This window comes from Streptomyces sp. NPDC005648 (genome assembly GCF_040605395.1).
GTDB lineage: Bacteria > Actinomycetota > Actinomycetes > Streptomycetales > Streptomycetaceae > Streptomyces.
Genome location: NZ_JBEXCS010000067.1, coordinates 1 through 54,456, shown reverse-complemented (window position 1 = coordinate 54,456; position 54,456 = coordinate 1). Strand labels below are relative to the sequence as shown.

The 54,456-nt window shown below is 70.4% G+C and carries 52 protein-coding genes, 1 rRNA gene and 1 riboswitch; of the genes, 21 read left to right on the top strand and 32 right to left on the bottom strand.

The annotated features are described in order from the left end of the window. Positions 1-114 precede the first annotated feature (114 nt). Both ABZT17_RS31360 and ABZT17_RS31355 read right to left on the bottom strand, forming a co-directional pair. Complete coding sequence (locus ABZT17_RS31360) at positions 115-1,017, bottom strand: LysR substrate-binding domain-containing protein (protein WP_356353730.1); 903 nt, start codon at positions 1,015-1,017, stop codon at positions 115-117. Positions 1,018-1,125: 108 nt separating this feature from the next. Then, positions 1,126-2,457, bottom strand: a complete 1,332-nt coding sequence (locus ABZT17_RS31355) for an aminotransferase class I/II-fold pyridoxal phosphate-dependent enzyme (protein WP_356353728.1) — start codon at positions 2,455-2,457, stop codon at positions 1,126-1,128. A 107-nt stretch (positions 2,458-2,564) separates the two neighbouring features. Between ABZT17_RS31355 and ABZT17_RS31350 the strand changes: the two genes are divergently transcribed. Both ABZT17_RS31350 and ABZT17_RS31345 read left to right on the top strand, forming a co-directional pair. Continuing rightward, a complete protein-coding gene (locus ABZT17_RS31350; RefSeq protein WP_356353727.1) occupies positions 2,565-3,248 on the top strand; it encodes a pyridoxamine 5'-phosphate oxidase family protein in 684 nt (227 codons plus the stop codon). Next, on the top strand, positions 3,248-3,877 hold the full coding sequence (locus ABZT17_RS31345; protein WP_356353725.1) for an FMN-binding negative transcriptional regulator: 630 nt from the start codon (positions 3,248-3,250) through the stop codon (positions 3,875-3,877). Before ABZT17_RS31350 ends, ABZT17_RS31345 begins: the two co-directional genes overlap by 1 nt. 72 nt (positions 3,878-3,949) lie before the next feature. On the opposite strand, the gene ABZT17_RS31340 is transcribed toward ABZT17_RS31345, so the two are convergent. The 3 genes from ABZT17_RS31340 to ABZT17_RS31330 form a co-directional block, all read right to left on the bottom strand. Next, positions 3,950-4,894, bottom strand: coding sequence for an EamA family transporter (locus tag ABZT17_RS31340; protein WP_356353723.1), 945 nt, complete (start codon positions 4,892-4,894; stop codon positions 3,950-3,952). 171 nt (positions 4,895-5,065) lie between these two features. Continuing rightward, entirely contained in the window at positions 5,066-6,079 is a 1,014-nt protein-coding gene (locus tag ABZT17_RS31335) for an EamA family transporter (RefSeq protein ID WP_356353721.1), read from the bottom strand. Between the two features lie 170 nt (positions 6,080-6,249). Further along, positions 6,250-6,813 (bottom strand): Clp protease N-terminal domain-containing protein, encoded by a 564-nt coding sequence (locus ABZT17_RS31330; RefSeq protein ID WP_356353720.1) that lies wholly within the window; start codon positions 6,811-6,813, stop codon positions 6,250-6,252. A 220-nt stretch (positions 6,814-7,033) separates the two neighbouring features. Here ABZT17_RS31330 and ABZT17_RS31325 point away from each other — a divergent pair, with 220 nt between their 5' ends. Both ABZT17_RS31325 and ABZT17_RS31320 read left to right on the top strand, forming a co-directional pair. Then, positions 7,034-7,201 (top strand): hypothetical protein, encoded by a 168-nt coding sequence (locus ABZT17_RS31325; RefSeq protein WP_356353718.1) that lies wholly within the window; start codon positions 7,034-7,036, stop codon positions 7,199-7,201. A gap of 117 nt (positions 7,202-7,318) precedes the next feature. Then, a complete protein-coding gene (locus tag ABZT17_RS31320) occupies positions 7,319-7,747 on the top strand; it encodes an SRPBCC family protein (protein ID WP_356353716.1) in 429 nt (142 codons plus the stop codon). A gap of 101 nt (positions 7,748-7,848) precedes the next feature. Here ABZT17_RS31320 and ABZT17_RS31315 read toward each other — a convergent pair whose 3' ends face one another. Continuing rightward, positions 7,849-8,493 (bottom strand): PadR family transcriptional regulator, encoded by a 645-nt coding sequence (locus ABZT17_RS31315; protein WP_356353714.1) that lies wholly within the window; start codon positions 8,491-8,493, stop codon positions 7,849-7,851. Positions 8,494-8,821: 328 nt separating this feature from the next. Here ABZT17_RS31315 and ABZT17_RS31310 point away from each other — a divergent pair, with 328 nt between their 5' ends. Together ABZT17_RS31310 and ABZT17_RS31305 are read left to right on the top strand one after the other, a co-directional pair. Then, positions 8,822-8,974 (top strand): hypothetical protein, encoded by a 153-nt coding sequence (locus tag ABZT17_RS31310; RefSeq protein WP_356353712.1) that lies wholly within the window; start codon positions 8,822-8,824, stop codon positions 8,972-8,974. A gap of 102 nt (positions 8,975-9,076) precedes the next feature. Further along, positions 9,077-9,277, top strand: coding sequence for a hypothetical protein (locus ABZT17_RS31305; protein WP_356353711.1), 201 nt, complete (start codon positions 9,077-9,079; stop codon positions 9,275-9,277). Positions 9,278-9,447: 170 nt separating this feature from the next. Here the strand turns inward: ABZT17_RS31305 and ABZT17_RS31300 are convergent, their stop codons facing one another. Both ABZT17_RS31300 and ABZT17_RS31295 read right to left on the bottom strand, forming a co-directional pair. Then, entirely contained in the window at positions 9,448-10,161 is a 714-nt protein-coding gene (locus tag ABZT17_RS31300; protein WP_356353709.1) for a Clp protease N-terminal domain-containing protein, read from the bottom strand. After that, a complete protein-coding gene (locus ABZT17_RS31295; protein ID WP_052067739.1) occupies positions 10,161-10,382 on the bottom strand; it encodes a helix-turn-helix domain-containing protein in 222 nt (73 codons plus the stop codon). The genes ABZT17_RS31300 and ABZT17_RS31295 overlap by 1 nt, the downstream gene beginning before the upstream one ends. Before the next feature lie 446 nt (positions 10,383-10,828). Here ABZT17_RS31295 and ABZT17_RS31290 point away from each other — a divergent pair, with 446 nt between their 5' ends. Beyond that, positions 10,829-11,203 (top strand): VOC family protein, encoded by a 375-nt coding sequence (locus ABZT17_RS31290; RefSeq protein WP_356353707.1) that lies wholly within the window; start codon positions 10,829-10,831, stop codon positions 11,201-11,203. A 131-nt stretch (positions 11,204-11,334) separates the two neighbouring features. On the opposite strand, the gene ABZT17_RS31285 is transcribed toward ABZT17_RS31290, so the two are convergent. The 3 genes from ABZT17_RS31285 to ABZT17_RS31275 all read right to left on the bottom strand — a co-directional run bounded on the left by ABZT17_RS31285 (position 11,335) and on the right by ABZT17_RS31275 (position 15,975). Further along, positions 11,335-13,347, bottom strand: a complete 2,013-nt coding sequence (locus tag ABZT17_RS31285; RefSeq protein WP_356353706.1) for a S9 family peptidase — start codon at positions 13,345-13,347, stop codon at positions 11,335-11,337. A gap of 205 nt (positions 13,348-13,552) precedes the next feature. Next, positions 13,553-15,193, bottom strand: a complete 1,641-nt coding sequence (locus ABZT17_RS31280) for a thiamine pyrophosphate-binding protein (protein ID WP_356353705.1) — start codon at positions 15,191-15,193, stop codon at positions 13,553-13,555. Next, entirely contained in the window at positions 15,190-15,975 is a 786-nt protein-coding gene (locus ABZT17_RS31275; protein WP_356353704.1) for a cyclase family protein, read from the bottom strand. The genes ABZT17_RS31280 and ABZT17_RS31275 overlap by 4 nt, the downstream gene beginning before the upstream one ends. 153 nt (positions 15,976-16,128) lie before the next feature. Here ABZT17_RS31275 and ABZT17_RS31270 point away from each other — a divergent pair, with 153 nt between their 5' ends. Further along, positions 16,129-16,938 carry a PhzF family phenazine biosynthesis protein gene (locus ABZT17_RS31270; RefSeq protein WP_356353702.1) on the top strand — a complete coding sequence of 270 codons (810 nt, stop codon included), beginning with the start codon at positions 16,129-16,131 and terminating at the stop codon, positions 16,936-16,938. A gap of 60 nt (positions 16,939-16,998) precedes the next feature. On the opposite strand, the gene ABZT17_RS31265 is transcribed toward ABZT17_RS31270, so the two are convergent. Next, entirely contained in the window at positions 16,999-17,778 is a 780-nt protein-coding gene (locus ABZT17_RS31265) for a type II CAAX endopeptidase family protein (RefSeq protein ID WP_356353701.1), read from the bottom strand. Between the two features lie 205 nt (positions 17,779-17,983). Between ABZT17_RS31265 and ABZT17_RS31260 the strand changes: the two genes are divergently transcribed. Beyond that, positions 17,984-19,750, top strand: coding sequence for a substrate-binding and VWA domain-containing protein (locus tag ABZT17_RS31260; RefSeq protein WP_356353699.1), 1,767 nt, complete (start codon positions 17,984-17,986; stop codon positions 19,748-19,750). An 83-nt stretch (positions 19,751-19,833) separates the two neighbouring features. Here the strand turns inward: ABZT17_RS31260 and ABZT17_RS31255 are convergent, their stop codons facing one another. Continuing rightward, positions 19,834-21,351, bottom strand: coding sequence for a glutamate-cysteine ligase family protein (locus ABZT17_RS31255; protein ID WP_356353697.1), 1,518 nt, complete (start codon positions 21,349-21,351; stop codon positions 19,834-19,836). 556 nt (positions 21,352-21,907) lie between these two features. On the opposite strand from ABZT17_RS31255, the gene ABZT17_RS31250 reads away from it, so the two are divergent. From ABZT17_RS31250 to ABZT17_RS31240, 3 genes are all read left to right on the top strand, one after another. Then, the gene (locus tag ABZT17_RS31250) at positions 21,908-22,492 is read left to right on the top strand and encodes a hypothetical protein (protein WP_356353695.1); all 585 of its coding nucleotides are present in this window, start codon (positions 21,908-21,910) and stop codon (positions 22,490-22,492) included. A 385-nt stretch (positions 22,493-22,877) separates the two neighbouring features. Further along, the gene (locus ABZT17_RS31245; RefSeq protein ID WP_356353693.1) at positions 22,878-23,084 is read left to right on the top strand and encodes a DUF5999 family protein; all 207 of its coding nucleotides are present in this window, start codon (positions 22,878-22,880) and stop codon (positions 23,082-23,084) included. Positions 23,085-23,367: 283 nt separating this feature from the next. Beyond that, positions 23,368-24,438, top strand: coding sequence for a LacI family DNA-binding transcriptional regulator (locus ABZT17_RS31240; RefSeq protein ID WP_356353733.1), 1,071 nt, complete (start codon positions 23,368-23,370; stop codon positions 24,436-24,438). Positions 24,439-24,611: 173 nt separating this feature from the next. On the opposite strand, the gene ABZT17_RS31235 is transcribed toward ABZT17_RS31240, so the two are convergent. The 4 genes from ABZT17_RS31235 to ABZT17_RS31220 are packed head-to-tail and all read right to left on the bottom strand — an operon-like array spanning position 24,612 to position 28,844. Further along, on the bottom strand, positions 24,612-25,661 hold the full coding sequence (locus ABZT17_RS31235) for an endo-1,4-beta-xylanase (RefSeq protein WP_356353691.1): 1,050 nt from the start codon (positions 25,659-25,661) through the stop codon (positions 24,612-24,614). A 52-nt stretch (positions 25,662-25,713) separates the two neighbouring features. Beyond that, positions 25,714-26,547: a carbohydrate ABC transporter permease gene (locus tag ABZT17_RS31230; protein ID WP_356353689.1), complete on the bottom strand. Its 834-nt coding sequence runs from the start codon at positions 26,545-26,547 to the stop codon at positions 25,714-25,716. After that, complete coding sequence (locus ABZT17_RS31225; protein WP_356353687.1) at positions 26,544-27,542, bottom strand: sugar ABC transporter permease; 999 nt, start codon at positions 27,540-27,542, stop codon at positions 26,544-26,546. The genes ABZT17_RS31230 and ABZT17_RS31225 overlap by 4 nt, the downstream gene beginning before the upstream one ends. 9 nt (positions 27,543-27,551) lie before the next feature. Beyond that, positions 27,552-28,844, bottom strand: coding sequence for an extracellular solute-binding protein (locus ABZT17_RS31220; protein WP_356353685.1), 1,293 nt, complete (start codon positions 28,842-28,844; stop codon positions 27,552-27,554). A gap of 295 nt (positions 28,845-29,139) precedes the next feature. Between ABZT17_RS31220 and ABZT17_RS31215 the strand changes: the two genes are divergently transcribed. Both ABZT17_RS31215 and ABZT17_RS31210 read left to right on the top strand, forming a co-directional pair. Further along, positions 29,140-29,700 (top strand): universal stress protein, encoded by a 561-nt coding sequence (locus tag ABZT17_RS31215; RefSeq protein ID WP_356353683.1) that lies wholly within the window; start codon positions 29,140-29,142, stop codon positions 29,698-29,700. Between the two features lie 194 nt (positions 29,701-29,894). Then, positions 29,895-30,440: a hypothetical protein gene (locus tag ABZT17_RS31210; protein ID WP_356353681.1), complete on the top strand. Its 546-nt coding sequence runs from the start codon at positions 29,895-29,897 to the stop codon at positions 30,438-30,440. Positions 30,441-30,575: 135 nt separating this feature from the next. On the opposite strand, the gene ABZT17_RS31205 is transcribed toward ABZT17_RS31210, so the two are convergent. Continuing rightward, entirely contained in the window at positions 30,576-32,429 is a 1,854-nt protein-coding gene (locus tag ABZT17_RS31205) for an NAD-binding protein (protein ID WP_356353679.1), read from the bottom strand. A 119-nt stretch (positions 32,430-32,548) separates the two neighbouring features. Next, complete coding sequence (locus ABZT17_RS31200; protein WP_356353677.1) at positions 32,549-32,992, bottom strand: hypothetical protein; 444 nt, start codon at positions 32,990-32,992, stop codon at positions 32,549-32,551. A 482-nt stretch (positions 32,993-33,474) separates the two neighbouring features. Between ABZT17_RS31200 and ABZT17_RS31195 the strand changes: the two genes are divergently transcribed. Beyond that, entirely contained in the window at positions 33,475-35,424 is a 1,950-nt protein-coding gene (locus ABZT17_RS31195) for an amino acid transporter (protein WP_356353675.1), read from the top strand. Positions 35,425-35,474: 50 nt separating this feature from the next. On the opposite strand, the gene ABZT17_RS31190 is transcribed toward ABZT17_RS31195, so the two are convergent. Next, on the bottom strand, positions 35,475-36,119 hold the full coding sequence (locus tag ABZT17_RS31190; RefSeq protein WP_356353673.1) for a DUF1707 domain-containing protein: 645 nt from the start codon (positions 36,117-36,119) through the stop codon (positions 35,475-35,477). 80 nt (positions 36,120-36,199) lie between these two features. On the opposite strand from ABZT17_RS31190, the gene ABZT17_RS31185 reads away from it, so the two are divergent. From ABZT17_RS31185 to ABZT17_RS31165, 5 genes are all read left to right on the top strand, one after another. After that, positions 36,200-36,595: a helix-turn-helix transcriptional regulator gene (locus tag ABZT17_RS31185; protein WP_356353671.1), complete on the top strand. Its 396-nt coding sequence runs from the start codon at positions 36,200-36,202 to the stop codon at positions 36,593-36,595. 170 nt (positions 36,596-36,765) lie between these two features. Beyond that, positions 36,766-37,614, top strand: a complete 849-nt coding sequence (gene modA / locus ABZT17_RS31180; protein ID WP_356353669.1) for a molybdate ABC transporter substrate-binding protein — start codon at positions 36,766-36,768, stop codon at positions 37,612-37,614. Continuing rightward, positions 37,611-38,483: a molybdate ABC transporter permease subunit gene (modB, locus tag ABZT17_RS31175; protein ID WP_356353667.1), complete on the top strand. Its 873-nt coding sequence runs from the start codon at positions 37,611-37,613 to the stop codon at positions 38,481-38,483. Before modA ends, modB begins: the two co-directional genes overlap by 4 nt. Before the next feature lie 197 nt (positions 38,484-38,680). After that, positions 38,681-39,793, top strand: coding sequence for an ABC transporter ATP-binding protein (locus tag ABZT17_RS31170; RefSeq protein WP_356353732.1), 1,113 nt, complete (start codon positions 38,681-38,683; stop codon positions 39,791-39,793). Positions 39,794-39,819: 26 nt separating this feature from the next. Beyond that, a complete protein-coding gene (locus tag ABZT17_RS31165) occupies positions 39,820-40,239 on the top strand; it encodes a TOBE domain-containing protein (protein WP_356353666.1) in 420 nt (139 codons plus the stop codon). A 59-nt stretch (positions 40,240-40,298) separates the two neighbouring features. Here ABZT17_RS31165 and gcvP read toward each other — a convergent pair whose 3' ends face one another. After that, positions 40,299-43,187: an aminomethyl-transferring glycine dehydrogenase gene (gene gcvP, locus ABZT17_RS31160; RefSeq protein ID WP_356353665.1), complete on the bottom strand. Its 2,889-nt coding sequence runs from the start codon at positions 43,185-43,187 to the stop codon at positions 40,299-40,301. A gap of 174 nt (positions 43,188-43,361) precedes the next feature. Beyond that, a riboswitch (glycine riboswitch) is annotated at positions 43,362-43,458 on the bottom strand. A gap of 121 nt (positions 43,459-43,579) precedes the next feature. Here gcvP and ABZT17_RS31155 point away from each other — a divergent pair. After that, positions 43,580-43,957: a PRC-barrel domain-containing protein gene (locus ABZT17_RS31155; protein ID WP_356353664.1), complete on the top strand. Its 378-nt coding sequence runs from the start codon at positions 43,580-43,582 to the stop codon at positions 43,955-43,957. A gap of 117 nt (positions 43,958-44,074) precedes the next feature. On the opposite strand, the gene ABZT17_RS31150 is transcribed toward ABZT17_RS31155, so the two are convergent. The 11 genes from ABZT17_RS31150 to rrf all read right to left on the bottom strand — a co-directional run bounded on the left by ABZT17_RS31150 (position 44,075) and on the right by rrf (position 54,384). Next, positions 44,075-45,442, bottom strand: coding sequence for a DNA polymerase IV (locus ABZT17_RS31150; RefSeq protein ID WP_356353662.1), 1,368 nt, complete (start codon positions 45,440-45,442; stop codon positions 44,075-44,077). An 87-nt stretch (positions 45,443-45,529) separates the two neighbouring features. Further along, on the bottom strand, positions 45,530-46,174 hold the full coding sequence (locus ABZT17_RS31145) for a MerR family transcriptional regulator (protein WP_356353661.1): 645 nt from the start codon (positions 46,172-46,174) through the stop codon (positions 45,530-45,532). Between the two features lie 274 nt (positions 46,175-46,448). Next, complete coding sequence (locus ABZT17_RS31140; protein WP_004002801.1) at positions 46,449-46,922, bottom strand: bifunctional nuclease family protein; 474 nt, start codon at positions 46,920-46,922, stop codon at positions 46,449-46,451. 85 nt (positions 46,923-47,007) lie between these two features. After that, a complete protein-coding gene (locus tag ABZT17_RS31135; protein ID WP_356353659.1) occupies positions 47,008-47,745 on the bottom strand; it encodes a MerR family transcriptional regulator in 738 nt (245 codons plus the stop codon). Positions 47,746-47,788: 43 nt separating this feature from the next. Then, complete coding sequence (locus ABZT17_RS31130) at positions 47,789-48,694, bottom strand: FHA domain-containing protein (protein ID WP_356353657.1); 906 nt, start codon at positions 48,692-48,694, stop codon at positions 47,789-47,791. A 61-nt stretch (positions 48,695-48,755) separates the two neighbouring features. Further along, on the bottom strand, positions 48,756-49,592 hold the full coding sequence (locus tag ABZT17_RS31125; RefSeq protein WP_356353655.1) for a DUF881 domain-containing protein: 837 nt from the start codon (positions 49,590-49,592) through the stop codon (positions 48,756-48,758). Between the two features lie 4 nt (positions 49,593-49,596). Next, positions 49,597-49,929: a small basic family protein gene (locus tag ABZT17_RS31120; protein WP_003988855.1), complete on the bottom strand. Its 333-nt coding sequence runs from the start codon at positions 49,927-49,929 to the stop codon at positions 49,597-49,599. Beyond that, the gene (locus ABZT17_RS31115; RefSeq protein ID WP_356353653.1) at positions 49,926-50,831 is read right to left on the bottom strand and encodes a DUF881 domain-containing protein; all 906 of its coding nucleotides are present in this window, start codon (positions 50,829-50,831) and stop codon (positions 49,926-49,928) included. The genes ABZT17_RS31120 and ABZT17_RS31115 overlap by 4 nt, the downstream gene beginning before the upstream one ends. A 107-nt stretch (positions 50,832-50,938) precedes the next feature. Continuing rightward, on the bottom strand, positions 50,939-53,434 hold the full coding sequence (locus ABZT17_RS31110) for a mannose-1-phosphate guanyltransferase (protein ID WP_356353651.1): 2,496 nt from the start codon (positions 53,432-53,434) through the stop codon (positions 50,939-50,941). A 114-nt stretch (positions 53,435-53,548) separates the two neighbouring features. Then, positions 53,549-54,157: a CDP-alcohol phosphatidyltransferase family protein gene (locus ABZT17_RS31105; protein WP_356353650.1), complete on the bottom strand. Its 609-nt coding sequence runs from the start codon at positions 54,155-54,157 to the stop codon at positions 53,549-53,551. A gap of 110 nt (positions 54,158-54,267) precedes the next feature. Further along, positions 54,268-54,384: ribosomal RNA gene (gene rrf / locus ABZT17_RS31100) — 5S ribosomal RNA — on the bottom strand. Positions 54,385-54,456: the final 72 nt, after the last annotated feature.

The following is a 54,456-nucleotide window of genomic DNA, read 5'->3' as shown; positions in this document are numbered from 1 at the left end:
GGATCTCGCCGAGCGGCTCGCGCATCCAGCTGTGGTCGAACCAGCCGTAGAAGTCACCGGCCTTGATGACGAGACCGTGCAGCAGATAGCCGTACGGGACTTTCGCAACACACCCTAGGCCACCCTGCGCCCCGCCTCCCGTAGTGCCTCCACCGCCGCCCGGATCGACGGGCGGCGGTCGGCGTCCGCGCGCCAGACGGCGTAGATCTGGCGCCGCACGGACTGCCGTACGGGCACGGTCCGCACGCCCTCCGGCACCGGGCCGCGGCCGAGGCGCGGCGCCACGCACACACCCAACCCGGCGCCGACCAGGGCGAGTTGGGTGGGGTGTTCCTGCGCGCGGTGGGCCACGCGCGGTTCGATGCCCTTGGAGCGGAGCGTGTGGATCAGCCACTCGTGGCAGAACTCGTTCTCGCCCCAGGTGATCCAGTCGTCGTCGGCGAAGTCCTCCAGGTCGACCTCGGCGCGGTGCGCGTGACGATGGTCCGCGGGCATCGCGATGTCGGCGGTGTCGTCGAGGACGACGGCCTTGACGAGGCCGTCGGGCACCGGCAGCGGCCTGTTGTACCAGTCGAGGACGACGGCGAGGTCGAAGTCGCCCCGCATCACGCCCAGTACGGCGGGTTCGGGTTCCAACTCGCGTGAGGTGGCGCGCAGGCCCGGGTGCGCCTTGCGCAGCTGTGGGAGCGCGGCCGGGAAGAGACCGCGGGCGGCGGTCGGGAAGGCGGCGAGGCGCAGTTCGCCGACGGCCTCTCCGCGATGTGCCTCCAGGTCGGACCGGGCCAGCGCGACCTGGGAGAGGATACGGGCGGCGTGCTCCGCGAGGAGCCGGCCCGCGTCCGTGAGGCGTACCCCCCGTCCGTTCTTGGCGAGGAGCTGCTGGCCGACCTCACGCTCCAGCTTGGACAGCTGCTGGGAGACGGCCGACGTGGTGACATGCAGCCCCTCGGCGGCGCCACTGACCGAGCCGTGGCGGGCCAGGGCGTCGAGGGTGCGCAGGCGCTCCAGGTTCCACATGTAAGCAATGCTACGAGATGACCCGGGGGAAAGCTCGGTTGTGCTACGAGGCGGGTGCGGGACGGTGGCCGACCTGAGCGGCGACCGAGCGCCTGTTCGCCGTTCCCGCTACCCGTAGGTCCGGGTGGGTGAGGGGCCCAGGGCCTCCGCCACCGCATCCGCCAGTGGGCCCGCCTCTTGCGGGGTGAGTGTCGCGACCGTGACGCGGATGCCCTGCGGGGCGGTCATACGGAAGCGGGCTCCCGGGGCCACCGCCCACCCGGCGTGCAGCAGACGCGCCACCGCGCCCGTCTCGTCCGGGACCGGGATCCAGACGTTCAGCCCGCTGCGGCCATGGGCCAGGACGCCTCGTTCGGCCAGGGCGCCGATCAGGAGGTCCCGGCGTTCCCGGTAGGTCTTCGCCACCGCCTCCGTGTCCAGCGCGCCGTCCGCCCAGAGCCTCACCACCGCCCTCTGCGTGATGCGGCTGACCCAGCCCGGCCCCAGCCGGTGGCGGCCCGACACCCGGTCGACGGTGAGCGCGTCGCCGGTGAGGACCGCCAGACGGAGGTCGGGGCCGTAGGCCTTGGCCACGGAGCGCACGAAGGCCCAGTGGTGGGTGGTGCCGGCCAGGGGGTGCAGGGGGAGGTCGACGATGCCGTGGCCGTGGTCGTCCTCGATGAGGAGGGTCCGGGGGTGGTCGCCGAGGACCGTGCGCAGGGCACGCGCGCGAGCCGCGGTCACCGCGGCTCCGGTGGGGTTCTGGGCCCGGTCGGTGACGATCAGAGCCCGGGCGCCGGATTCCAGGGCCCGGCGCACGTCCTCGGGGCGCGGGCCCTCGTCGTCGACGCCCACCGGGGCCGTGCGCAGGCCCAGCGCCGGGATCAGGTCGAGCAGGCTGCCCCAGCCGGGGTCCTCCACGGCGACGGTGTCACCGGGCTTGAGATGAGCCGCCAGTACGCGCTCGATGGCGTCCAGCGATCCGGACGCGACGGTGAGCGGACCCTCCGGCACACCGTCGGCGTCCAGGCGGGCCCGTGCGAGGCGCTCCAGTTCCGGCTCCACGAGGGCGTCCCCGTACAGCACCGGCTCACGGTCGCCCCGCTCCCCCGCCTGGGCGAACGCCCTCGCCAGGGACGGGAGCAGGGCCGGGTCGGGATTGCCGCCGGCCACGTTCCGGACACCCTCCGGGACATCCATGCGGATGTACTCACGACCCGTGGTGGCCGGCTTCGGGCGCACCCGGCTCCCCCTGCGGCCCGCGGTCTCGATCACCCCTCGTTCCCGCAGGATCCGGTACGCGGAGGCGACCGTGTTCGGATTCACTTCCAGCTCGGTCGCCAACTCCCGCATGGGCGGGAGCAGTTGCCCCGGCTCCAGGTCGCCGGAACCCACCGCACGCTCGACGCTCGCCGCGATCTCAGCTGCGCGCCGCCCCTCGATCCGATATTCTCCTAGCACAAAGCAAAATATGCACTAGTGCAATCGCGGACGCAAGAAGCGGCGCGCAGACGCGGAACACAGGCCGCGGGACACACGACGCAGGACGCAGAGCTATGGAGACCGACATGCAGGGGACCGCCCAGCCCACCTCACCGACCGCCGCCTACACCCCGACCGACCGCACCGTCCCCACCCGCTCCGCGGACCGGGCGTCGTACGACAAGGAGCTGGTGCACTCGATACTCGACGAGGGGTACGTCTGCCATCTGGGGTTCGTCCGGGACGGCGCCCCCGTGGTGCTTCCCACCCTCTACGGGCGGGTCGGCGATCTGCTGTACGTGCACGGCTCGACCGGCTCGCGTCCGCTGCGGATGACGGGGCAGGCCGATCCGGGTCTACCGGTGTGTCTGACGGTCACCCATGTCGACGCGCTGATCCTGGCCCGTTCGGCCTTCCACCACTCAATCAACTACCGGTCCGTGGTGGTGCACGGGGTGGCCCACGACGTGACCGACCCCGAGGAGAAGCGGGCGGCACTGGACGCGCTGGTCGACCATGTCGTCCCGGGGCGGGCGGCCGACGCCCGGCCCGCGAACAAGAAGGAGCTGGCCGCGACCGCGGTGATCCGGCTCGACCTGGACGAGGTGTCCGCCAAGCTCCGCACCGGCAGTGTCAACGACGAGCCCGAGGATCTGTCCCTCCCCCACTGGGCGGGCGTCGTCCCGCTGCGCAAGGGCTACGGACCCCCGGTCGCCGACGCCGACCTGGCTCCCGGCATCGGCCTTCCCGGCTATCTGGCGGTGCCGTGATGCTGATCCATCCGTGGGACGCGGCACGCGACGACGCCGAGTGGCAGGAGTGGCTCGCCACCCATGACTTCGGACAGCTCGCCGTCAACGGACTGCCGGGCGAACCGCCGTTCGTACAGCCCTTGCACTTCCTCTACGACGGTGAGCGCGGCGAGGTCCTCGCCCACCTCGCGCGGCCCAACCCCGTGTGGCCCGCGCTGGAGGCCGACCCGGACGTGCTGTTGAGCGTCGTCGACGACTATGTGTACGCGCCCGGGTACTGGCAGACGGCGCCGGACGAGCCGGCCGAGCAGGGGACGCCGACGAGCTACTACGCGGCGGTCCAACTCCGGTGCCGGGCACGGGTGGTGGACGATCCGGCGGAGAAGGCCGAGCTGCTCACCCGGCTGATGGGGCACTTCCAGCCGGAGGGCGGTACGGCCGAAGTGGCGGTGGACGAGGCGCCGTTCGGCAGGATGCTCTCCGGGCTGCGCGGGGTGCGGCTCGAAGTGGTCGGCGTACGGGCGAAGTTCAAGTACGCGGGACGCAAGCCTGAGGCGCACGCGCGGGTCGCGGCCGGTCTGGCCGGGCGGGGCGGTCCGCGTGACGCGGCGGCGCTGCGGCATCTGTCGCGCCGACGCGGGGCGTGACATCAACTGGCCTTGCGACGCAGATCATGGGGGAGAGGGGCCCTACGGGGGAGGGCCCCTCTCCGCTCGTCGCTACGCGCGTACCGGCTCCTGTGCCACGCCGCGCGCCTCCGCGCATGCCAGACCCGTGACCGAGCCGAGCATCACCAGGGTGCCCCACAGGGTTGCCGCGGTGAGGTGTTCACCGAGCAGGACGATCGCCAGGACCGCCGCGCTCACCGGCTCGAGCAGCATGATCACGGACACGGTGGCCGAGCGGACCACCGCGGCGCCCGCGAAGTACAGGGCGTAGGCGAGGGCGGTCGGGACGGCCGCGATGTACGCCAGCAGCCAGAGGGTGCGGGCCGGGTCGGTGGTGTGCGGGACCAGGCCCTCGGACACGGCGAAGGGCAGGAGGCAGAGCGCGGTCACCGCGAAGGCCCCCACGGACGTGTCGGAGGCGTCCGCGTCGCCGTGCCGGCCCCACCAGCGGGTCAGCAGGGTCAGCACGCAGTACCCGGCCGCGGACAGCAGCGCGAGCAGCACCCCCGCCGGGCGTACGGCCGCGCCGCCGCTGCCGAGGACGAGGATCGCCAGGCCGACGAGGGCTCCGGTGACGGCCGCCAGGCCGCCCCGGCCGAGCCGCTCCCCCAGGGTGACGCGCGCGCCGAGGGCGATCAGCACCGGACCGGCGCCGAGCGTCACGACCGTGCCCACGGCCAGGCCGGTGGCCTGTACGGCCGCGAAGTACGCCGTCTGGAACACGGCCAGTCCGACACCGCTGACCACGGCACGCCGGACCCTGCGGCCCAGCGGGCGGGTCGCGGCGGGGCGGACGCGGGGGCGGCGCAGGAGGCGGGCGGCGAGCAGCAGGAGCAGGCCGACCGCGCAGCGCCAGAAGGAGAGGGCGAGCGGGCCGAGGTCACTGGTCCGGTAGACCAGGGAGGCGGCCGCTCCCGCGGTGCCCCAGGCGGCACCGGCGACGATCAGATAGAGCAGGCCTCGCCCGACGGGCAGGCCGAAAGCAGCATTCGACACGAGTGTCTCCGCAGAGTGCAGAAGGTCGGAAGTGGTCCTGGACGAGCAGGACCGTGGACTGCTTCTGCGGGCAGCACCGTTCAGCCCGGCGAAGAGCCGGGCGTGGATTCCGGAGGGCCCGCCTCAGGCGGCGGGAGGCGGAAGAACGAGCGTCGAAGGCACGGTCGGAGCCTAGGCGATGGTTCCGCGGCGGGACAAACTCCTTTCCGGGCCACCGCCGGCCACCGGCTCCGGGGAGCTCTTGGCAGGCGCGGAGGACTGGGCGATGAAGGCGCCCACCAGGACGACCGCGCCGCCGGCGATCTGCGGCGCGGAGAGGTGCTCGCCCAGCAGCACCCAGGCCAGCACCGTCGCGACGACCGCTTCGAGACAGGCCACGACGCCCGCGACCTGCGGGGAGAGACGCCGGACCGACAGCACTCCGGTGACGTAGGCGAGGACGGTGGCGACGAGCACGATCCAGCCCAGCAGGAGACCGGCGGCGACCGGCGTGCCGTTCATCCGCGCGGTGCCGGTCAGCACGGACCAGTCCATGGACCAGGGGCGGGCGACGACGGTCAGGATCAGGGTGCCGACGAGCAGACCGTAGGCGATGACGCCGAGCGGGTCCGGGGCGTCCTCCCCCGCGTCGCTGCCCTGGTCGGACAGGACGAAGTAGCCGACCTGACAGCAGGCGGCGGCCAGCGCGAGCAGCAGGCCGAGGGCGTCGAAGCCCAGGCCCGACCACACCTCGACGACGCAGGCGAGACCGCCGACGGCGAGCACCACCCCGAGCGCGGCGGCCCGGGTCACCGGCCTGCGCTGCACGAACCGCACCCAGCCGAGGACCAGGGCGGGCGCGAGGTACTCCACCAGCAGGGCGACGCCGACGGGGATACGGGATATCGCACCGAAGTAGCAGGCCTGTACGCCGGCCACGGCGAGCAGCCCGAACCCGGCGAGCAGGGCGGGGCGCCGCCGCACCAGGGCGCGGTGCCGCACGGCCACCGGCAGCATCACCAGCGCCGCGCCGGTCACCCGCAGCCACACCACGTGCAGCGGATCGAGCCCGGCCTCGATCAACGGCTTGGCCGCGACTCCCGACCCTCCGAAGGCCACGGCGGACACCAGGGCGAGCCCGAGCCCGACGCCCTTGCCGGCCCCACTCGCCCCGTCTCGACTGCTCTCCAACGTCTGCACCGGCACATGATGACAGGGGATGACATGACCGTCACCCCCGTTGACACCTGTCTCAGCGGGTGGACGGGGCGGCGGTGCGGGGCAGGGGTCGCCGCAGGCCGGCTCCTGGTCGTCTTCGCCGGGCGGCGCGGGCACACCCGCCCGGGGGAAGCACACGGCGGCCACCGCCCGGTGCCTCAGTGGCGCGATGTGTCCCAGCTGTCCGGCCGGTCGGTCCCCGTCAGGGTGTCCTCAATGCGGCTCAGCACCTCGTGGGCGTCGATGCCGGCGCGGTCCAGGACCTCGACCGCCCTGGCCCCGGGGTCGGCGACGATCGCGGCGAGGAGGTCGACACCGAGCGCCGGGTCACCGCCCCGTGCCGCGGCGCGCTCATGGGCGTACTCCATGGCGCCCGCGGCCAGGGGGGAGAGGCCTTCCGCCTCCGTGACCACGGGGACCGCGCCGGAGTCCTCGACCGAGCCCTGCCAGCGCAGGCCGTAGCCGATGCTGCGCTGGACCAGGTAGCCGAGCAGCCGGGCGATCTCGGGGCCGTCACCGAAGACGGTGCGCGCCCCGGTGTCGTACTCCAGGAGCGAGTGCAGCAGATGGGCCGTGTCTATCTGCCGGTCCCCGTCGCGCAGCGCCCTGCGGCGGGCGCCGGAGACCACCGCTGCCAGTTCGGCGCTGAGCCTGGCATCGTTGTCGTGGCGGGGCCCCACGGTCTGTTCGCCGACCTGCTGCCGGGGGATACGGGGTTGCACATCCCCCACCCCATCAGTCCCGCCGCCTCCCGTCATCCCCGAAGGGAAGCATTTCGGCGTCCCACAAAGAGTGGACTCCCCACGCCGGGATCTCCTCCTTGCGGATGACATCAGGCCCTTTTCCCCCGAAGGGGCGCGCGCCGCCTTGCCATGCGCCCCTCGCGCAACCGCGGCGCTCCGTCGCACGTCCCACAGGTGGATGGAGAGCAGGTGCTGGCTGGTGGCTCTGCCGGCCGTCGACGGCAAGCAGTACGTGTACCGGGTGGAGGCTCCGGAGGACGCACTGCCCGCCGATCTGTTCTGGGACGCCTGGCACTGCCATGACGAGAGCGCCCACCCGCGTGCGTGGGACCTGTTCGACGCGGCCGTGATACGCCGGGTCGGCTGAGGCCCGCCGAGATGTCCCCACATTTTCTGACGGTTCATCAGTATTGAATGTTCCAGGCCCTGCGGCTACGTTCCGCGACACCACAGCCCGACACAGAGAGCACGAAGAGGTGGTCGCATGCCGGAAATCAGCGCGGAGGCACGGATCGAGGCGCCGGCCGAGAAGGTGTGGGCACAGCTCACCGACTGGCCCGCGTACGGCGAGTGGAACGCCACCCACACCAGCTTTCCGCAGGGCGGCCCGACGGCGCTCGAAGTGGGCGGGACCTTCCAGGAGAACATGAAGCTGATGGGCTTCCCGGCCGAGGTCGAGTGGACCATCGCGGAACTGGAACCGGCCCGGGTGTTCGTCATCAAGGGCAAGGGCCCCATGGCCGTGAGCCTGGCCACCCGCTACACCCTGACCCCCGACGGCGACGCCACGAAGGTCCGTATCGACGGCGAGTTCACGGGCGCCGCGGTCACCCTGATGGCGGGCAAGCTCAGGGACTCGGGCACCGCCGCCCTGAACGAGTCGCTGCGCAAACTCGGTGGACTGGTGTCGTGAGACTCGCCGGGCTGACGTCCTGAACGCCGGACACGGGAAGGCGCCCCGCGGATGACTCCACGGGGCGCCTCTTCGTACGGCGGAACGGCCGCCGATGCCGGTCAGTCCTCGTCGGCGAGGATCAGGTACAGCTTCTTGCGGGCCTCGTTGATGACGGCCAGCGCCTTCTCGCGCTGCTCCTTGCTGCCGGTCTTCCAGACCTGGCCGAAGGCCTCCATCAGACCGAAGCCGGCCTGCCGGATCTCACCGAGCGCCTCGAAGTCGATACCGCGGGAGGCTTCCTCCCAGGGCGCGTCCGGGCCCTCGTCGGCCGCGGCGCGGCCGGAGTCGGTGAGCGAGAAGAGTTTCTTGCCGCCCTCGCTCGCGCTGGTGATCAGGCCCTCGTCCTCCAGCAGCTGGAGGGTGGGGTACACCGAGCCGGGGCTGGGCTTCCATGCCCCGCCGCTGCGCTCGGCGATCTCCTGGATCATCTCGTAACCGTGCATCGGCCGGTCCTTCAGCAGAGCGAGGATCGAGGCCCGTACGTCACCGCGCCGCGCCCTCCCCCTCGGTCCGCCGCGCCCTCGTGGCCCCCAGGGTCCCGGACCGAATCCGGGTCCCCCGAAACCGAAGCCCGGACCACCCGGGCCACCGCCGGGACCACCCGGCCCGAAGGGACCGAAGGCACCACGCAGGCCCTCGAAACCACCCCGGCCACCACGCGGGCCAGGTCCACGGTGTCCACGTTCGAATCCATGGGAACGCATCGCCATCACTCCATTCCATCGTTGATCTGTCGCGATGCGTCAACGATATATCGGAACTGTTCGCCTGGCAAGCCCCGGGGCAACGCGGGCAGGCCTGCCTCACTCAATCGAGTCGTTTGTCGCGCGACTGGGGGTGCTGGATGGCTGTACCGGCTGGGGTGGATCAGGCCGGTCCGTGCGTCGAGTTGTCGTACGTCGACGCGGTGCACCCGATCGTGGTGGGGATCGGCTCGCAGCCGTTCTGGTTGCACTGGCATGACGGTGAGAGGGAGCGTCGGCACACCCCGGACTACTTCGTGCCCCGCGCGGACGGCTCGGCGGACCTCTCATGGTGGGGGCAGACGCCGCCGGGGATCGGCTGTCGACGTTGCCGGTGCTGTTCCACCTCCTCTGGATCCAGGATCTGACTTCCGCGGAGATGACGGTCGAGTTGCTGGGTCCGCGCACGATCGTGCACTTGGCCAACGGAGTAGGCCGGTGACCGGGAAGAGCCGGGTTCCGCAGACGTCCCGCATCGCGGAGTTTCCCGAGGCCGCCGCTGAACAGGCCCGCTGATGGGAGAGGCACATCCTGGAGGTCTTCGGTGCCGGCCGTCGACGCGAACCGGCCGACCCCGGCAGCACTGCGCCGACTCGATGACGGCAGCCAGTACCGCATCGTGGAGGTATTCCACGATGCCCAGACCCTCAGGGACGATCTCACCGCGCTGGGGTGGTCAGTCCACATCAAGACCAAGGCCGGGGAGTTCATCGGCATTGCAGAACCGCCGATCCCCGCCGGCTGACGCGACACGGAACTGCTCGTGGTCCGTCTCAAACGATCTGGCCCAGGCTCGGGTCTGTGACCTGCGGCGACGAGATCAGTTGGGAGTGAGGGTGCCGGGAATCTCGGTTGATCTGGTCCTGGGCGAACGGAGGCCGGCTGTGGAAGTCGGCGATCCGGCGGGGAGCGGGCTCAGTCCGCCCGCCGGTAGCGGTCAACGATCGCGGCGCGCAGCGCCGGGGCTGACGCGTCGAGCGCCGACAGCAGGGAAGGCACCAGCCCGCCCTTGGTGGCGAGGAGACCGAGAGCGAGGTGCTCGGTGCCGATGTGGGGGTCGTGCCGGGTCTGCGCCTCGCGAACGGCGTCCGCCAGGGTCTCCTTGGCGCGATCGGTGAAGGGGATGTGCCCGGTGGTTCGGGCGCCGGTGGCCGGATGGAGACCGGGGGAAGCGGGGGTCGTTGCGGTCAGGAGTGTGTGTCGGGCGCGGCGCCGCCGACGCCAGTGCCGCAGGAGGCCCGGGGGGATTCCGCGCCGGGGATCCAGCCTGGACGGGCGGGACCCGCGGGGGCCGGTTTTGCCTGCTCGGGCGAGGGCTTCCGGACCGAAGGACTCCTCGATCCTGGCGCACACGGCGTCGAGATCGATCCCGATGGAGGCCAACGCGTCCCGGTCGAGGGAGCCGAACGGGGGCGATCCGGCGCCGAGTCCGATCAGGCGGACGATCTCCTCCTCGATGCGTGTCTGCGTGACACCGTGCTCACGCAGCACGGAGCTCGCCGGCTGGTCGGTGGAGACGAGGGCGAGCAGGAGGTGCTCGCAGCCGGTGTAGTGGTGTCCGAGTCGTCGGGCGTGCTCCTGGGCGTGGACCACGACAGTGCGGGCGCCGGGAGTGAAGCGTTCGAACATCATCGCCTCCCGATCAGCGGGCCGTACTTGCGATGCACGGTCTGCTTGGTGACGCCGAGCCGCTGGGCGATGTCCTGCCAGGACCATCCCAGTTTCCGTGCGTTGTCGACCTGGAGCAGTTCCAGCCGTTCGCTGAGTTCTCGCAGGGCGGCCACCGCACGGAGCCCGACGTCCGGGTCGTTGCTGGCAGCGCCCTCGGCGATTTCGAGTGTGTTCTGCATGCCCGTCAGCATATGCTGACAACTTCGCGTCGTCAACATATGCTGACGACGCGAAGTGATGCGCGGCCTCACAGTCCAGCGCGAGTCCGTGAGCATCGAGCCGAAGGACGCCGAGGCCTTCGAGATGACGCGTCTGCTCTGCGCCCAGGCCGGGTGGAGGTTCGAGCAGCTGGGGACACCGGACGCCGTGCCCTCCGCTTTCAGGACGGCGCGTCGCCGGCCTCGAATCCCGCATCGCCGAACGGACCCCGAAGTCCTGATCCCTCGAGTAAGGTCACCCGACATGAACACCGGACCGGCGCTACGCCACACACGGATTGGCTACCCGGTGGAAGGCTGATCGCGCAGTGGGTGCGCAGAAGGCACCCCCTCAGTTCGGCACGCGGGCCTCCCCACGCTCACGCAGTGCGAGTCCGCCCTTCGTGTCGAACTACCGTGAGGTCCGAATGACAGTCACGTTCAACCACACCATCATCGCCGCCAAAGATCGCAACGAGTCGGCTCAGTTCTTCCGCGAGCTGTTGGAACTCCCTGAAGCACCGAGCTGGGGCCCGTTCACCAACATCCAGCTCACCGACGGCGTGCTGCTTCAGTTCGCCGAGCCGCCGGTGGAGATCCAGATGCAGCATTACGCGTTCCTGATCGACGACGAACTGTTCGACCGTGCGTATCGGCGGCTGTGTGATCGCGACATCGAGCACTGGGCCGATCCCCAGATGCGACGCCCAAGCGAGATCAACAGCGAACACGGCGGTCGGGGGGTGTACTTCAAGGACCCCGCCGGTCATGCGATCGAGCTGATCACTCGCCCGTATCTGTAACCGAGGGAGTGTCTGGTCGGGCACCCGAAACGCGGCGCCCGACCGGACAACCGGCCGGCGAAACCCCACGGCCCCGCTTCCTGCCCAAAAGCGGGGCTCCCATCTCGTCGAAGGCCGACGCCCGCCCGCGCTCACAGCAGTCCGGGCCGCTGCCACTCGTCACCGAGGACGTGGTGGTCGAGGAAGTTCAGGAACGCCTCGTACCAGACCTGGATGTGGCCCGGGGAGAGGATCCAGTGGTTCTCGTCCGGGAAGTACAGGTACTTCGCAGGCACCTCGAACCGCTGCAGATCCTGGAAGAGCGCGGCGCCCTGACCGACCGGCACGCGGTAGTCCTTCGCGCCGTGGATGACCAGCATCGGCGTACGGATCTTCGCCGCGTCCAGGTACGGGGAGTGCGCCTCGTACCGCTCGGGCCGGGTCACCGGGTCCCCGAAGATGCACTGGAAGTACCAGGGCGCGTCGGTGTCGCCCTGGAAGGACCGCAGGTCCCACAGGCCCGCGTGGCTCACGATCGCCTTGAACCGATCGGTGCTCGTGGCGACCCGGTTGGCCATGTAGCCGCCGTAGGAGCCGCCCCCGAGCGCGGTGCGCGCGGCATCGATGTCGTCACGTGCCACGGTGGCGTCGGTCAGCGCCATCACGTCCGTGTACGGGACCCCGCCCCACTGCCCCCAGCCGCGCCGGTGGCCCTGCTGACCGTAGCCGGTCGACAAGGCCGGGTCGGGCAGCAGCACGGCGTAGCCGCGGGCCGCGAACGGCCACGGGTTCCACCGCCAGGTCCAGCCGTTCCAGCTGCCCTGCGGCCCGCCGTGCACGGCGACGAGCAGCGGCGCGGGGTTCTCGGCCGACGCGCCCTCGGGCAGCACGAGCCAGCCGCGCAGCCGGTACCCGTCCGCCGCGTCGGCGTGCACCTCGGTGAGGGAGCCCGGCAGCGCGTCGAACGCACCGGGGGCGAGCAGCTCGACCGGCGTCTGGTCGGCGACGCCGGCCTCGAACCTGACCGGCCGCGGCGGGGAGTCGATCGCGTTGCGCAGCGCGTACAACGTCCGCCCGTCGGGGGCCACGCAGAGCGAGCCGTACGCGCCCGAGGCGGTGAGCCGGGTCACGGTGCCGTCCGCGTCCCGCCGGAAGACGGGCGCGTGCCCCTCCACGTCGGCCACGAAGAAGAGGGCGTCGTCGAAGGTCGAACAGACGGCGCCGACAGGCCAGTTGTCGAACCCGGGCAACAGATCGACGGCCTCGCCGCCGTCCACGCCGACCCGGACGAGCGTCATGTCCATCGACTCGTCGTAAGTCGGCCACGTCATCCGCGAGCACACGACCGCCGAGCCCTCGTGCGTGAACACCGGGGCCTCGTAGAGGTGCTCCACATCGCCCAGGACGAAGACCTCCTCCCCGGTGGCCGCGTTCGCCACCACCACGGCGGTGCGGTTCTCGGCGGGCACTCGGCCGGGTACGAACCGGGTGTAGGCCACTCGCGTCCCGTCGGGCGACAGCGCCACGTCGCCGGGGTTCTCGAGGCCGGCGCCCTGCCCGCCGGCGTCGACGACGGCGCCCTCGGCCCTCGCGCGCACGAAGGTGTGCTGTGTCTCCGGGCCGAGATCGCGGTCCCAGGCGCGGGTCGGCCCGGCCTCGTACAGGATCGCGGTGACCTTCGCGTCCTTGCGCGCCGTGCGCAGCTTGCCGTGCGCGTCGGCGTCGGCGGCCCCGGGCAGCAGCCCGGCGGTGTGGGCCAGCGCGCCGGACTCCCGGGCGACGGTGAACGCGGTGATCCCGCCCGGGTGCCGGGCCACGACGGCGGCCTCACCACGCTCGGGCAGCGCCCACAGCGCGGCACCCTCGTGCTTGTCCTCCGCACTGTCGTCCTCGCGTTCCGACAGGAAGTACAGCGCCCCGTCCGGGCCGAACGCGGGCCTGGACTCGCCCTTCCCCGACCGAGTCAGGCACAGCGCCTCGCGCTCCCCGGCCGGATCGATCTCCCACAGCCCGGACACGAACCTGGTCCGGTCCTCCGACAGCGTCTGCACGGCGGCGACGAGACGGCCACCGTCGACGGACAGCGCAAGGGAGTTGACGCGAGGCTGGGCGAGGAACGCGGGCAGGTCGTGGAAGGCGGTCGTGCCACCGGGGATCGCAGACATGCGGACGATTCTTGCTCGCGAAGGATGCGGTGAACAACGGATTACGGGCACCGTCCGCCAGGGGTGCCCGCCGCCCGTCCGGCGAAACGCGGAGATCCCGCCCGACCGAAGTGACCGGACCTGGCATGCCCTCGCCCCTTCGGTGATGAGCGTGTGTTGAGCGGCGATGTCCGGCACGGTCCACAGCCGTAACCTCGGCCATGGCTCAGTGCCCCCGGAACGCCTCCTCCAGCCACCAGGCGCCGTGGTCCCGGACCACCTTGGCGTCCACCAGCAGGGGCGCCGAGCGCGGGCCCGCCACCCAGTCCGCCACCGCCTTGAGGTCGGCGCGGGTGCGCACGGTGACCGCCTCGAAGCCGTAGCCGCGGGCGACGGCCGCGATGTCCGTCTCCGGGAAGGTGACCGTGTCCAGCGGGAACCCGCCGGGGCCGAAGTGGTGCACCTCGGCGCCGTAGCCCTCGTCGTTGAAGACGACCACCACCATCGGCAGCCCGAGGCGGCGCACCGTGTCCAGTTCCACGGCGCTCATCAGCGCACCGCCGTCGCCGAGCACCGCCACCGGCAGGCGGTCCGGTCGCGCGAGAGCCGCGCCGATCGTCGTCGCGAGACCCAGGCCGATCGACTGGAAGGCCTGGGTGAAGCAGAAGCCCTGCTCGTCCGGCACGGACAGGTACGCGCTCGGGTAGCCCATGAAGTTTCCCGAGTCCACGCCGACCACCCGCTCGGCCGGGAGGATCTCGTCGAGCGCGATGCCGAGTGTGCGGGGGTCGATCCGCTCCCTGGTGCTCTCGTCCTCGTACGGCACATCCCGCCAGCGCACCCGGGCGCTGAGCGCGGCGGAGATCTCCGGGGTCCGGTAGCCCTCGCGCCGTTCCCCGCCCGCCTCCGCGGCCCGCCGTGCGGTGCGCTCCACGTCGCCGTGGACACCGAGGTCGATCGGGCGGTGGGCGCCGAGCGCCTCGGGGTCGTCGTCGATCTGTACGACGGCCGCGTCCGGGCCGATCAGACTGCCGTGCCGCATGGTCCACATGTTCAGCGCGCAGCCCCAGCCGACGACGAGGTCGGCGCCCTGGATCAGTTCGGTCGCGAGAGGGGAGGCGAAACCGCCGGACACGTCGAGCGACCACGGGCTGTCGTGGAACAGGCCGCGCGCGACGGCCGAGGTCGCGAGCAGGGCGCCGTGGCGGTCGGCGAGGGCGCAGAGAGCGTCGCGGGCGGCGGGCGTACGGGCGCCCCGGCCGGCCACGAAGACCGGGCGCCGGGAGCGTTCGAGGGCCCGTACGAGATCGGCCACCGCCTTCGGGGACGGCTCGACCCGCTCCGGGTCCGGGAGGGGTACGGCGGCCGGGGAGAGGCCCTCGGGCACGTCCAGGGCCTGTACTTCCAGGGGGAGGTTGAGCAGGACCGTACGGCGTTCGTGGCGGGCCCGGCGCAGGGCCGCGCGGGCCTGGTCGACCGCGTCGTGCGCCGTCGTCACACGGGCGCTCACCGCGCCGACCGAATGCGCCAGCACGGCTTGGTCGACACGGAAGTTGGAGCGCCGGCCGGTCGCCTCGGCCGCGAGGACCAGCAGCGGTGTACGGCTCTTGGCGGCCTCGGTGATACCGGTGAGCGCGTTGGTCAGACCCGGCCCCTGATGGACGCTGAGCGCGGCGACCGCGCCGCTGGTGCGGGCGTAGGCGTCGGCCATGGTCGCCGCGCCGCCCTCGTGCCGGGCGGCGACGAAGCGGGCGCCGGCGGCCACCATGGCGTTGGTCAGGTGGAAGTTGCCGGAGCCGACGACGCCGAAGACATGGTCGACCCCGGCCGCGGTGAGCGCCCGTCCGACGGCCTCCGCGACATTCACGACCGCTCCACCAGGGCGAGTACCCGGGCCGGGGCGCCGGAGCCGCTGACGATGGGCAGGGGGCCGGCGATGACGACGGCGCCGGTCGCGGGCAGGGCCGCGAGGTTCTGGAGCTGGGTGAGGCCGTATTTCTCGGCGCCCAGGAGGTAGGAGTGGCACGGGAACGCCGGGTCGAACGAGTGGGCCCGGCCGGCGTCGGTCCCGACCGTCTCCGTGCCGAAGCCGATCACCGGTGCCTCCTCGGCGACCCAGCGCGCGCACTCCGGGGACAGACCGGGGGTGTGCGGGCCGTTCTCGTCGGCGTTGAGGAACTCCTCCTGCGACTCGGAGCGGGCGTCCCAGCCGGTGCGCAGAAGCAGCCAACCACCTTGGGGGAGCGGGCCGTTGGCGGCTTCCCAGGCCTGGATGTGGTCGACCTCGACCAGGAAGTCGGGGTCCTTCGCGGCCTGTTCGGAGAAGTCCAGTACGGCCGCCGGTGCGATCAGCCGGCTCGCCGGGACCGACGCCACGTCGGCGAGGTCCTTGCCGGTGACCCAGTGGACGGGGGCGTCGAAGTGGGTGCCGGTGTGCTCGCCGGTGCTGAAGTTGTTCCAGTACCAGGCCGGGCCGCGGTCGTCGTAGCGGCTGATCTCCTCCAGTTCGAAGGTCCGGGTCTGGCCGAAGGGCGGCGGCAGCTGGATCACCGGTGTGGACGAGGAGAGCGGCGAGGTGAGGTCGACGACCTCGATCGAGCCGCTCCGCAGCCCGGACAGCAGGGCGGCGAGCACGGACGGCTGGGACATGACGGCCTCCTGGGCGGAGCTGAACTGTCAACGCCTGGTCCGTACAGGGTGTCAGCCGCGGGCCGCCGCGCGGAGTCACGTGTCACCGAAATCAGTCCAGCCACCATCGATTGGCCTTGGTCCGACAGGCCACTTCGGCCTAGCGTCGAAGCCATGCGAATCCGAATCGTCGACGCCTTCACCGACCGCGCCTTCGCGGGCAACCCCGCCGGGGTGCTGCTCCTGGACTCCTTCCCCGACGACGAGCGGCTGCAGAAGATCGCCCTGGAGGTGAACCACGCCGAGACGGCGTTCGCGCACCCGCTGCCCGAGGGCGGCGAGGCCGACTGGGCGCTGCGCTGGTTCACCCCCGCGGCCGAGGTCAACATGTGCGGTCACGCCACCCTCGCCACGGCGCACGTACTGCACACCACCGGCACCCACGAGGGCACCGTCCGCTTCGCCACCCGCAGCGGGGTGCTGGTGGCGACGCCCGGCGAGGACGGCTCGATCACCCTGGACTTCCCGACGGCCCCGCTGACGTCGGTCGGTGTCCCGGACGGGGTCGCCGACGCGCTGGGCGCCGAACCGCTCTCCGCGCACGACACCGGGCCGAACGTCGGCGACCTGGTCGTGGAGCTGGCCGACGAGAAGACCGTCCACGGCCTGAACCCCGATCTCAGGGCCCTCGGCGCGTACTCGGAGCGCGGCATCATCGCCACCGCCCGCGCCGAGGACCCCACGCGGGGCTACGACTTCGTCTCCCGGTGCTTCTTCCCGAACGTCGGCATCGACGAGGACCCGGTCACCGGAAGCGCCCACACGGCCCTGGCCCCCTTCTGGTCCGAGCGCCTGGGCCGCCCCGTCCTCACCGGTCTGCAGGCCTCGCCGCGCTCCGGCCGTGTCCGCACGGAGCTGCGTGGCGAGCGCACACTGCTGAGCGGGCGCGCGGTCACGGTCATCGAGGGCGAGCTGCTGGCGTAGGGCCGCGAAAGCCCCGTACGAGACCCTCTGCGAACCCCCCTCCGTCAGGCTGCCGGCGCCTTATGCCGTCGGCAGCCAGCCCACCTTCCCGGCGAGCAGCGCGTAGCCGACGAACGCCCCGATGTCGAGCAGGGAATGCGCCACCACCAGGGGCCCCACCCGGCCCCAGCGGCGGTACAGGTACACGAAGACCACGCCCATCACCATGTTGCCGAGGAAGCCGCCGATGCCCTGGTAGAGGTGGTAGCTGCCGCGCAGTACGGAACTGGCCACCAGGGCCGTCCCCGGAGTCCACCCCAACTGGCCCAGCCTTCGCAGCAGATAGCCGACGACGATGACCTCTTCGAGAACGGCGTTCTGCACCGCCGAGAGGATCAGGACGGGGTACTTCCACCACACGTCGGGCAGCGCCTCCGGCACCACGGTGAGGTTGGCGCCGAGGCCGCGTGCGGCCAGGTAGAAGGCGATTCCGGTGCTGCCGATCACCGCCGCGACGCCGGCGCCGCGACCGAGGTCGGGCCAGGGCCGGGTGCGGTCGAAGCCGAGGGTGCGCAGGCTCCCGCCCTCCCGCAGGAGGAGGTGCGCGACCAGCGCGACCGGCACCAGGGCCGTCGCGATCCCGAACAGCTGCCAGGCGAGATCCAGCCAGGGGCGGCCCGGCGCGGCCGAGGCGTTGAGGGTCGCCGCCTGATCCTTGAGGCCGCCCGGTTTGGTGACCGATCCGACAAAACTGATCAGGGCGGACACTCCACTCGCACCGAGCGAAAGCCCCAGAACGAGCAGTGTCTCGTCCCGGAGGATCCGTCGCGAGAGCCTCTCCGGAGGAAAAGAATCGGCCATCGGGCCCGCCTCTGCCTGCACACCTGACTCCAATTCAGCAATCCCGCCTCATCCACATCGTCCCCCCGCTAGTGTCTCGAAAGAAGTTACGAAGATCGTGCGCTAGGCCGTTGGGGGGACGGGCACCGTACGGGGCGTACCTCCCCTTTGCCTGCCATACGGCCGTGATCCGGCACGAGGTTCAACAGGGAGGGGCACCACCGTCATGGGACGTCACAGCTTGCCCGATCAGTATGGGGCGGGCGGCAGCGACCCCCGCCCACGTGCGCGCCGCCGGCAGGTGGCCATCGCGACGGCTCTCGTCCTGACCGTCGCCGGCGGTACGGCGGGCGCGGTCAGAAGCGGACTCCTCTCCTTCGGCTCGTCCTGCCAGGACCATCCGGTGCGGCTGGAGCTGGCCGCGTCGCCGGACATCGCCCCCGCCCTGACGGCCGCGGCCAAGCGGGCCAGGGAGAGCGACATCACCTCGGACGGGCGCTGTGTGGCGGTCTCGGTGACGGCGCGCGACTCGTACAAGGTCGCGGACACGCTGAGCTCGGACAAGAAGACGGACGCGCAGGTGTGGGTGCCGGACTCGGAGCTGTGGATCGACCGGATCACGGCCGACAGCTCGGCGACCGACCTGACCCCGGCGGGGGCGGTCGCCTCGACACCGATCGGGGTGGCCATGGTGCCCACGGCGGCGAAGTCGCTGGGATGGCCGAAGAAGACGTACGACTGGATCGGGCTGGCCGGCGCGACCATGACGGACGACTCGCTGAAGCTGGGAGCGGCCGACCCGGCGCGCAGTGCGACCGGGCTGCTCGCGCTGACCCGGCTGAGTACGGCGGCCGCGAAGCTCAAGGGTGGGCAGACGCAGGCCGCCGCGATGATGAAGACGCTGTCGCAGCGGATCTCGGACAGCGACAGCCAGGTCGTGGAGACACTCCCGCGCGACAACTCCGGGACCGAGCTGGGCAATCCGAAGCGCAACGAGGCGCTGGTGCTCACCGAGCAGGCGGCGTACGCGTACAACTCGGCCGCCGACAGCGGCTCGAGCGTGGACATGTTCTATCCCAAGGACGGCTCGCCCGAGCTGGACTACCCGTACGCGATGGTCGGAGAGCTGACCACCGACCAGAGCCGGGCCGCGCTGCGGTTCATGAACTACCTGCGCCAGCCCGCGCAGGCGCGGCTTCTGGAGAAGTACGGTTTCCGGACCTCGGACGACGAGGCGCCGGAGGCGGTGGTCGCCGGGGCCGGTGGCAGCAGTCCGCAGCCGTACGGCGAGGCCGCCGTCCAGCCGGCCTCGGACACCGCGCTGCAGGAGGTGCTCGGCACCTGGACGATCACGGTGCAGAGTGCCCGGCTCACCACGGTCGTGGACGCGTCCGGCTCCATGTCCGAGCCGGTGCCGGGGACGGGCGGCCAGTCCCGGATGGACGTCACCAAGGCGTCGCTGCTGCAGGCTCTCGCCACCTTCACGCCGGAGGACGAGATCGGGCTGTGGGAGTTCTCCACAAAGCTGGACGGCGACAAGGACTACCGCGTCCTGGTGCCGACCGAGCGCCTCGGCGACCGGAAGGGCGGCGGCACCCAACGGGACCGGCTGTCGTCCGCGTTCGGAGCGCTGCAGCCGGTGGAGAACGGCGCGACCGGCCTGTACGACACCACGCTCGCCGCGTACAAGTCGGCCACCGCCTCGTACGCCAAGGGGAAGTTCAACGCCCTGGTCGTCCTCACCGACGGCGTCAACCAGGACCCCGGCAGCATCACCCGCACCAAGCTCCTCTCCGAACTCCAGAAACTCACCGACCCCGAGCGCCCGGTCCCGCTGATCATGATCGCCGTGGGCCCCGACGCCGACCGCCAGGAGGCCGAGGAGATCGCCAGGTCCACAGGAGGCTCCGGCCAGTCGGTCTCCAACCCGTCCCAGATCCAGTCGGTGATCCTCAAGGCGATCGTTGCGGCGGCCACCACCGCCGACGACTGACCACACCGGCTCGCCCTTTGGGCCCCACCCCTTCGCTAACCCCGCCGAGGCCGACCCGCCCCGAGCACCGCCTCAGCGCCGGCTCAGCCCAGCGGTACCGGGTCGGGGAGGCCGACCGGCCAGGTGTGTACCGGGTCGCCGGTGTGCATCAGTTCGCTGTACCTGCGGGTCGTGGCGGCGAGGGCCGCGTCGCGGGACAGACCGGTCTCCAGCGCCCGGTGGAAGGTGGCCGCCTGCCAGGACGCGCCGTTGACGCGGCGGCGGCAGCGTTCCTCGATGACGCCGAGGAAGAGGTCGCGATCGGCGCGTTCGATGCCCCACGCGTCGAGACCGGCCTCCGCGAGCGGCAGCAGTTCGTCGCGCACCAGGGTCACCGCGTCGACCTCGGTCGTACCGCCGTAGCGGCCCCGGCGCGGCCACTGGAGGCGGGCCTCGATGCCGTCCTTGCAGGCGGCGTCGAAATTGGCGGCGGCCGCCTCGAAGGGCAGCCGGGTCCACACCGGCCGGGACTCCTCGGCGAGGGCGCGGACGACACCGTAGTAGAAGGCCGCGTTGGCGATGACGTCGCTGATGCTGGGGCCGGCCGGCAGCACGCGGTTCTCGACCCGCAGATGGGGGACGCCGTCGGCGATGCCGTAGACGGGGCGGTTCCAGCGGTACACCGTGCCGTTGTGCAGGACGAGTTCGGCGAGTTTCGGGACACCGCCGGCGTCGAGGACCTCCAGCGGGTCCTCCTCGTCGCAGATCGGCAGCAGGGCCGGGAAGAAGCGCAGGTTCTCCTCGAAGAGGTCGTGTGCGGAGGTGATCCAGCGCTCGCCGAACCAGGTGCGCGGCCGTACCCCCTGCGCCTGCAGTTCGGGCGGCCGGGTGTCGGTGGACTGCTGGAAGAGCGGTGGCCTCGACTCCCGCCACAGCTCACGGCCGAAGAGGAACGGAGAGTTGGCGCCCACGGCGATCTGCACGGCGGCGACGGCCTGCGCGGCGTTCCACACATCGGCGAACCGGGCCGGGGTGACCTGGAGATGCAGTTGTACGGAGGTGCAGGCGGCCTCCGGCGCTATGGACTTCGACGTGCAGGTCAGGCGCTCGACGCCGTCGATGTCGAGGACGAAGTCCTCTCCCCGCGCGGCGACGATCTGATCGTTGAGCAGGGCGTAGCGGTCGACGTCGGAGAGGTTCGAGGAGACCAGGTCGTCGCGGTCGAGGGTCGGCAGAATACCGATCATCACGATTCCCGCGTCGAGCTCGCCCGCTTTACGGTCGGCATATGCCAATGAGGTCCTGAGTTCCTCCGCGAGCCGGTCGAATACGCGCCCCTCCAATCGGTGTGGGGCTATGTTGACTTCCAGATTGAACATGGCGAGTTCTGTTTGGAAATCTCGGCTTGCGATCCGTTCCAGGACCTGTCCATTGAGCATTTTCGGCATGCCGTCGGACCCGGTCAGATTCAATTCGATCTCCAGCCCCATGAGGTTCTTGGGGCGATCGAACCGCTTCTCGGCCAGGAGCCGCTCCAGCCCCGTCAGGCACCTTCGGAGCTTGGTCCGGTAGAGCTGCCGATCGGACAGATCGAACCGACCTGCCACGACCTTCTCCCCCATCGAAGCGTCCCTCCTCGATCGGGCGGTCGACAGATCCCGACCGCCGGTGTCAGGTCACGTGGGATGATGCCCAGCGTCGGCGATCGATAACGTCCCCACGCGAGGCCGTCGCCCGCTACTCTGGAAGCATGTGACCGGCGGCACATTCGCCGGGCATGACGCACGGCGCAGTTTCGGGCCCATGAGGAACTCGTGAAAAACGCCGACGACAATTGGCCGACCGCTGCCCGGGTATTTTACGAGGTCAACGCCGTAACCCCGGAGCGGAATCGGGATGATTCCCGCGCATCGCCGACCGGATACGCCCTTGCCGAGTGCTCCGGAAGCGGTTAGACGAAACACCGTCTGAACACATGTCGTATAAACTCCGCAAACAGGCAGAGGGTTGGCGCCCCGGTCATGGAACCTGCCGTCCAGGTGACGTGCGGCAGGCCTCACCCACGCTCACCGTACCCATACCCCGGCCCCCGCCCCTCTCGCCCCGTGAGCAGACAGCGCCGTCCGCCCCCACCACGCCCTCGCGCCACCGTGCCTGTCGAATGAGAGGCGACCCACCATGCCGCTGCATGTACCCCCGGCTCCCGCGCCCGCCCTTCGCACCGTCCTCACCGCACTCGCCTCGCCCACCGCGGTCCGCGAGGCCCGAACGCCCTCCCTGCTGCGCGCCCAGGGGCCCGCGACCCCCGAACTCCCGCTGCCCGTCCATGTGCTGGACGAGCTCACCCCGGCAGGCGTGGCCGCCACGCGGCTCACCGGGTGGCGTTTCCTGATCCGCTGCGGCGACCGTGCGGTGGCCGCGGCCGAGACCATGCTGACCCCCGACGGATGGGCCTTCTCGCACTTCTTCGAGGGCCCCTACATCGCGTCCACCGAGCGCGCCCTGCGCCAGGCCGAGACCATGAACCAGCCCCACCAGGCGCGTCTTCTGTCGGTTCCGAGCCTGTACATGCTCACCCTCTGGCTGCACGGCGACATCACGGCCGACGGCGCCGGCGGCCACCCCGCCGCCGGCGATCTGCTCGTGCCGCTGGCGCCGGCCCCGCCCGGCATCGCGGCGCACCGCCCGCACCGTGTCGCCGAGCTGCTCCCGGTGCTGACCCATCGGGCGGCCCCCGCCCCGCTGCTCGGCCAGATCGCCTGATATTCCGCGTCCCGACCACCCGCTGCCCCGTCGCCGAATTACCGGCGCCGGGGCACGTCTCTGTTTTTCCGCACCATTGCGCTCGTACGAGCAATTCATCGCTCGTACGAGCCCGAAAACCCGCCGACCTGGACGGACTAGCCCCATCCGGCCACTGCGAACCACCCGAAATGACAGTGCAGTTGGACTGAACCGTCCGCGCGGGTGAAGCGTCATCAACCTGTGAAGAAGTGGTGCGCCGAAATGCCTGCGGATTGACGTCCGTGGGGCAACACTGGACTGGACCGACTTATCACAACGGGGGGCGGCCATGGACAACGCTTCAAGCCGCGCAACAGACACCACATCCATCTCACACCTCACAACCCACCGAGAGATCCCATCCATGTGCCAGCACCAGCCACCGTGTCCTTCAGCAGACTCCGCCGACCGGGAATCCGCCCGCCTCGTGGCGCACCACCCGGAGCAGGGCTGGAGCCTGCTGTGCAACGGCGTTCTGCTCTTCGAGGACACCGGTGAGCTCCTGCCCGACGGCAAGATCATCGCCCCGCACCGCCCGATGGGTGCCGGTCAGGTGATGACCGCAGCCTGAGGCGGACCCGGGGGGCGCCGAGCCGCCCGGTGAATTCCCGGGGCCGGTCGCGGAGACAAGCCGCGAGCCGGCCCCGACGCACGTCCGGGGGTCATCACACCGCGTAGTTACCCGTGCGTAGAGAGGTGATGGTGACAGGCCGCGCGGCCATCCGGCGGTGAACCGGCGGCGCCCAGCACGATCCGGCGGCGCTCCGGCACGATCCGCCACGATCCGGAAGTGATCACCCTTCCCATGGACGCCTGCTTTCCGGAAGACTTCTGGAAGTTTCGCAGCGGTGTCCATGGAGGTGGGGGAAGTGGCAGCAGACGGGGCCGAGGTGGCGTCCGGGCCACGGGGCAAGGTCACGATCACCGAGATCGCCCGGCAGGCCGGGGTCTCGGTGCCGACCGTGTCACGGGTGGTCAACGGCCGGTCCGACGTGTCGCCCAGGACCCGGGCCCGGGTCGAGGACCTGCTGCTGCGGCACGGCTACCGCAAGCGCACCGCCGCCTCCGGCTCCGGTGCCGCGCTCCTGGACCTGGTCTTCAACGATCTGGACAGCCCCTGGGCGGTGGAGATCATCCGGGGCGTGGAGGACGTCGCGCACGCGGCCGGTGTCGGCACGGTCGTCTCGGCGATCCACGGGCGCTCGGGCGACGCCCGCGAATGGATGCGCAACCTGCGCGCCCGCGCCTCCGACGGGGTCATCCTGGTCACCTCGGCCCTGGAGCCGGTCCTGCACGAGGAGCTGCGCGCCCTGGGCGTCCCGCTGGTCGTCGTCGACCCGGCCGGCTCCCCCGCCCTGGACGTCCCGACCATCGGTGCCGCCAACTGGTCCGGCGGCATGGCGGCCACCGAGCACCTGCTGTCGCTGGGCCACCGCAGGATCGGTCTGATCGCGGGCCCGCCCCGGCTGCTCTGCTCCCGGGCCCGCCTCGACGGCTACCGGGCGGCCCTTGAGGGCGCCGGCATCGCCCACGACAAGTCCCTTGTCGTCCCCGGCGACTTCCATCCGGAGTCCGGCTTCTCCGGCTGCACCACCCTCCTCGACCTCCCCGAGCCGCCTACGGCGATCTTCGCGGCCAGCGACCAGATGGCGCTCGGCGCGATCGAGGCACTGCGGCGGCGCGGTCTGCGGGTCCCGGAGGACATGAGCGTGGTCGGTTTCGACGACCTTCCGGAGGTCCGCTGGTCGGCACCGCCACTGACGACGGTCCGCCAACCCCTGGCCGACATGGGCAAGTTGGCCGTCCGAACGGTGCTGCGCCTGGCCCGCGACGAGCAACCGGACTCCCCGCGCGTGGAGTTGGGGACCGAACTGGTGGTACGGGCGAGCACGGCACCGGCGGCAGGAACGGGCTCGACCGGCTGACGGATGGACGGACCGGCAGGCCGACGTGGGCGCCGACCCTCGTACCGTCGGCGCCCACTCCCCCGGGTGTCCCCCGCCGCCCCCGCACCGGCCCGGTGGGTCACGCCCGCCACCGGGCCGGGCCGGTCCCCGGCTGCTCCCCTAAAAACGCCGCCGGGGCGTCTGACATGCCGCTATTTGCCGCCCAGCGCCTCCCTGATCGCGAAGTACGCGGGCTTGGGCCGCAGTTGCTCGTCCCAGGGAAGCGCGGCTCCCTGCCCCGGGAAGAACGCGGGAATCCAGGAGTACTTGTCGGTGTAGTCCCAGACCGTGATGCCCACACACCGCCGCACCGCCAGGCACGCCGATGTCAAGTCCCGGTACCAGTCTGCCTGTTGGGCCAGCTTCTCGTCGGTCGCGGGCAGAATCATCCGTACGTCGACCTCGGTGAGCGCGGTGTCGAGGCCCAGCTTGGAGAAGCGGCGGAGGTTGTCCTCCAGGGTGGTCGGATAGCCGTACTGGAGAGCCAGATGGGCCTGGAGGCCGATGCCGTCGAGCGGGACGTGCCGGGCCCTGAGGTCCTGCGCCAGCTGGTAGTAGGCGTCGGACTTCGGGCCCACGGCCTCGATGTTGTAGTCGTTGAGGTACAACTTCGCGTGCGGGTCGGCCTGGTGGGCCCAGCGCAGGGCGTCGGCGATGTAGCCGGGGCCCAGGGTCTTGTACCAGATGGTCTCGCGATAGGTGCCGTCCTCGTTGAACGCCTCGTTGACGACATCCCAGGAGTAGACCTTGCCGCGGTAGTGCCGTACCTCCGTCTGGATGTGGTTCTTCAGTACGGCCCGCAGCTCGTCGGCCGTCCACTCGCGGTCGGTGAGCCAGCCGGGCAGCTGGCTGTGCCAGACCAGGGTGTGGGCGCGCACCCGCTGGTGGTTCCTGTGGGCGAGGTTGACGATCTGGTCGCCGTTCGTCCAGTCGAAGACGCCCTGTTGGGGCTCGGTGGCGTACCACTTCATGCCGTTGCCCGGTGTGATCATGTCGAACTCGCTGCCCAGCAGGGAGGTGTAGGCGGTGTCGGTGAGCTCGGGGTTGTCGGTGGCGCTGCCGAAGTAGCGGCCGTGGCGCTGGGCGAGGTCGGCGAGGGTGGCGGGCCTGTTGTGGGCCTGGGCGGGTGTGCCGGTGGTCAGACCGGCGGCGACCAGGACCGCGGCGAGGGCGCCGACGAGTCTGAGGCGGTTCTTGCGCATGGTGCGACTCCTCACGGGGTGGGGTGCGGGGCCGTACGTCCGCGGGCGCGGGTCATCCCTTCGTCGCGCCGGCGGTGAGGCCGCCGACGAGCTGGCGCTCGGCGACCGAGTAGAAGGCGAGGGCGGGGACCATCGCGAGGACGAGATAGGCGAAGACACGGGCGTAGTCCGACGAGTACTGCCCCTGGAACTGGGCCACGCCGAGCGGCAGCGTCCACCACTTGGCGTCCGTGAACACCAGCAGCGGCAGGAAGAAGTTGTTCCAGCTGGTGACGACGGCGAGCACGGAGACCGTGCCGAGCGCCGGCCGCGCCATGGGGAGCAGCACCCGCCAGAAGAACCCGAAGGCACTGCAGCCGTCGAGGGTGGCCGCCTCCTCCAGCTCGCCCGGGATCTGCCGGAAGAAGCCACGCAGGATGATGATGGTCATCGGCAGCCCGAACGCGGCCTGCGGGAGGATCACACCGAGCGGGTTGTCCAGCAGGTCCAGGTAACGCAGGAGCAGGAACAGCGGGAGCGCGGCGACCGCGAAGGGGAACATCAGCCCCATCGTGAAGAAGGTGAACAGCACCTCCCGCCCGCGGAAGGCGAATCGGGCGAAGGAGAAGGCCGCGAGCGCGGACACGGCGACCACCATCACGGTCGTCACCACCGCGACCAGGGTGCTGTTGCCGACCAGCCGCCAGAAGTCGCCGGAGCCGAGGATGCCGGTGTAGTTGCCGGTCAGCCAGTGCTCGGGCAGCCCGAAGGGGTTGCTGGAGAGCTCGGCGGTCGACTTGAAGCCGGACAGCGCCGCGTACACCAGGGGTACGACCATCACCGCGCCGACGAGTACGAGGACGACGTGCAGCGGCAGGGTCCGAACTGCCTTGGTCTTCCTGGTCACTTGCCGTCCCCCCGCATCGTGGTGGTGGCGCCCTCGAGGTCGCGGCGGAGCACGAACCGCTGGTAGGCGAGGGCGAAGACGAGGCAGATGCCGAACATGACCACGCTGATCGCGCTGGCGTAGCCGACCTGGTAGCGCTTGAAGCCGTACTGGAACATGGTCACGGCCATCGTCTCGGAGTGGTGGTCGGGGCCGCCCTGGGTGATCACCCAGACCAGGTCGAAGAGTTGGATGGCCCCGATGACGGACAGGAAGACGCTGATGCGGAGCGTCGGCGCGAGCAGCGGGAGGGTGACGTTGCGGAAGCGCTGCCAGGGGCCCGCCCCGTCGATGAGGGCGGCCTCCGTCAACTCGGCCGGGATCGACTGGAGTCCGGCCAGGTAGAGCATCATGTGGAAGCCGAAGTACTTCCAGGTCATGACCAGGAACAGGGTCGCCATGACGTACGAGGGGTCGGCGAACCACTCACCTCCGATGCCGCCCAGGCCGATGGAGCCGAGGACATGGTCGGCGAGTCCGTCGTCGGGCGCGAAGATCATGCTGAACAGCACGCCGGTGATGGCCTCGGACAGGACGTACGGGGCGAAGAACAGCATCCGGTAGACGGCCCTGCCGCGCAGCCGCTGGTTGAGGGCGACGGCCATGGCGAGCGCGAACGGCAGTTGCAGGGCGAGCGACAGGACGATCAGGAGCAGACAGCGCCACAGGTCGCCGAGGAAGACGTCGTCCTGGAAGAGACGGGTGAAGTTGTCGCCGCCGACGTAGTCGGAGGGCATGCCGAAGCCGCCCCAGCGGAAGAAGGCGGCGTACAGCGCGAACAGCATCGGCAGGATGACAAGGCCGATGAACAGCACCAGCGCGGGCACCTGGAAGCCGACCGCGGTGAGCCAGTTCACCAGGCGCCGACGCGCCCGTCCCCGGGCCGACGCCGCCGTCGGGGAGGTGCGGGCGACGTCGGAGTCCGTCCGCCTGTCCGGGAGGAAAGTGGAGGTCATCGCCGGCTACTACGCTTCCTTCGCGGTCTTGGTGATCGACTGCGTGACCTGCTCGGGGGACTTGGAGCCGGCGATCAGCGCGGTGACGCTGTCGTTGACCTCCTGGCCGACGGCGGGCGCGTAGGCCTGGTCGAGGTAGAGCTGGAAGCCGGTGGCGGCCTTCAACTGGGCCTGTACGGCCTTGGTGTTGGGGTCGGAGAGGGCCTTCTCGGCGCCGGGGACGATCGGTAGGGTATTGGTCTTCTTGACCAGTTCGAGGTCGGTGGCCTCGGAGGCGAAGAACTTCAGGAAGTCGACGGCGGCCTGCGGGGCGCCCTTGCGCAGCGCGTGTCCGCCGCCTCCGCCGAACACCTCGGTGATGGCGCCCTTGCCGCCCTCGACGGCCGGGAAGGGGAAGAAGCCGAGGTTCGAGCCGAGTCCCTTGCCGGAGTCGGCCTCGACGACCGGGGCCCACTGGCCCATGAGCTCCATGGCCGCCTTGCCGTTGCCCATGGTGGCCGCCTGGCCGGTGGGCGTGGAGTAGGAGGCGCCGAGGAACCCCTTCTGGAACGGCTGGAGTTTGACGAGGTCCTTGAGGTGCTGTCCGGCCTGGATCAGCCCGGGATCGCTGAAGTCCTTGTTCTCGTCGGCCTTCTGCAGGGCGTCGATGCCGGCGGTGCGCATGGCGAGGTAGGCCCAGTAGTACATGGCCGGCCACTTCTCCTTGCCGGCCAGGGCGATGGGCGTGATGTTCTTCGCCTTGAGCTTGCCGACCGCGTCGAGGAAGCCGCTCCAGGTGGTGGGCGGGGTGCTGATGCCGGCCTGCTTGAAGAGCGCCTTGTTGTACCAGAAGCCGATCATGCCGATGTCGAACGGGATGCCGTACGTCTTCTTGTCGAGGATGTACGGCTGCTTGGCGACCGACAGCAGACCGTCGACCCAGGGCTTGGTCCGGTCGGTGAGGTCCTCGACGAGCCCGGCGTCCACCTGTTGCTGCAGTACTCCCCCGCCCCAGGTGTGGAAGATGTCCGGAAGCTTCCCGGAGGCGGTCAGCGCCGTCATCTTCGACTTGTACGCGTCGTTCTCCAGCTGGACGATCTTTATCTTCACCTTGGGGTTCTGGGCCTCGAACTTCTTGGCCAGACCGGCCCAGACCGTCTTGGTCGGCTCGGTCGTGGAGATGTTCCACCACTCGATCGTGGTCGTCCCGTCCGAGGACCCGCCGTCCGAGTCGCCGCCGCACGCGCTCAGTGCCGTCATGCCCAGACCGGCCGCGGCGGAGGCCGCCAGGAAGCCGCGGCGGGACAGTGCCCGATCGCCCATCATGCGCTCCTTGAGTCCGAAAGTTTCGGAGTTGATCCAGAAAGCTTCGCTGTTGCCGCACCCTAGAGACAGCTTCCAAGCAGTGGCAACCCCTTGTGCACGGTGAATCTGCGAGCAAGGGCCGGGCGATCGGGGGACTTGAGGGGGTTCGAGGACCGACCTTCCGCCGGAAATGCCGAAACATTCGATCTGAGCGGCGAACCTTACGGAACCGGGCGAGTGTCCTCTGACCAGAGGGTGGTCAGCGGGCCCGGGCGGGAGTGAGATGGAGGAGGGTCACGAAGAAAGGGGAGCCATGTCCGCCGTGGACGGCACCCCGCCCGACCGGGTCGTGGTGGGTGTGAGCGGTTCGCTGGGCAGCCTCACCGCGCTGGGGCGAGCCGCCGAGGAGGCCCGGCGCCGGGGCGCCGCGCTGTGGCCGGTGCTGGCATGGGAGCCGCCCGGCGGGGCGTCGGCGGCGTACCGTACGACCGCGCCGGCTCTGGTGGTCATGGAGTGGCCGCGCCTGGCACGCCGGCGGCTGGCCGCGGCCCTGGCGGACGTCTTCGGCGAGACCGGTCCGTCGGTGCCGGTGCACGCGCTCGTCGTCCGGGGCGCACCCGGCCCCGTGCTGGTCGCCACCGCCGACCGCGAGAGCGATGTGCTGGTCGTCGGCACCGGCCGCCGCGGCGTACTGCACCGCGCCCTCTCCCGCTCGACGAGCCGCTACTGCCTGACCCACGCCACCTGCCCGGTCCTGGCGGTACCTCCGTCGCCGCTGGAGTCGGAACTGGCGGCGGTGCGTCGTCGCAACGCGTGGCGGCTGCGGCTGGACGTGAGCGATGTGCTCAGGGCGCCGGGGTCACAGGACGCGTGACGCGGGATCCCACCCTCCGGAGCGGTGACCCGTACGGGGTTCGGCCTGCCGGGCCGGGGTGGACCCACGCGACGGGCCGCCGGTCGCTGCTGGTCGCTGCCGGTCGCTGCCGAGCGTCAAGAAGGAGGGGCCGGGGCGTATGGGTCCCGTCAAGGGCCGTTCGATCACCACGCGCGGTCTCTAGCGTCGGACGTATGGGACAGCGCGACGACGCGAGCAATCAGCGACCCGGCGCCTCCGGGCAGGCGGTCCACGACCGTCGCTGGGCGGGGGATCTGGTGAGCGCCGGCCGCTGCGCGGTCGTACTGCCGGCCCTGCTGTTCCTGATCGACTGGGGTGCGGACACCCTGTCCGCCCGGCGGGGCGCCCTGTGGATCGCGCTCGCTGCGCTGCTGTTCCTCGCGCTCTGCCCGGACCGCATCCGGGCCGGCGAGGGCTGGCTGACCTCACGCCGGCTGCTGCGCACCCGCAGAGTCCGCACCGACCTCCTGGTGTCCGTGCGCTGCCTGGAGGGAATCACACAGCGACTGGTCTTCCGGGACGTCTTCGGCGAACGCGTCGAACTCGACCCCCGGGTCCTGGTCGACAACCCCGACCTCTGGCACCGGCTCCACCAGGACGCCCGCAGATCACTCGCACTGGGCACCCTGCTGTGCGGGGCTACCGCGCTGCAGCGGATCGCGGACCGGGTGGAACGCGAGACGGCCCGCACGGTGTTCGAGGTCTCCGACCTGAAGTGACGATTCCGCACCCCCCTCCCTCACTTCTCACCCCTCGCCCCTCATCTCACCCCGCACCCCGCGCCTCGCACCGCCCGCCGCGCCCCTCACCTCGCCCCCCTCACTGCTCCCCCGTCCCCCCGCACCCGTTCCCCCTCACTCCCCCGAACGCCGAGGCACCCCCGTCATCAGTATGTCCAGCCCCCGCCGAGTCGTGGCCAGCACCACCCGGTCGCCCGCCCTCAGCACCCGCGCCTGTGCCGGACGCCAGTCGAACTCCGTGCGGTCGGGGCGCAGTCCGGTGAGGCTGTCGCTGGCCGAGGCCGCCGGGAGCGGTCCGGCGGCCGCGCCCACGGCCAGCACCCGCCACGCGTTCTCCCGGAACGCCTCGTGCACGGACCGCCCCTCCAGTTCGGGATGCCCGGCCACGTCCACGCAGGTGAACAGCAGCGAGCCCCGCTCCACCGGCATCACCCCGAGCACATGCCGGCCCATCATCGCGGCGGCGAACGAGGGCGCGGCCAGGGCCGAAACGCTTCTGCTCCGGGTCAGGGCGTCCGGGTAGGAGGCGCGCAGGGTGCGCTGGACGGTCGCGGCGAACCCGTCGTCGTAGAGCCGGGTCACCACGCGGACGGCGGGGTTGGTCTCCCGGACGGCCATGACGATGTCTAGGTTCTGGCCGTCGTCACGGGTGAGCACGAGCAGTGAGCGGCTGTGCCGGACGCGGGCGAGGTCCAGCACCTTCGGGGCGGTGGCGTCGTCCAGGATCAGCGGGACGCCCAGTTCGCGGGCGAGGGGGACGCCACGGGCGTGCGGGTCCTTCTCGATGGCGACCACCTGGTGGTCGGCGGCGCGCAGTCGGGCCAGCACCCTGGTGCCGACCATGCCGAGGCCGACGAGGACGATATGGCCGTTCACGTCGTCGTCGGGCGGGTGGTTGGCGGAGGCGGTACGGAAGGCCTCGGTGGCGTTCACGGTCGCCGCGACGACAAGCGGGAGAACCGCCAACCCCACGAAACCGGCGAGGAGTTGGAGGATGCGACGGGCGACCGGTTCATCGGTGGCCGGGTCGCCCATGGTGAAGATGTCCAGCAGCGGCAGATAGAAGTTCTTCCACCACGGATGCTCGTCGGCGAAGAGCGCGGTGGCGGTCGACAACGCCACGACCATGGCGCCCAACGCCCCGTAGACGGCGGCGAGTTGATGGGAGAGGAACACCCGCCAGGGCAGATGCCCGAGCCGCGCCCGCAACCAGGTGCGGGGATGCAGCCGCAGCCTGCGCACGGCCGCCTCGGTCGCGTCCCCGCTGATCTCCTCCAGCATCAGCCGTCCGTGCGTGAACTGCCGGTGGTACGCGGTCCGGGTGTCGGGGAGCAGTTGGATGCCGTCCTCCCCCGGCGCCTCCGCGCTGTCCTGGCTCGCCGGGTCGTCCGGATGGGCGCCGGACAGTACGGCCAGGGTGGAGAGGTCGGTCGCCTGCGCCGGCGCCCCCGCGGCCCGTACGACACCGCGGAAGACCTTGCCCTCGACCTGGGGGGTGTGGCCGTGGCCCACGGCGGCGGCCGCCACGAGTTCCGGTACGGCGGTGTCGGCGTCGGAGAGCACGGTCGTGGAGGTGTCCTGGGCGGGGTCGTCGCACAGGCCGGCCGCCCGGTCCAGGAGCCGTTCCAGATGGCGGCCGCGCTCCCGGTTGAACATCCGTATGACCAGCCGGACCGAGGGGTTGATGGTACGGGCCAGCAGAGCGGCGGTCATGTTGACCTGGTCGTCCCGGTAGGTGAGGGCGAGGGCGGCGGCCCGGTCCACGCCGGCCGCTCGCAGGGTGCGTTCGTCGGGCCGCGCGGAGAGCTGGAGTTCCACCGGTGAGTCGGGGTCGCGGTGCAGCGCGGCGATCCGGGCGCCGTGCTCGTCGCCCGCCGAGGGCAGCACGACGGTGACGATCTCGCCGCACACACCGTCCAGTTCGACGGCGAGCCGGTGCGCGAGTCCGTCGTCGCCGCAGATGATCATGTGCTGTGCTCGCTGTCCGGAATCCGTACGGACGGGGAGAGTTGACGTCACAAGAGGCAGAACGGCCGGGGACGGCGGGACTGTTCCGGCCGTGCACCTGACAACTGCCAAAGAATGAATCAAGAACACGCCAAGAAGACCAGGTCAGCCCACCGCACCGCCGACGCCGCCGCACGCCGCGACGGGACAGGGTGAAAGCGGTGTGCCGGGAAGTCTGGCCGGCAGGGTGCCGTGGTGGCCCCCTTCGCAATCCAGGGGGCGGCATGCGTGGCGTCGGAACGGTTCTCGCACTCGTGGTGCCGGCCCCGGTCGTCCGCCGCTCCGGTATAGCCCTCGAACCCGATCACACCGAGCGCGAGGAGGCTTCCGCCCGCTGCCGTCTCGCCGACGCCGGCATCCGCCGCCTCGACGAGCTCTCGGAGCTCTCGGAGCTGGAGGCCGTGCCCGACGTCGCCATCGACCGCCTCCGCCGCGGTCTCACGGCCCGCCTCGACGACGCCCGCGACCGCCTCACCGACCACAACGGCCGGGCGGCACCGGCAGAGTCCGCCGACCTCGTCCACCGCCGGCTCCGTCGCGACCTCATCGGCGTGGAGGCCCTCGAACTCCAGCGCTCTCTACGACGAGCACGCCATCAGCGACACCACCCGCAGACGCCTCCAGCGCTCCCTGGACCTGGAGGAGGCCCGTCTCACGGACGCCTGACCCGCTGTCGGAGGCGGCCGGCGGAAGATCACCCGCCCCCGCGCCGCTCGGTCCGCGACCGGTTCCGGCCATCGGAGAGGTCCGCGTCGGCGACTCCCATGACACAGGGTGTCCGCCTCTCGTCGGCGACAGCCCGTCCATCACTCGGCCTAATCCGCCTGTATCCCACCACAGGCCTCATTTCACCGCCCGATGACTCCGAGCAGGCAGTCTTAACGGAAGCTTGACGCCTGCGTCCCCTCCATCCGTGGGCCCGCGCGTCACTCTCCGCTTACGCTGATTCCGCCGTCCGCGTGATGGCCGGAACCCACACGCTGAGCCGCACTCCAGGAGCACGCCGATGGCCACCACCGAGCACCCGCCTCCCAGTCGCCTGCGCGCCTGGATGCTGCAGGGTCTGTCCGACATGGGCAAGGGTGTCCAGCAGGCCCCGCACGCCGAGCCGGAGCCGGCCCACAAGGGACAGCGCTGGTACCGGGTGATGTGCCTGACCGGTGTGGACTACTTCTCGACCCTCGGCTACCAGCCCGGCATCGCGGCACTGGCCGCCGGTCTCCTGTCACCGGTGGCGACCGTCGTCCTGGTGATCGTGACCCTGGCCGGCGCGCTGCCGGTCTACCGGCGGGTGGCCGAGGAGAGCCCGCACGGCGAGGGCTCGATCGCCATGCTGGAGCGCCTGCTGTCGTTCTGGAAGGGCAAGCTGTTCGTCCTGACCCTGCTCGGTTTCGCGGCGACCGACTTCCTGATCACCATCACGCTGTCGGCGGCGGACGCGGCCACCCACATGGTGGAGAACCCGCATCTGACCAGCGTGCTGCACGGCCAGCAGATGATCATCACACTGGTCCTGGTCGCCCTGCTCGGCGCGGTCTTCCTCAAGGGCTTCCTGGAGGCCATCGGCGTCGCGGTCGCCCTGGTCGTGGCCTATCTGGCGCTCAACGCCGTCGTCGTGGTCGTCGGCCTGTGGCATGTCGCCACCGAGGGCCATGTGGTCACCGACTGGTCCAACGCCCTGACCGCCGAGCACGGCAACGTCTTCGCCATGATCGGCGTCTCGCTGCTGGTCTTCCCGAAGCTGGCCCTCGGTCTGTCCGGCTTCGAGACCGGCGTCGCGGTCATGCCCCATGTCCAGGGCGACCCGGGTGACACCGACGAGAACCCCAAGGGCCGTATCCGCGACACCAAGAAGCTCCTCACGGCGGCCGCCGTGATCATGAGCGTCTTCCTGATCGTCACGAGCTTCATCACCACGGTCCTGATCCCGGAGAAGGAGTTCAAGTCCGGCGGCCAGGCGAACGGCCGCGCGCTCGCCTACCTCTCCCACGAGTACCTGGGCAACGCCTTCGGCACGGTCTACGACATCTCGACCATCGCCATCCTGTGGTTCGCCGGCGCCTCCGCCATGGCGGGCCTGCTCAACCTGATGCCGCGCTACCTGCCCCGCTACGGCATGGCCCCGCACTGGGCCCGCGCCGTCCGCCCGATGGTCATCGTCTTCACCCTGATCGCCTTCCTGGTCACCTGGATCTTCGACGCGAACGTCGACGCCCAGGGCGGCGCCTACGCCACCGGCGTGCTGGTCCTCATGTCCTCGGCGGCGATCGCGGTGACCATCGCGGCCCGCCGCGCCCAGCAGCGCGGCTGGACCATCGCCTTCGGCGTCGTCTCGGCGGTCCTGCTCTACGTCACCGGCGCGAACGTCGTCGAACGCCCCGACGGCGTCAAGATCGGCGCCTGCTTCATCGCCGGCATCATCCTGGTCTCCCTGCTGTCCCGGCTGGCCCGCGCCTTCGAGCTGCGCGTCACCCATGTCGAGCTCGACGACATGGCGGAACGATTCATCCGGGACATGTCCAGCCGCAAGATCCGCTTCATCGCCAACGAGCCCGACCAGCGGGACAAGGCCGAGTACCGCGACAAGATCCAGCAGATCCGGGAGGACAACGACATCCCCGGCGAGGACTTCGTCTTCGTCGAGGTGACGGTCACCGACCCCTCCGAGTTCGAGGCCGGCCTGAAGGTGCGCGGCGAGGTCCTGCACAACCGCTACCGCGTGCTGACACTGGAGTCCTCCTCCATCCCCAACGCACTGGCGGCCCTGCTCCTCCACGTCCGCGACTCGACCGGCTGCACCCCGCACATGTACTTCGAGTGGACCGAGGGCAGCCCCTTCGCCAACTTCCTGCGCTTCTTCCTCTTCGGCCAGGGCGAGGTCGCCCCGGTCACCCGGGAGGTACTGCGCGAGGCGGAGCCGGACCGCCCCCGCCGACCGCGGGTGCACACGGGCTGAGCGGGATCGGGGCGGCGTCCTGCGCCGGGGGCACGGAAGTACCGCGCCCCTCAGCGCGCCGGGTCTCTCCTGGCGAACGCCCGCCGCTGCGGCCGTACGACCACCCGTCCGAAGTCCTTGCGGCCGTGTATCTCGACCCGCAACTCGACGGGCACGCCCCGCTCCCCGGCCGACCGGGCCCTGACCTTGGCGAAGCCCAGCTCCAGGCCGTCGGTGTCCACCACGATTCCCGGCCGGGTCAGCAGCTTCAGCACACCACCGCGCATGTCCAGGTCGATGCGCAGGGTGTCGTACGTGATCACCGCGTCGGTCAGGTCGAGCGTCACGTCACCCCACTCCGACTCGATCTCCAGCCGTCGCGGCACCACCCAGCCGTCGCCCCTCCGAGCCGAGCCGCCGCGCTGCCGGATCCGCGCCACGTCCTTCACCTGGACCGGTCTCCCCGCGGCCTCGGTCGGCAGGTCGGTCGTCAGGACGGCCAGCTCCCCCACCGTCCGGGCGGACAGGGCCGCCTCCACCCGCTCGTCGAGTTCCTCGGCGGTCAGCCGGCCGTCGCCGGCGGCTGTGCTCAGCGCCTCGACGACCCGGTCGCGATCCGCGTGCGAGGCCCTCAGTGCGAGCGAGGCGGCGGCGCCGGACACCGCACCACCCCGCGACAGCTCACCGGCCATGTCCACGCCCCCCTCCGACGTCATGGACTAACGCTATATCGCGTTATACCCAAGACTCAACCCTCTGTCCGCGAGGGCGCGTTCACGGCCCTATCGTGATCGGCATGCAGAGCTACACGATCGGCCAGGCAGCACGGCTGCTCGGCGTCAGCCCCGACACCGCGCGCCGCTGGGCGGACGCGGGACGGGTGGCCACCCACCGCGACGAGGGCGGACGCCGTCTCATCGACGGCCGTGACCTGGCGGCGTTCTCCGTCGAACTGGCCAAGGCCGGCAGCACCGAGGAGGAAGCGCCGTACACCTCGGTCCGCAACGCCTTCCCCGGGATCGTCACCGCCATCAAGCTCGGCGATGTGGCCGCCCAGGTCGAGATCCAGGCGGGCCCGCACCGGCTGGTCTCCCTGCTCACCCGCGAGGCCGTGGAGGAACTGGGCCTGGAGGTCGGCATGGAGGCCACGGCCCGGGTCAAGTCGACGAACGTCCACATCGACCGCACCTGACCCACCGGCACCTCGGGTTCCGTGCAAACGCACATGCCACCTCACAAAGCCATTACTCCAGCTCATGCGATGCCACAGGAGACTTACACCTCGCATATGCGCCAGTATGATCGGCATATGGGAGGGGCTCGACGTCCCTCCACGGAGTGAACCGAGGGAGTAGACCCGTGATGACCCGTTCCACGCGCCGGACCCGCCGGACCCTGCAGGTGGCCGGCACAGGAGTCGCCGCGCTGCTGGCCCTGACCGCCTGCTCCTCGTCCGACTCCGGCTCGAACTCCACGAAGTCCGACACCTCGTCGTCGGCGTCGTCCTCGTCCTCCTCGTCCTCCTCGTCGAAGCTGTCCGGAACGGTCACCGTCTTCGCGGCCGCCTCCCTCCAGGAGAGCTTCACGGCGCTGGGCAAGGAGTTCGAGAAGGAGCACCCGGGCACCAAGGTCACCTTCAACTTCGGCGGCAGCGACACGCTGGCCGCGAGCATCACGGGCGGCGCCCCGGCCGACGTCTTCGCGGCCGCCAGCCCCAAGACGATGAAGATCGTGACCGACAAGAACGACGCGGTGGGGACGCCGGCCACATTCGTCCGCAACCAGCTGGAGATCGCCACCCTGCCGGGCAACCCCGACAAGGTCTCGTCCCTGAAGGACCTCACCAAGTCCTCGTTGAAGGTCGTGCTGTGCGACAAGACGGTGCCGTGCGGTGCCGCCGCCCAGAAGGCCCTGACCGCCGCCAAGCTGAAGCTGACCCCGGTCTCCTACGAGCAGGACGTCAAGAGCGCCCTGACGAAGGTGGAGCTGAAGGAGGCCGACGCGGCCGTCGTCTACAAGACGGATGTGAAGGCCGCCGGCAGCAAGGTCCAGGGCGTGGAGTTCCCCGAGTCCGCGGGCGCCGTCAACGCGTACCCGATCGTCCTCCTCAAGGACGCCCCCAACGCGGCGGCGGCCAAGGAGTTCATCGCCCTCGTGCAGTCCGCGGAGGGCCAGAAGGTCCTGACCGAGGCCGGGTTCCTCAAGCCGTGACCCCCACCGACAAGCCCGACGCCGCGGCCGACACCCTGGAGGGCGGGCCGCGGCGGGGGCATGTCCGCAAGACCGGCGGCCGTCCGCGCCAGTCATCCGTCCCCCTCCCTCTCCTCCTCCCCGCCCTCCTGGGCCTGGCCTTCCTTCTGCTCCCCCTGGTCGCCCTCCTGGTACGGGCCCCGTGGAGCACCCTCCCCGACCAGCTGACCAGCGCCGAGGTCTGGCAGGCTCTCCGGCTGTCCCTGTTCTGCGCCACAGCGGCGACGGCGGTGAGCCTGGTGATCGGCGTCCCCCTCGCCTGGCTGCTGGCCCGCGCGGACTTCCCGGGCCGAGGGCTGGTACGGGCCCTGGTGACCCTCCCCCTGGTCCTCCCCCCGGTCGTCGGCGGCGTCGCCCTCCTCCTGGCCCTCGGCCGCAACGGCGTCGTCGGCCGGTGGCTGGACTCCTGGTTCGGCATCACGCTCCCCTTCACCACGACCGGCGTGGTGGTCGCCGAGGCCTTCGTGGCGATGCCGTTCCTGGTCATCAGCGTCGAGGGCACCCTGCGTGCGGCGGACCCGCGCTACGAGGAGGCGGCCACCACCCTGGGCGCGTCCCGCTTCACCGCGTTCCGCCGGGTCACCCTCCCGCTGATCGCCCCGGGCATCGCCGCGGGCGCGGTCCTGGCCTGGGCCCGGGCCCTGGGTGAGTTCGGGGCGACGATCACCTTCGCCGGCAACTTCCCGGGCCGCACCCAGACCATGCCCCTCGCCGTCTACCTGGCCCTCCAGAACAACCCGGAAGCAGCGATCGCCCTCAGCCTGGTCCTCCTGGCAGTCTCGATCGCGGTGCTGGCCGGCCTGCGGGACCGCTGGATGACACCGTCATGAAAAACCAAGACCAAACGGACCCAACTCTCCAAGCCGACACCACGGCGACGCCCAACACCCCCCCAGCCGCAGCAGCCGCGGCCCCCAATACCGCCCCCACGGCCCACGATCCCGCAGCCGCCGACGGCGCCCAGCCCCCACAGGGGCCACCGGCACCTGACCACGAAAGTCGCACGGGTGGTGCGGGTGGGAACACGATCCCGGCCGAAGGCCGGGCCCCCACCCCGCACCCGCACCCGCACCCGCACCCGCACCCGCACCCGCCGACAAACCCCGCCCTAGACGCCCACCTAGTAGTAACCCACCCCCGCTTCCACCTGGACATCACCCTCACAGCCACTCCCGGCGAAGTCCTCGCCCTCCTCGGCCCCAACGGTGCCGGCAAGACCACCGCCCTACGAGCCCTGGCCGGCCTCACCCCCCTCACCTCCGGCCATCTCCACCTGGACGGCACCGACCTCACCCGCACACCCCCCGAATCCCGCCCCGTAGGCGTCGTATTCCAGGACTACCTCCTCTTCCCCCACCTCACGGCCCTCGACAACGTCGCCTTCGGCCCCCGCTGCCAGGGTGCCACCAAGGCCGAATCCCGAGCCCAGGCCGCCGCATGGCTGGCCCGTATGAACCTCACCGACCACGCCACCGCCAAGCCCCGCCGCCTCTCCGGCGGCCAGGCCCAGCGCGTGGCCCTGGCCCGGGCCCTCGCCACCAACCCCCGTCTGCTCCTCCTCGACGAACCCCTCGCCGCCCTGGACGCCCGTACCCGCCTCGACGTACGCGCCCAACTCCGCCGCCACCTCGCCGACTTCGAGGCGGTGGCCGTACTCGTCACCCACGATCCGCTGGACGCCATGGTGCTGGCCGACCGCCTGGTGGTCGTCGAGCACGGCAGGGTCGTGCAGGAGGGCACCCCATCCGACATCGCCCGCCACCCCCGCACCGACTACATCGCCCAACTGGTCGGTCTGAATCTCTACAAGGGCAAGGCCGACGGCCACACCGTCCACCTGGAGGCCGGCCCGGACATCACCACGACCGAGCACCTCTCCGGCCCCGTCTTCGTGGCGTTCCCGCCCAGCGCCGTCACCCTCTTCCGCGACCCGCCCACCGGCTCCAGCGCCCGCAACCACTGGCGCTGCGAGGTGGCCGGCCTGGAGACCCACGGCGACCAGATCCGCGCCGCCCTCACCGGCGAACTCCCCCTCGCCGCCGACCTCACCACGGTCGCCGCCGCCGAACTCGATCTGCGCCCCGGTGCACCGGTCTGGGCGACGGTCAAGGCGACGCAGACCCACGCATACCCGGCATGAGCCGTGCAGGGGCCTAGGTTGAGCCCATGACCCTGAGCATCCGCAACCAGATCCCCGGCACCGTCACCTCGGTCACCCCCGGCGAGGTGATGGCCACCGTCAAGGTCCGCCTCACCGGTGGCCAGGACATCACCGCCGCGATCACCCTGGAGTCGGTCGAGGAACTCGGCCTCACCGACGGCACCGCCGTCCGCGCCCTGGTGAAGTCGACGGAGGTCTCCCTGGCCACTGCCCCGGTCGAGGGCCTCTCCATCCGCAACCAGATCCCCGGCACCGTCACCGACGTCTCCACCGGCGGCGCCATGGCCTCGGTCAAAGTGGCCGTGCAGGGAGGCGAGTTGACGTCCGCCATCACGAGAGACGCCGTTCAGGACCTCGGTCTGACCTCGGGCACACCGGTCGTCGCGTTGATCAAGTCGACGGAGGTCTCCCTCGCGACGGCATAGCCCGTCACGGCAAAGGCCCCGCCGAAGCGGGGCCCCGCACCTCAGCCGCTGCCTCGGCCTCAGTCCTCGTACGCGTCCAGCGGCGGGCACGAGCACACCAGGTTCCGGTCACCGTACGCCTGGTCGATCCGCCGTACCGGCGGCCAGTACTTGTCGGCGGCCGAGACCCCGGGCGGGAACACGGCCTCCTCACGCGAGTAGGCGTGTTCCCACTCCCCGCCCAGCGCGGCGGCGGTGTGCGGCGCGCCACGCAGCGGATTGTCGTCCGCGGGCCACTCGCCCGCGCCCACCTTCTCGATCTCCGCCCGAATGGCGATCATCGCCTCGCAGAACCGGTCCAGCTCGACGAGGTCCTCGGACTCGGTCGGCTCGATCATCAGCGTGCCGGCCACCGGGAACGACATCGTCGGCGCGTGGAACCCGTAGTCGATGAGCCGCTTGGCCACGTCGTCCACCGACACCCCGGTGGCCTTGGTGAGCGGCCGCAGATCGATGATGCACTCGTGCGCGACCAGCCCGCCGGGGCCGGTGTAGAGCACGGGGTAGTGCGGTTCGAGCCGCTTGGCGATGTAGTTGGCGGAGAGCACGGCCACCTGCGTGGCCCGCTTCAGCCCCTCACCGCCCATGAGCCGGACGTAGGCCCAGGAGATCGGCAGTATCCCGGCCGAGCCCCAGGGCGCGGCGGAGATCGGCCCGACCCCCGTCTCCGGCCCGGCGGCGGGCTGCAGCGGGTGGTTCGGGAGATACGGCGCCAGGTGCGCCCGTACCCCCACGGGACCGACGCCGGGACCGCCGCCGCCGTGCGGGATGCAGAAGGTCTTGTGCAGGTTCAGATGGGAGACGTCACCGCCGAAGTGCCCGGGCTTGGCCAGCCCGACCAGCGCGTTGAGGTTGGCGCCGTCGACGTAGACCTGGCCGCCCGCCTCGTGCACCTGGGCACAGATGTCGGCGACATGCTCCTCGAACACACCGTGCGTCGAGGGGTACGTGATCATCAGCACGGCCAGCTCGTCGCGGTACTGCTCGATCTTCGCCCGCAGGTCCTCGACGTCGATCTCGCCGTCCTCGGCGGTCTTCACGACGACGACCTTCATCCCGGCCATCACGGCGCTCGCGGCGTTCGTCCCGTGCGCGGACGACGGAATGAGGCAGACGGTCCGCTGCTCGTCCCCGTTGGCCCGGTGGTACCCGCGCACCGCGAGCAGACCGGCCAGCTCGCCCTGCGACCCGGCGTTGGGCTGCAGCGACACCTTGTCGTACCCGGTGACCTCGGCGAGCCGCTCCTCCAGCTCATGGATGAGCGTCAGATACCCCTGCGCCTGCTCGGCGGGCGCGAAGGGGTGCAGCTGCCCGAACTCGGGCCAGGTGACCGGCTCCATCTCGGTGGTCGCGTTGAGCTTCATCGTGCAGGAGCCCAGCGGGATCATGCCGCGGTCCAGCGCGTAGTCCCGGTCGGCCAGCCGCCGCAGGTACCGCAGCATCGCGGTCTCGGAGCGGTACTGGTGGAAGACGGGGTGGGCCAGGAACTCGTCGCTGCGCAGCAGCCCCTCAGGCAACGCCTGCGCGGCCGCGGCGTCCAGGGCGGCCACGTCCCCCTCCAGCCCGAACGCCGTCCATACGGCGGCCAGTTGGGCCCGCGTGGTGGTCTCGTCGCACGCGATCGAGACGTGGTCGGCGTCGACCAGGTGCAGATTGACCCCGTTGTCCCGTGCGGCGGCGACGACCTCGGCGGCGCGCCCGGCGACCCGCACGGTGAGCGTGTCGAACCAGGAACCGTGCACCACCTCGACGCCGCCGGCCCTCAGCCCTTCGGCCAGGATCGAGGCGTACCGGTGGGTGCGCCACGCGATCGTGCGCAGCCCCTCCGGCCCGTGGTAGACGGCGTACATGCCGGCCATGACGGCGAGCAGCACCTGAGCGGTACAGATGTTGCTGGTGGCCTTCTCCCGGCGGATGTGCTGCTCACGGGTCTGCAGCGCCAGCCGGTACGCCTTGTGCCCGTCCGCGTCGACGGACACCCCCACGAGCCGCCCGGGCAGGCTCCGCGCGAACTTCTCCTGTACGGCCATGTAGCCCGCGTGCGGCCCGCCGAAGCCCATCGGCACACCGAACCGCTGCGTCGTACCGACCGCGATGTCCGCCCCGAGCTCACCCGGCGACTTCAGCAGGGTCAGCGCGAGCAGGTCGGCGGCGACGGTGACCAGGGCGCCCAGCTCGTGCGCCTGGTCGATGACCGGCTTGATGTCGCGTACGGCACCGGAGGCGCCGGGGTACTGGATGAGCACGCCGTTGATCTCCCGTGCGGCGATCTCGGCCGGGATCCCGTCGCTCAGATCGGCGACGACGATCTCCACGCCGGTCGGCTCGGCGCGGGTCTCGATCACGGCGATGGTCTGCGGCAGCGCGTCCGCGTCGACGAGGAAGAGGCCCTTCTTGTTCTTCCCCATCCGCCGGGACAGCGCCACGGCCTCGGCGGCGGCGGTCCCCTCGTCGAGCAGCGAGGCACCGGAGGTGGGGAGCCCGGTGAGGTCGGCTACCACGGTCTGGAAGTTGAGGAGCGCTTCGAGCCGCCCCTGGGAGATCTCGGGCTGGTACGGCGTGTACGCCGTGTACCAGGCGGGATTCTCCATGACGTTGCGCAGGATGACGGGCGGGGTGAAGGTGCCGTAGTACCCGAGCCCGATCATGGACCCGAGCACCTGGTTCCGGTCGGCGAGCGAACGCAGCTCGGCGAGCACCTCGGCCTCGGTACGCGCGCCCGGCAGCTTCAGGACGTCATCGGCGTTCTTGATCACATCCGGCACCGCGGCGGCGGTGAGCTCGTCCAGCGAGCCGTACCCGACCTGCGCGAGCATCTTGGCGCGGGCTTCCTGGTCGGGCCCGATATGGCGCTGTTCGAAGCGAATACCCTGCTCGAGCTCGGCGAGCGGAATGCGGTGGGCGGTCATTGCGGAGGCCTCCTGGTCTGACGACCTTCGAGGGGCACCACGGCACGGGTACCCGAACGGCCTCCCCCTCTGTCATCTCGACCTGAGAGCTTCACCGGGTCGCCCAAGAGCTCCCGGCTTTCACCGTCGGTGAGAGCGGAAGCCGTCGACACCCGCCCTGCTTTCCAGAGTGACCTCGTCCGTGCGGTACGTGTGCCTGAGAGATTCCGGGGAGGATTTGCTCCTTCGGCGCCCCCGGAAGTTCTCCGGAGGACTCTCCCGCGCGGGGTCAGCAGCCGCTGCCAGCGTACCAGCGAGGTCGGCACCGGGGCGTTCGAGTGGCCACCTTGTCCAATGTGCTCTTTTGTAGTGCTTACGGATGAGTTGCGAGTGGCGAACCAGTGGAGGGCCCCGTGCAGACCGACATCGATCCGCGCAATCTGATCGGCCGCAAGGCGTTCGACCGCAACGGCACCAAGATCGGCACCATCGACGAGGTCTACCTCGACGACGCGACCGGCGTGCCGGAGTGGGCGGCCATACGCACCGGCCTCTTCTCCCGCGACGCCTTCGTCCCGCTGGAGCCCAGCGAGCTGATCGAGGGCACCCTCCACATCCCCTTCGACCGCTCCCTCATCAAGGACGCCCCCGACTTCGGGGTAGGCCGTCATCTCTCCCCCGAACAAGAACTCCAGCTCTACCACCACTACGGCCTGGACGTGGCCCCGCCTCCCCCCTTCCCCGACCGGGACTTCGGCAGGCTGGCGGGCACGGAGGACGCGGGGGCGTAGAACCGCTGGAACCTGCGTGGCTGCGTGCAGTCGTGATGCTCGGGCGGCACGGGTGGGCGCAGCGGCACCCCGCAAGCGCGGGCGAGCGGCACTCCCCCCCTCCAGCCCCAGCACCGCTCACCCCCGAACCTCGTCCACCGAGACCCCTGCTCCCCCCTCCACCAACGGCAACGGATCAGCCGGCTCCAGCTCAGGATCATCGACCGAGAACGTCCGCACCCGCCCCACCTCGGACCCCGGGGTCTCGAACCGCACCGTCACCCGTCCCAGACCGCTGCCCTGCACCCACCCGTGCCCGAACTCGGCATGCCGCACATCGTGCCCCGCCGACCACCGGCGCTCGACCACCACGACCCGCTCCTCCACCGCACCGCCCTGCTCCCCCTCGTCGTCCGCGAGCTCAGTCCCCTCCCCCGCCGCCTGCGCGAACAGGTCCTCCTGCGTGTAGTCGGCAAGCCCGCTCACCCCCACACCCAGCAACCGCACACCCCCCGTCGTGTCCACGCCCTCCAGCAGCCGAGCCGCGGCCTCCCGCACCACCGCCGGATCGTCGGTGGGCCCGCGCAGCGTCTCCGACCGGGTCAGCGTCGAGAAGTCGTACCGCCGCACCTTCAACACGATGGTCCGCCCCGACAGCCCGGCCCCCCGTAGCCGCCGCACACACCGGTCCGCCAGCCGCTGCACCTCCATCCCCACCCGCAGCCGGTCATGGATGTCCACGTCGTACGTGTCCTCGACGGAGACCGACTTGGCCTCCCGCTCGGCGACCACGGGCCGGTCGTCGTGGGCCAGCGCCATGGCGTGCAGGGCATGCCCGTGGGCCTTGCCCAGCAGCCGTACGAGCTCGTCCTCCCCGGCCTCGGCGATGTCGTCCACCGTGCTGATCCCGGCCCGCCGCAGATGGTCCCCCGTCGCCGGCCCCACCCCCGGCAGGGTCCGCACCGGCATCGGCCCCAGCATCGCCCGCTCGGTGCCGGGCTCGATCAGGACCAGCCCGTCCGGCTTGGCCTCCTCGGAGGCGATCTTCGCGAGCATCTTGGACGCGGCGAGCCCCACCGACCCGGTGAGCCCCGTGACGGCCCGTATGTCGGCCCGCAGCTTCTCCCCGACCAGTCGGGCCGAGGAGGCGTCCCAGGCCGCCTGACCGGCCTCCAGGTCCACGAACGCCTCATCCAGGCTGAGCGGCTCCACCAGCGGCGACAGCCCGTGCAGCAGCCCCATCACCTGCTCGCTGATCGCCCGGTAGAACCCGAAGCGCGGCACCAGATACGCGGCGTTCGGCGCCAGCCGCCGCGCCTGCGCCATCGGCATCGCGGACCGCACTCCGAAGACCCGCGCCTCGTACGAAGCCGTGGCCACCACCCCACGCGGCCCCAGCCCGCCCACGATCACGGCCTTCCCGCGCAGGCTCGGCTTGGACGCCTGCTCCGCCGAGGCGTAGAAGGCATCCATGTCGAGATGCAGGATCGTGGGCGCGTTTCTCACATGTCCGATGCTGCCCTACGCCACTGACAACGCCCCCGTACGACCGCCCGGAGGCTGTCGACGCCCTGAGGGGACCGCCGCTCCCGTCTAGACGGCCCGGTTGCGGCGCCGCGCCAGCTCGTCGGTCGGGTTCTGCCCGATGAGGGTCTCGCCGGTGTCGATCCGCTCTCCGTGCAGCTGCGAGAGCGCGCTCTCGACGTCCCGCCACACCACGCCGACGGCGATCCCGAAGATCCCCTGGCCGCCCTGGAGCAGCGCGTGGACCTCGTCGGGCGAGGTGCACTCGTAGACGGTGGCGCCGTCACTCATGAGCGTCATGCGCTCCAGGTCCCGGAAACCGCGCTCGCGCAGATGCTGCACGGCCGTGCGGATGTTCTGCAGCGACACACCCGTGTCCAGGAACCGCTTGACGATCTTCAGGACGACGACGTCCCGGAAGCTGTAGAGCCGCTGGGTCCCCGACCCGTGGGCGGGCCGCACGCTCGGCTCGACGAGGCCGGTGCGCGCCCAGTAGTCGAGTTGCCGGTAGGTGATGCCGGCGGCCGCACAGGCCGTCGGCCCGCGGTAGCCGATCTGCTCGGACGCCATGGACGTCGCCCCTCCGCTGCTGGGCACGGCCGTCGGTCGCTGGGGAGCGTGATCGGCCGCGCTGCCGGGAAGCGGGTACGGAAGGCTTCCCCCCACCTCACGTCCGGGGGCACCCCCAGCCGTACCGTCGCCGCTGCTTCTCACGCCGACCTCCGTCCTTGACCTGCCTCCTCGAAGGTAGGCAGCCACCAGGGGTGCGTCAACGACCGCCACACTCGGCACGCCGAGTGATAATCACCCTAGGAGTGGTTTCCCGTACCCCATCGCGGGGAAAGGCTAGCCGAATGCGCTCGGAGCGAGCCGCAGGACGCACTCACTCGCCGGTGGCAAATGCCAGCATTCAAGCCCGGACCGCTCGAAACCGGACCAACCGAAACCGGCCCGCCACGGACCGGGGATCCGCCGGGCCGGCCGCGCCTCACTGGCTGCTGGTGCCGAAGTCCTCCGGGGAGATCTGGTCGAGGAACTCGCGGAACTTCTCCACCTCGTCCTCCTGCTCGTCCGGGATCGCGATACCCGCGTCGTCGAGCACGCCGTCACTGCCGTAGATCGGCGTCCCGGTGCGCAGGGCCAGCGCTATGGCATCGGACGGGCGGGCGCTCACCTCGACTCCGCTGGCGAAGACCAGCTCCGCGTAGAAGACGCCCTCACGCAGGTCGGTGATGCGTACTTCCGTGAGCTCCTGGCCGACGGCTTCCAGCACGTCCTTGAACAGGTCGTGGGTCAGCGGTCGTGCGGGGGCCATGCCCTGCTGGGCGAAGGCGATCGCCGTCGCCTCCCCGGGCCCGATCCAGATGGGGAGGTAGCGGTCGCCTCCCACTTCACGCAGGAGCACGATCGGTTGGTTGGAGGGCATTTCGACCCGGACACCTACGACATCGAGCTCGTTCACACAGCAACCCTAGGACGTGCCCGGGATGTTTGGGTAGTCGGGCAGAGATTGGGGGACCGATCCGGCCTCGGCGGACGCTCCCGGCTCAGGGCAGACGCACGCCGAGCGCGGTCTGCACGAGGGCCGCGTGCAGCTTCACGGTGAGCGCCGCCAGCTCCTTGGTACGGGCCTCGGCGTGGGCCCTGGTCTGCGGATTGCGGTGCCGCTTGAGCGGAGCCACCACCTGGTCCACGAGACCCGCCTCCCGGTCGGCGGCGGCCTTCATCACCCGCAGGTGCCGCGGTTCGATCCCGAACCGCCCGAGCTCCACGACGAGCGTCGCGACGGTGACCGTCTCGGCGTCGTACGCCCCGTCGGGCAACGGGGCGAGCAGCCCGTACGACTCCCACTCCTTGAGCTCGTCCTCGCCGATCCCGGCGGCGGCGAGCAGCTCGGCCTTGCCGATCCGGGCCGCCGTGGGCCCTTCCACGATCTCCAGGGCGGCCTCGCCGTCCCGCTGACGGCCCACCGCGGGCAGCGGGGCCGCCTCACCGCGCTCCATGGCGTCCAGGTGCTCGCGGATCACCTTGAGCGGCAGGTAGTGGTCCCGCTGCATCCTCAGGACGTGCCCGAGGCGCTCCACGTCACCGACGGTGAACTTGCGGTAGCCCGAGGGGGTCCGCTGCGGCTCGATGAGCCCTTCCGACTCCAGGAAGCGGATCTTGGAGATGGTGACTTCGGGGAACTCGTCACGCAGCGCGTTCAGCACCGTGCCGATGCTCATCAGTCCGCTGTCCGTGGCGGTGGTGCCGTGGCCGGCACCACCGCTCGGTGTTTGAAGCATGGACATTCCCTGGGGTCCCACCCGGACGGTGTCCGGGAGCGGGTCAGTAGCCCCGCTGGCTCGCGTAGAAGACCAGCCGGTACTTGCCGATCTGGACCTCGTCGCCGTTGTTCAGGGCGACCTGGTCGATCCGCTCGCGGTTGACGTACGTGCCGTTCAGACTGCCGACGTCAGCCACCGTGAACGAGCCGTCCGCCCCGCGGCGGAACTCCACATGCCGGCGCGAGACCGTCACGTCGTCCAGGAAGATGTCGCTCTGAGGGTGACGGCCGGCCGTGGTCAGGTCGCCGTCCAGGAGGAAGCGGCTGCCCGAGTTCGGGCCGCGGCGCACGACCAGCAGGGCGGAGCCCAGCGGCAGCGCGTCGACGGCCGCCTGCGCCTCGGGCGAGAGCGCCGGCAACTGCGTCTGACCGGTCACCTCGGCATCGTATGCCTCGAGACCGGAGATGGAGATCGTGGAGGTCGTCTCGGACGGACGCTCCGGCGTCGCGCCCGCCCGCAGGGGAGCGCCGCAGTTGGAGCAGAAGCGGCTGTTCTCCGCGTTGCGGTTACCGCACCTCGTACACACCAGGGCCGACATAGGGGAAAACCCTCCACCCGTACTTGAGGTTGACGGTTGCCCGAAACCTATGCCGCCGGACTGCGCAGGGTCAACAGACGGCGCGCCCTGACCTCCGGGAATGTCACCGCCCGAACCGCCGACCTGGTCCCGGAACAGCGGACGCGGGCCTTCCTCGTCGGGCTGCGCGCGATGCCGAGCGGTGGCATTGTCGCTGCCCTCTCGCGCGCTCTTGCCGAACAACTTCGCAAACAACTTCACGGGCGATTCCCCTTGACCGAAACAGACCCGCCCGTGGGGCAGGACGAACCCTGACTCAATACGCCGGGTGACCCGGACATCCTCACAACGTCCGTGACCACCAGACAGTTTCCACCACGCACCACCCAATCGGTGCGCCGACCCCCCGCAACCTCATGCCCCTGCCGGACGCCCCGCATGCACCCCCGGTTCACTGCGAGGACGACCGAGCGTAGTCAGGCCGCTTCGCGGCTCGCAAGGCGTCCACAACGATCTTGTTCGACCGCTCGACGGTGACGGTGGCCTGCTCCTTCTCGAGAGTCTGCACCACGCCTCCGGGGATGTTGAGCGCCGGCTCGAGATCCGCCGGCTTGCCGATGACCTTGAAACGATAGGGCGCTTTGATCTTGTTCCCGTCGACGCTGACGCTCTTGCCCGAGTCCGAGAGATACGTGCCTGCGACGACGCGGACGTCGTTCACCTGGATCGCCTCCGCCCCCGCGGCGCGCAGCTCCTGGATCGCGTCGAGCAGCATGTCCGCCTCGACCGTCCCCTTCGTGTCCTCGATCGTCATCGTGATGCCGGGGCCCTGCGCGGCCACCGTGCCCGCCAGAATGCCGAGTTGCCTCTCCTTCTCGACGGTCTGCTTACGGGCCTCCTCCGCCTGGTCCGAGCTGTTCTCCAACTCGTCCCGCTGCTTCTCCAGTCCCTGCTTCTCGTCTTCAAGACGCTGTGTGCGGTCATCCAGTTCATCGAGGATGCGCACAAGATCCTCCTGGCGGGCGCCGCGCAACGCGCTGTCACTGTCGCTGTTCGAGGCCACCTGGACCGCAAGACCGAAACCCAGGCCGAACAGCAGCAGCGCGACGATGAGTTGGGCCCGGCTGACGCGCGGGGGCCACAGTCCCTCGACGAGCCGCTGCCTGCCGGTCAGCTCGGGCTTCGCCGCCTCCTCGGCGGACGCCGCGGCCTCCGGGGGCGTCGCGGGTACTTCCTCGGGCAGTTCCCTGCGCAGCCGGTTCTCGGGCGTCTCCTCGTTCTCGCTCATCGCCTCACGCCCGGAAGACGTGCCGGCGGATCGCCGCGGCGTTCGAGAAGATACGGATGCCGAGGACCACCACGACTCCGGTGGACAGCTGGGCGCCCACGCCCAACTTGTCGCCCAGGAACACGATCAGCGCGGCCACCACCACGTTGGACAGGAACGACACCACGAAGACCTTGTCGTCGAAGATCCCGTCGAGCATGGCCCGCAGACCACCGAAGACGGCGTCGAGCGCCGCGACGACGGCGATCGGCAGATAAGGCTCGACGACCGCCGGAACCTCAGGCCGGACCAACAGTCCGGCCACGACTCCCACGACGAGGCCCAGTACGGCGATCACGATGTGCCCTTCTCAGTCTTCTCGGTCTTCGGCTGTGCTGTACGTACGATCACACTCGGTGCCGCGGGCAGCCGGAGGTCGCTCTCCACGGAGATGGCGGTCCGGATGCCGTAGTCCTCTTGCAGCGCGTGCAGGTAGAGGCCGTCGGCGCTGTTCTGGAACGTGGTGCTCAGCTGCTTGCCGTTGCCCACGGCGAGCACCGTGTAAGGCGGCACCAGTGGCTTGTTGTCGACCAGTATCGCGTCCCCGGCGGCCCTGATCGCGGACAGGGCGGTCAGCCGCTGCCCGTTGATGGAGACGGCCTCGGCGCCCGACTCCCACAGCCCGTTGACGACGCGCTGCATGTCGCGGTCGCGGACCCGTCCGGTGTCGGAGAAGTCCGTGGTCTCGCGCGGGTTGCCGTTGCCCCCGGAGGTGGCTTCCTTGGCGTCGTTCACGACCAGCTTCACACCTGGACCGTGTACCGCGACGGCGCCCGACAGGACGCCCACCAGCTCCGACTGGTCTCCGGTGCCGCTCTTCTTCAGAGCCTCCCGCTGGCGCGTGCTCACGTCGTCACGCAGCTTGTCGACCGAGCCCTCCAGCTTGTCCGCGGTCGTCGTCTCCCGGTCGATGCGGTCGATCAGCTCCTGGCGCTCCTTGGCCACGACCGGAGCCGCCACACGCGCCTGCGCCGCCCCGACGGTCACCACGAGGGCCGCGAGGACCAGCCCCGCGGCAAGCCCCAGCCGCGCCCGGAGCGTCTTGGGCATCCCGCCGGCGCCCTCGGCCTTCTTGCGGGCGGCGGCCTCGGCGTATCCGTCGTCGAGGCTGTGGTCCATGACATTGGTGAGCAGGAACATGGACGCGTCCGGCCGCGAGGGGCGCGTCGGTGTGCTCCGAATGGGGGGCTGCTGCGGCATGCCGCACATCGTCGCACGTTGCGACCACTACCTCCGAACGGCCCCACCGGTGTGCCGGACAGGCCCCCTTGGGGACACCTGTCCGGCACGCACGCGTGCTGCGTCTTTCAGCGGCCCGCGCTGTCCACCACGGCCGACCACTCGTCGAGCAGGGCCTGCGCGGAGGCGTCGTCCGGACCCTCCGCCCACAGATGGGTGACGGCCTCGGCGGGGTCGGGCAGCACCATCACCCAGCGCCCGTCGGTCTCCACCACCCGTACCCCGTCGGTGGTGTCCACGAAGCGATCCCCGGCCGCCTCGACGACCCGGCGCATCACCAGTCCCTTGACGGCCCAGGGAGTCGCCAGATCCCGCTTGAGGACGTGCGCACGCGGGATACGGGCGTCGATCTGGCTGAGCGTGAGCTGCGTCCGCGCCACCAGACCGATCAGGCGCACGAAGGCCGCCGTACCGTCGAAGACACTGCTGAACTCCGGGACGATGAAGGCGCCCTTGCCGTCACCGCCGAAGATGGTCGTGTCGTCGCCGCCGACCCTGGTGAGGTCGTCGGGTGAGGTGGTCGTCCACTCGACCTGCGTGCCGTGATAGGCCGCCACCTGCTCGGCGATCCGGGTCGTGGTCACCGGGAGCGCCACCCGACCGCTGCGCCGCTCGGCGGCGACCAGGTCGAGCATGACGAGCAGGGCCCGGTCGTCCTCGATGATCCGCCCCTTCTCGTCCACGAGGGAGAGCCGCTCACCGACGGGGTCGAACCGCACGCCGAACGCCGCCCGGGACGAGGCGACGATCTCGCCCAGCCGCACGAGCCCGGAACGCCGCTGGTCACCGGTCTCCGTGGGCCGGGACTCGTCGAGACCGGGGTTGATCGTCAGGGAGTCCACGCCGAGCTTCCCGAGCAGACTGGGCAGCACAAGCCCTGAACTGCCGTTCGAAGCATCCACGACGACCTTCAACCCGGACTCGGTGATGCCGGTCGTGTCGACATTCCGCAGCAGCGAACCGGTGTACGAGTCGAAGACACTGGCCGGGAAATGCAGGTCACCGATCTCGCCGGGGAACGCACGCCGGTACTCCTGGCGCGCGAACACCCGGTCCAGCTTGCGCTGGCTGCCCTGCGAGAGGTCGGCCCCGTTCCCGTCGAAGAACATGATGTCCACGGAGTCCGGCACCCCGGGTGTGGTGCGGATCATGATCCCGCCGGCGCTCCCGCGCGCGGTCTGCTGACGGGCCACGGGCAACGGCACGTTCTCCAGGTCCCGTACGTCGATGGCGCTGGCCTGGAGAGCGGAGATCACCGCCCGCTTGAGGGCGCGGGCACCCCGGGAGTGGTCGCGGGCCGTGGTGACGGTGGAACCCTTCTTGAGGGTCGTCGCGTAGGCACCGGCGAGGCGGACGGCGAGTTCTGGCGTGATCTCGACGTTCAGGATGCCGGAGACCCCACGGGCGCCGAAGAGATGGGCCTGGCCCCTGGACTCCCAGATGACCGAGGTGTTGACGAAGGCACCGGCCTCGATGGTCTTGAACGGGTAGACCCGTACATTGCCCTGAACGATCGATTCTTCACCGATCAGACACTCATCACCGATGACCGCGCCGTCCTCGATCCGAGCGGCGCGCATGATGTCGGTGTTCTTGCCGACCACACAGCCACGCAGATTGCTGTGCTGGCCCACGTACACGTTGTCGTGCACCACGGCCTTGTGCAGAAAGGCGCCGCTCTTCACGACGACGTTCGAACCGACGACGGTGTGCTCACGAATTTCGGCGCCGGCCTCGACCTTGGCATAGTCACCGATGTACAGCGGCCCGCGCAGCACGGCATCCGGATGCACCTCGGCACCCTCGGCGACCCAGACCCCCGGGGAAAGCTCGAAACCGTCGATCTCGACGTCGACCTTGCCCTCCAGGACGTCGGCCTGGGCCTTCACATAGCTCTCGTGCGTGCCCACGTCCTCCCAGTAGCCCTCGGCGACATAGCCGTAGATCGGCTTGCCCTCCTTCATCAGCTGGGGAAAGACATCGCCGGACCAGTCGACGGGCACATCGGGCTCGACATAGTCGAAGACCTCGGGCTCCATCACATAGATGCCGGTGTTCACCGTGTCCGAGAAGACCTGCCCCCAGGTCGGCTTCTCGAGGAAGCGCTCGACCTTTCCCTCTTCGTCGACGATCGTGATGCCGAATTCCAGAGGATTGGGCACACGCGTCAGACACACGGTGACGAGCGCACCCTTTTCCTTGTGGAAATTGATGAGCTCGGTGAGATCGAAGTCGGTCAGCGCATCGCCGGAGATGACGAGGAAAGCATCGTCCTTCAACGCCTCTTCGGCATTCTTCACGCTCCCGGCGGTACCGAGTGGCTTCTCCTCATTGGCATAGGAAAGCTCCATTCCGAGCTCTTCGCCGTCACCGAAGTAGTTCTTGACCAAGGAGGCCAGGAACTGGACTGTTACGACGGTCTCGTTCAGCCCATGCCTTTTCAGCAGCCTCAGCACATGCTCCATGATCGGGCGGTTCGCCACGGGTAGGAGCGGCTTGGGCATGCTCGAGGTCATGGGGCGAAGGCGTGTGCCCTCGCCTCCGGCCATCACGACGGCCTTCATGTCGGAAGCGTCCTCCTCAAAGAGACGACGGTCTGGCCGACTTCACCCGTCAGATTGTCCCGCACTTCTACGCCGGGGGCCATCGCGCCGCTACGGCCGCAGCAATCGGCGAGTTCAGTCGGCCATGGCGTCCGCACGAACCAGACGGCGGACTTGTACCACGTAGAGGACTCCTGCCCACCAGTACAGCGTTGTACCCCATCCGGCGAACGCCCATCCGAAAATAGCAGCGAGTGAGTGGATCCATCCAGATCCGTCACTGAGCAGGAGCAACGGGAAGGCGTACATCAGGTTGAAGGTGGCCGCCTTGCCCAGGAAGTTCACCTGCGGCGGCGGATAGCCGTGCCGCCTGAGGATGCCCACCATCACCAGGAGGACCAACTCTCGCAGCAGAAGTACAGCGGTCAACCAGATCGGCAGAATCTCGCGCCAGGTGAGTCCGACCAATGTCGAGAGAATGTAGAGCCGGTCGGCCGCGGGATCGAGGAGCCGGCCCAGACTGCTGATCTGGTTCCAGCGCCGCGCCAACTTCCCGTCCAGGTAGTCGCTGACTCCGCTCAGAGCCAGCACCAGCAGCGCCCACCCGTCACTCTTCGGTCCCCCGAACTCCGGCCTGAGGATCAGCCACAGGAAGATCGGCACGCCGACGAGACGCGCCATGCTGAGGATGTTGGGGATGGTGAGGACACGGTCCGTCTGGACACGCGTCTCCTGGACCTCCACCCGGGGGCCTCCTGTGGGAAACGAGCCAACGATGCCCCCTGACCCTACCTCAACGCAAAAAAGCTCTGGCTCCTGGGCTTGTGTGCCCAAGAGCCAGAGCTCTAAAAGGAGTTCGGCGGCGTCCTACTCTCCCACAGGGTCCCCCCTGCAGTACCATCGGCGCTGTAAGGCTTAGCTTCCGGGTTCGGAATGTAACCGGGCGTCTCCCTCACGCTATAACCACCGAAACACTATGAAGCTGTCAACCGGAACACGACACGGTCGTTGCCTCAGAACTAACACAGTGGACGCGAGCAACT

Bases quoted from the DNA above. Each gene is read 5' to 3' on its own strand.
- ABZT17_RS31205 (WP_356353679.1), bottom strand. From the start codon at position 32,429: ATGATCATCTGCGGCGACGACGGACTCGCGCACCGGCTCGCCGTCGAA.
- ABZT17_RS31210 (WP_356353681.1), top strand. From the start codon at position 29,895: ATGGGACAGCGCGACGACGCGAGCAATCAGCGACCCGGCGCCTCCGGG.
- ABZT17_RS31345 (WP_356353725.1), top strand. From the start codon at position 3,248: ATGCTGATCCATCCGTGGGACGCGGCACGCGACGACGCCGAGTGGCAG.
- ABZT17_RS31250 (WP_356353695.1), top strand. From the start codon at position 21,908: ATGCCGCTGCATGTACCCCCGGCTCCCGCGCCCGCCCTTCGCACCGTC.
- ABZT17_RS31315 (WP_356353714.1), bottom strand. From the start codon at position 8,493: ATGCGTTCCCATGGATTCGAACGTGGACACCGTGGACCTGGCCCGCGT.
- ABZT17_RS31265 (WP_356353701.1), bottom strand. From the start codon at position 17,778: ATGGCCGATTCTTTTCCTCCGGAGAGGCTCTCGCGACGGATCCTCCGG.
- ABZT17_RS31260 (WP_356353699.1), top strand. From the start codon at position 17,984: ATGGGACGTCACAGCTTGCCCGATCAGTATGGGGCGGGCGGCAGCGAC.
- ABZT17_RS31270 (WP_356353702.1), top strand. From the start codon at position 16,129: ATGCGAATCCGAATCGTCGACGCCTTCACCGACCGCGCCTTCGCGGGC.
- ABZT17_RS31220 (WP_356353685.1), bottom strand. From the start codon at position 28,844: ATGGGCGATCGGGCACTGTCCCGCCGCGGCTTCCTGGCGGCCTCCGCC.
- ABZT17_RS31320 (WP_356353716.1), top strand. From the start codon at position 7,319: ATGCCGGAAATCAGCGCGGAGGCACGGATCGAGGCGCCGGCCGAGAAG.
- ABZT17_RS31300 (WP_356353709.1), bottom strand. From the start codon at position 10,161: ATGTTCGAACGCTTCACTCCCGGCGCCCGCACTGTCGTGGTCCACGCC.
- ABZT17_RS31245 (WP_356353693.1), top strand. From the start codon at position 22,878: ATGTGCCAGCACCAGCCACCGTGTCCTTCAGCAGACTCCGCCGACCGG.
- ABZT17_RS31195 (WP_356353675.1), top strand. From the start codon at position 33,475: ATGGCCACCACCGAGCACCCGCCTCCCAGTCGCCTGCGCGCCTGGATG.
- ABZT17_RS31135 (WP_356353659.1), bottom strand. From the start codon at position 47,745: ATGCTTCAAACACCGAGCGGTGGTGCCGGCCACGGCACCACCGCCACG.
- ABZT17_RS31215 (WP_356353683.1), top strand. From the start codon at position 29,140: ATGTCCGCCGTGGACGGCACCCCGCCCGACCGGGTCGTGGTGGGTGTG.
- ABZT17_RS31225 (WP_356353687.1), bottom strand. From the start codon at position 27,542: ATGACCTCCACTTTCCTCCCGGACAGGCGGACGGACTCCGACGTCGCC.
- ABZT17_RS31255 (WP_356353697.1), bottom strand. From the start codon at position 21,351: ATGGGGGAGAAGGTCGTGGCAGGTCGGTTCGATCTGTCCGATCGGCAG.
- ABZT17_RS31310 (WP_356353712.1), top strand. From the start codon at position 8,822: ATGGTGGGGGCAGACGCCGCCGGGGATCGGCTGTCGACGTTGCCGGTG.
- modA (WP_356353669.1), top strand. From the start codon at position 36,766: ATGACCCGTTCCACGCGCCGGACCCGCCGGACCCTGCAGGTGGCCGGC.
- ABZT17_RS31290 (WP_356353707.1), top strand. From the start codon at position 10,829: ATGACAGTCACGTTCAACCACACCATCATCGCCGCCAAAGATCGCAAC.
- ABZT17_RS31165 (WP_356353666.1), top strand. From the start codon at position 39,820: ATGACCCTGAGCATCCGCAACCAGATCCCCGGCACCGTCACCTCGGTC.
- gcvP (WP_356353665.1), bottom strand. From the start codon at position 43,187: ATGACCGCCCACCGCATTCCGCTCGCCGAGCTCGAGCAGGGTATTCGC.
- ABZT17_RS31190 (WP_356353673.1), bottom strand. From the start codon at position 36,119: ATGACGTCGGAGGGGGGCGTGGACATGGCCGGTGAGCTGTCGCGGGGT.
- ABZT17_RS31285 (WP_356353706.1), bottom strand. From the start codon at position 13,347: ATGTCTGCGATCCCCGGTGGCACGACCGCCTTCCACGACCTGCCCGCG.
- ABZT17_RS31235 (WP_356353691.1), bottom strand. From the start codon at position 25,661: ATGCGCAAGAACCGCCTCAGACTCGTCGGCGCCCTCGCCGCGGTCCTG.
- ABZT17_RS31350 (WP_356353727.1), top strand. From the start codon at position 2,565: ATGCAGGGGACCGCCCAGCCCACCTCACCGACCGCCGCCTACACCCCG.
- ABZT17_RS31115 (WP_356353653.1), bottom strand. From the start codon at position 50,831: ATGCCGCAGCAGCCCCCCATTCGGAGCACACCGACGCGCCCCTCGCGG.
- ABZT17_RS31295 (WP_052067739.1), bottom strand. From the start codon at position 10,382: ATGCAGAACACACTCGAAATCGCCGAGGGCGCTGCCAGCAACGACCCG.
- ABZT17_RS31185 (WP_356353671.1), top strand. From the start codon at position 36,200: ATGCAGAGCTACACGATCGGCCAGGCAGCACGGCTGCTCGGCGTCAGC.
- ABZT17_RS31275 (WP_356353704.1), bottom strand. From the start codon at position 15,975: ATGTCCCAGCCGTCCGTGCTCGCCGCCCTGCTGTCCGGGCTGCGGAGC.
- ABZT17_RS31125 (WP_356353655.1), bottom strand. From the start codon at position 49,592: ATGAGCGAGAACGAGGAGACGCCCGAGAACCGGCTGCGCAGGGAACTG.
- ABZT17_RS31240 (WP_356353733.1), top strand. From the start codon at position 23,368: ATGGAGGTGGGGGAAGTGGCAGCAGACGGGGCCGAGGTGGCGTCCGGG.
- ABZT17_RS31110 (WP_356353651.1), bottom strand. From the start codon at position 53,434: ATGAAGGCCGTCGTGATGGCCGGAGGCGAGGGCACACGCCTTCGCCCC.
- ABZT17_RS31360 (WP_356353730.1), bottom strand. From the start codon at position 1,017: ATGTGGAACCTGGAGCGCCTGCGCACCCTCGACGCCCTGGCCCGCCAC.